Annotated in this window: 45 protein-coding genes and 2 pseudogenes (1 of these 47 cut by a window edge); 33 read left to right on the top strand and 14 right to left on the bottom strand. The window is 67.7% G+C overall.

Annotation, left to right across the window (positions count from 1 at the left end; genetic code table 11):
* The first annotated feature begins 247 nt into the window (after window positions 1-247).
* From AC1DFU_RS25080 to AC1DFU_RS25065, 4 genes are all read left to right on the top strand, one after another.
* Window positions 248-634, top strand: coding sequence for a DUF488 domain-containing protein (locus AC1DFU_RS25080; RefSeq protein WP_092299991.1), 387 nt, complete (start codon window positions 248-250; stop codon window positions 632-634).
* 84 nt (window positions 635-718) lie between these two features.
* Window positions 719-1,963: a nucleoside recognition domain-containing protein gene (locus AC1DFU_RS25075; RefSeq protein ID WP_092299994.1), complete on the top strand. Its 1,245-nt coding sequence runs from the start codon at window positions 719-721 to the stop codon at window positions 1,961-1,963.
* A gap of 382 nt (window positions 1,964-2,345) precedes the next feature.
* Entirely contained in the window at window positions 2,346-4,457 is a 2,112-nt protein-coding gene (locus AC1DFU_RS25070; protein ID WP_441593793.1) for an FUSC family protein, read from the top strand.
* Between the two features lie 99 nt (window positions 4,458-4,556).
* Window positions 4,557-4,835, top strand: coding sequence for a DUF1488 family protein (locus AC1DFU_RS25065; RefSeq protein ID WP_092300000.1), 279 nt, complete (start codon window positions 4,557-4,559; stop codon window positions 4,833-4,835).
* A 4-nt stretch (window positions 4,836-4,839) separates the two neighbouring features.
* On the opposite strand, the gene AC1DFU_RS25060 is transcribed toward AC1DFU_RS25065, so the two are convergent.
* Entirely contained in the window at window positions 4,840-5,307 is a 468-nt protein-coding gene (locus AC1DFU_RS25060) for a universal stress protein (RefSeq protein WP_092300003.1), read from the bottom strand.
* Between the two features lie 257 nt (window positions 5,308-5,564).
* Here AC1DFU_RS25060 and paaA point away from each other — a divergent pair, with 257 nt between their 5' ends.
* From paaA to AC1DFU_RS25025, 7 genes are all read left to right on the top strand, one after another.
* Window positions 5,565-6,587 carry a 1,2-phenylacetyl-CoA epoxidase subunit PaaA gene (gene paaA / locus AC1DFU_RS25055; RefSeq protein WP_441593796.1) on the top strand — a complete coding sequence of 341 codons (1,023 nt, stop codon included), beginning with the start codon at window positions 5,565-5,567 and terminating at the stop codon, window positions 6,585-6,587.
* Window positions 6,588-6,608: 21 nt separating this feature from the next.
* On the top strand, window positions 6,609-6,923 hold the full coding sequence (gene paaB / locus AC1DFU_RS25050; protein WP_092300010.1) for a 1,2-phenylacetyl-CoA epoxidase subunit PaaB: 315 nt from the start codon (window positions 6,609-6,611) through the stop codon (window positions 6,921-6,923).
* Between the two features lie 10 nt (window positions 6,924-6,933).
* Window positions 6,934-7,785, top strand: a complete 852-nt coding sequence (gene paaC, locus AC1DFU_RS25045) for a 1,2-phenylacetyl-CoA epoxidase subunit PaaC (protein ID WP_441593798.1) — start codon at window positions 6,934-6,936, stop codon at window positions 7,783-7,785.
* A gap of 20 nt (window positions 7,786-7,805) precedes the next feature.
* Complete coding sequence (gene paaD / locus AC1DFU_RS25040; RefSeq protein ID WP_255370957.1) at window positions 7,806-8,417, top strand: 1,2-phenylacetyl-CoA epoxidase subunit PaaD; 612 nt, start codon at window positions 7,806-7,808, stop codon at window positions 8,415-8,417.
* A 27-nt stretch (window positions 8,418-8,444) separates the two neighbouring features.
* Complete coding sequence (gene paaE / locus AC1DFU_RS25035) at window positions 8,445-9,536, top strand: 1,2-phenylacetyl-CoA epoxidase subunit PaaE (RefSeq protein WP_092300019.1); 1,092 nt, start codon at window positions 8,445-8,447, stop codon at window positions 9,534-9,536.
* A gap of 150 nt (window positions 9,537-9,686) precedes the next feature.
* The gene (locus AC1DFU_RS25030) at window positions 9,687-10,484 is read left to right on the top strand and encodes a DUF1835 domain-containing protein (RefSeq protein ID WP_441593801.1); all 798 of its coding nucleotides are present in this window, start codon (window positions 9,687-9,689) and stop codon (window positions 10,482-10,484) included.
* 7 nt (window positions 10,485-10,491) lie between these two features.
* On the top strand, window positions 10,492-11,133 hold the full coding sequence (locus AC1DFU_RS25025) for a TetR/AcrR family transcriptional regulator (RefSeq protein WP_092300025.1): 642 nt from the start codon (window positions 10,492-10,494) through the stop codon (window positions 11,131-11,133).
* Between the two features lies 1 nt (window position 11,134).
* Here AC1DFU_RS25025 and kefC read toward each other — a convergent pair whose 3' ends face one another.
* Together kefC and kefF are read right to left on the bottom strand one after the other, a co-directional pair.
* The gene (gene kefC / locus AC1DFU_RS25020) at window positions 11,135-12,949 is read right to left on the bottom strand and encodes a glutathione-regulated potassium-efflux system protein KefC (RefSeq protein WP_092300028.1); all 1,815 of its coding nucleotides are present in this window, start codon (window positions 12,947-12,949) and stop codon (window positions 11,135-11,137) included.
* Window positions 12,946-13,542 carry a glutathione-regulated potassium-efflux system oxidoreductase KefF gene (gene kefF, locus AC1DFU_RS25015; RefSeq protein ID WP_255370958.1) on the bottom strand — a complete coding sequence of 199 codons (597 nt, stop codon included), beginning with the start codon at window positions 13,540-13,542 and terminating at the stop codon, window positions 12,946-12,948. The genes kefC and kefF overlap by 4 nt, the downstream gene beginning before the upstream one ends.
* A 333-nt stretch (window positions 13,543-13,875) precedes the next feature.
* Between kefF and AC1DFU_RS25010 the strand changes: the two genes are divergently transcribed.
* Window positions 13,876-14,583 (top strand): GNAT family N-acetyltransferase, encoded by a 708-nt coding sequence (locus AC1DFU_RS25010; RefSeq protein ID WP_092300030.1) that lies wholly within the window; start codon window positions 13,876-13,878, stop codon window positions 14,581-14,583.
* Window positions 14,584-14,670: 87 nt separating this feature from the next.
* Here the strand turns inward: AC1DFU_RS25010 and AC1DFU_RS25005 are convergent, their stop codons facing one another.
* From AC1DFU_RS25005 to AC1DFU_RS24985, 5 genes are all read right to left on the bottom strand, one after another.
* On the bottom strand, window positions 14,671-15,162 hold the full coding sequence (locus tag AC1DFU_RS25005) for an Lrp/AsnC family transcriptional regulator (protein ID WP_092300033.1): 492 nt from the start codon (window positions 15,160-15,162) through the stop codon (window positions 14,671-14,673).
* A gap of 229 nt (window positions 15,163-15,391) precedes the next feature.
* On the bottom strand, window positions 15,392-16,012 hold the full coding sequence (locus AC1DFU_RS25000; protein ID WP_092300036.1) for an EF-hand domain-containing protein: 621 nt from the start codon (window positions 16,010-16,012) through the stop codon (window positions 15,392-15,394).
* A 165-nt stretch (window positions 16,013-16,177) separates the two neighbouring features.
* On the bottom strand, window positions 16,178-16,876 hold the full coding sequence (locus AC1DFU_RS24995) for a general secretion pathway protein (RefSeq protein ID WP_255370959.1): 699 nt from the start codon (window positions 16,874-16,876) through the stop codon (window positions 16,178-16,180).
* A gap of 80 nt (window positions 16,877-16,956) precedes the next feature.
* The gene (locus AC1DFU_RS24990) at window positions 16,957-18,177 is read right to left on the bottom strand and encodes a globin domain-containing protein (RefSeq protein WP_092300039.1); all 1,221 of its coding nucleotides are present in this window, start codon (window positions 18,175-18,177) and stop codon (window positions 16,957-16,959) included.
* A 103-nt stretch (window positions 18,178-18,280) separates the two neighbouring features.
* A complete protein-coding gene (locus AC1DFU_RS24985) occupies window positions 18,281-18,733 on the bottom strand; it encodes an RrF2 family transcriptional regulator (protein WP_092300042.1) in 453 nt (150 codons plus the stop codon).
* A 177-nt stretch (window positions 18,734-18,910) separates the two neighbouring features.
* Between AC1DFU_RS24985 and gspG the strand changes: the two genes are divergently transcribed.
* The 14 genes and pseudogenes from gspG (at window position 18,911) to AC1DFU_RS24915 (ending at window position 31,817) form a co-directional block, all read left to right on the top strand.
* Entirely contained in the window at window positions 18,911-19,390 is a 480-nt protein-coding gene (gene gspG / locus AC1DFU_RS24980) for a type II secretion system major pseudopilin GspG (RefSeq protein WP_092300045.1), read from the top strand.
* Between the two features lie 29 nt (window positions 19,391-19,419).
* Window positions 19,420-19,938 carry a prepilin-type N-terminal cleavage/methylation domain-containing protein gene (locus tag AC1DFU_RS24975; RefSeq protein ID WP_092300048.1) on the top strand — a complete coding sequence of 173 codons (519 nt, stop codon included), beginning with the start codon at window positions 19,420-19,422 and terminating at the stop codon, window positions 19,936-19,938.
* Window positions 19,935-20,354, top strand: a complete 420-nt coding sequence (gene gspI, locus AC1DFU_RS24970) for a type II secretion system minor pseudopilin GspI (protein ID WP_092300051.1) — start codon at window positions 19,935-19,937, stop codon at window positions 20,352-20,354. The genes AC1DFU_RS24975 and gspI overlap by 4 nt, the downstream gene beginning before the upstream one ends.
* Window positions 20,332-21,084 carry a PulJ/GspJ family protein gene (locus AC1DFU_RS24965; RefSeq protein ID WP_441593806.1) on the top strand — a complete coding sequence of 251 codons (753 nt, stop codon included), beginning with the start codon at window positions 20,332-20,334 and terminating at the stop codon, window positions 21,082-21,084. The genes gspI and AC1DFU_RS24965 overlap by 23 nt, the downstream gene beginning before the upstream one ends.
* A complete protein-coding gene (gspK, locus tag AC1DFU_RS24960) occupies window positions 21,081-22,094 on the top strand; it encodes a type II secretion system minor pseudopilin GspK (RefSeq protein ID WP_092300057.1) in 1,014 nt (337 codons plus the stop codon). Before AC1DFU_RS24965 ends, gspK begins: the two co-directional genes overlap by 4 nt.
* A gap of 180 nt (window positions 22,095-22,274) precedes the next feature.
* Window positions 22,275-23,768 carry a type II secretion system protein GspL gene (gene gspL, locus AC1DFU_RS24955; protein ID WP_092300060.1) on the top strand — a complete coding sequence of 498 codons (1,494 nt, stop codon included), beginning with the start codon at window positions 22,275-22,277 and terminating at the stop codon, window positions 23,766-23,768.
* Entirely contained in the window at window positions 23,765-24,346 is a 582-nt protein-coding gene (locus AC1DFU_RS24950) for a type II secretion system protein M (RefSeq protein ID WP_092300063.1), read from the top strand. The genes gspL and AC1DFU_RS24950 overlap by 4 nt, the downstream gene beginning before the upstream one ends.
* Window positions 24,346-25,164 (top strand): type II secretion system protein N, encoded by an 819-nt coding sequence (locus AC1DFU_RS24945; protein ID WP_441593809.1) that lies wholly within the window; start codon window positions 24,346-24,348, stop codon window positions 25,162-25,164. The genes AC1DFU_RS24950 and AC1DFU_RS24945 overlap by 1 nt, the downstream gene beginning before the upstream one ends.
* A gap of 44 nt (window positions 25,165-25,208) precedes the next feature.
* Window positions 25,209-27,602 (top strand): type II secretion system secretin GspD, encoded by a 2,394-nt coding sequence (gspD, locus tag AC1DFU_RS24940; RefSeq protein WP_092300396.1) that lies wholly within the window; start codon window positions 25,209-25,211, stop codon window positions 27,600-27,602.
* Window positions 27,603-27,692: 90 nt separating this feature from the next.
* On the top strand, window positions 27,693-29,168 hold the full coding sequence (gspE, locus tag AC1DFU_RS24935; RefSeq protein ID WP_092300399.1) for a type II secretion system ATPase GspE: 1,476 nt from the start codon (window positions 27,693-27,695) through the stop codon (window positions 29,166-29,168).
* A 16-nt stretch (window positions 29,169-29,184) separates the two neighbouring features.
* A pseudogene (gspF, locus tag AC1DFU_RS24930) lies at window positions 29,185-30,318 on the top strand (type II secretion system inner membrane protein GspF); the annotation flags it as partial.
* Window positions 30,319-30,378: 60 nt separating this feature from the next.
* Window positions 30,379-30,837: a DUF2778 domain-containing protein gene (locus tag AC1DFU_RS24925; RefSeq protein WP_441593543.1), complete on the top strand. Its 459-nt coding sequence runs from the start codon at window positions 30,379-30,381 to the stop codon at window positions 30,835-30,837.
* Between the two features lie 238 nt (window positions 30,838-31,075).
* Window positions 31,076-31,525: a DUF2778 domain-containing protein gene (locus AC1DFU_RS24920; RefSeq protein WP_441593542.1), complete on the top strand. Its 450-nt coding sequence runs from the start codon at window positions 31,076-31,078 to the stop codon at window positions 31,523-31,525.
* Between the two features lie 7 nt (window positions 31,526-31,532).
* Window positions 31,533-31,817, top strand: a complete 285-nt coding sequence (locus AC1DFU_RS24915; RefSeq protein ID WP_092300085.1) for a hypothetical protein — start codon at window positions 31,533-31,535, stop codon at window positions 31,815-31,817.
* A 24-nt stretch (window positions 31,818-31,841) separates the two neighbouring features.
* Here AC1DFU_RS24915 and AC1DFU_RS24910 read toward each other — a convergent pair whose 3' ends face one another.
* Window positions 31,842-33,209 carry an NYN domain-containing protein gene (locus AC1DFU_RS24910; protein ID WP_441593541.1) on the bottom strand — a complete coding sequence of 456 codons (1,368 nt, stop codon included), beginning with the start codon at window positions 33,207-33,209 and terminating at the stop codon, window positions 31,842-31,844.
* Window positions 33,210-33,488: 279 nt separating this feature from the next.
* Here AC1DFU_RS24910 and AC1DFU_RS24905 point away from each other — a divergent pair, with 279 nt between their 5' ends.
* Together AC1DFU_RS24905 and AC1DFU_RS24900 are read left to right on the top strand one after the other, a co-directional pair.
* Window positions 33,489-37,082: an indolepyruvate ferredoxin oxidoreductase family protein gene (locus AC1DFU_RS24905; protein ID WP_441593540.1), complete on the top strand. Its 3,594-nt coding sequence runs from the start codon at window positions 33,489-33,491 to the stop codon at window positions 37,080-37,082.
* A gap of 227 nt (window positions 37,083-37,309) precedes the next feature.
* A complete protein-coding gene (locus tag AC1DFU_RS24900) occupies window positions 37,310-38,785 on the top strand; it encodes a LamG-like jellyroll fold domain-containing protein (protein WP_441593539.1) in 1,476 nt (491 codons plus the stop codon).
* A gap of 42 nt (window positions 38,786-38,827) precedes the next feature.
* On the opposite strand, the gene AC1DFU_RS24895 is transcribed toward AC1DFU_RS24900, so the two are convergent.
* The 5 genes from AC1DFU_RS24895 to AC1DFU_RS24875 form a co-directional block, all read right to left on the bottom strand.
* On the bottom strand, window positions 38,828-39,640 hold the full coding sequence (locus AC1DFU_RS24895; RefSeq protein WP_092300097.1) for a carbohydrate ABC transporter permease: 813 nt from the start codon (window positions 39,638-39,640) through the stop codon (window positions 38,828-38,830).
* Complete coding sequence (locus tag AC1DFU_RS24890; protein WP_092300402.1) at window positions 39,637-40,521, bottom strand: carbohydrate ABC transporter permease; 885 nt, start codon at window positions 40,519-40,521, stop codon at window positions 39,637-39,639. Before AC1DFU_RS24890 ends, AC1DFU_RS24895 begins: the two co-directional genes overlap by 4 nt.
* Window positions 40,522-40,557: 36 nt before the next feature.
* Complete coding sequence (locus tag AC1DFU_RS24885; protein WP_092300100.1) at window positions 40,558-41,841, bottom strand: ABC transporter substrate-binding protein; 1,284 nt, start codon at window positions 41,839-41,841, stop codon at window positions 40,558-40,560.
* A 63-nt stretch (window positions 41,842-41,904) separates the two neighbouring features.
* Window positions 41,905-42,885, bottom strand: a complete 981-nt coding sequence (locus AC1DFU_RS24880) for an ABC transporter ATP-binding protein (RefSeq protein ID WP_092300103.1) — start codon at window positions 42,883-42,885, stop codon at window positions 41,905-41,907.
* A gap of 33 nt (window positions 42,886-42,918) precedes the next feature.
* Window positions 42,919-43,689, bottom strand: a complete 771-nt coding sequence (locus tag AC1DFU_RS24875; RefSeq protein WP_092300106.1) for a DeoR/GlpR family DNA-binding transcription regulator — start codon at window positions 43,687-43,689, stop codon at window positions 42,919-42,921.
* A 115-nt stretch (window positions 43,690-43,804) separates the two neighbouring features.
* On the opposite strand from AC1DFU_RS24875, the gene AC1DFU_RS24870 reads away from it, so the two are divergent.
* The 5 genes and pseudogenes from AC1DFU_RS24870 to AC1DFU_RS24850 all read left to right on the top strand — a co-directional run.
* The gene (locus tag AC1DFU_RS24870) at window positions 43,805-44,224 is read left to right on the top strand and encodes a GNAT family acetyltransferase (protein WP_092300109.1); all 420 of its coding nucleotides are present in this window, start codon (window positions 43,805-43,807) and stop codon (window positions 44,222-44,224) included.
* Between the two features lie 30 nt (window positions 44,225-44,254).
* Window positions 44,255-44,605, top strand: coding sequence for a GFA family protein (locus AC1DFU_RS24865; RefSeq protein WP_092300112.1), 351 nt, complete (start codon window positions 44,255-44,257; stop codon window positions 44,603-44,605).
* Between the two features lie 16 nt (window positions 44,606-44,621).
* A complete protein-coding gene (locus AC1DFU_RS24860) occupies window positions 44,622-45,047 on the top strand; it encodes a VOC family protein (RefSeq protein WP_441593538.1) in 426 nt (141 codons plus the stop codon).
* A 101-nt stretch (window positions 45,048-45,148) separates the two neighbouring features.
* On the top strand, window positions 45,149-46,390 hold the full coding sequence (locus AC1DFU_RS24855) for an MFS transporter (RefSeq protein WP_092300118.1): 1,242 nt from the start codon (window positions 45,149-45,151) through the stop codon (window positions 46,388-46,390).
* Window positions 46,387-47,532 (top strand): annotated as a pseudogene (locus AC1DFU_RS24850) (MFS transporter) (it continues 5 nt past the right edge of the window). The gene AC1DFU_RS24855 and the pseudogene AC1DFU_RS24850 overlap by 4 nt, the downstream one beginning before the upstream one ends.

The raw sequence follows: 47,532 nt of genomic DNA, 5'->3' as shown, positions 1-47,532 counted from the left end.
GATTATGAAGAACAACCTGCGTTTCGTCAACAGGTCAGCGAAGTTTTTTTCGCTGCGGTCAGCGCTGGAAAACTCCTCAGCCCGACCACCCATCAACCCCGCAACCCTTGTCGCTGCTGCGTTTGCAGCGCGGTTTGTGTTGCGAGGGGACGAATAGTAGGCGACTGATGGCAGGCTGGCAAGCGATTTCGCAAAATAATTCTCAAGTTCATCTCAGGTGCCGTTTAGAGCACAAAACGAGGAAACCATGACCATCCGTATCGTGAGATTAGGATCGCCGCGCGCCGAGGATGAGGGGCTGCGCATGGGCACGGTGCGACGGCCGCCGCGCGGGGTGCCAAAGGCTGAGTTCGCCTGCCGTGACTATTACGATGTCTGGTACCCGGCGCTTGCACCATCCACGGACCTCGTCGCGCAGGCCCAGGCCGCCACGGACGGCAAGGCGTGGCGTGCCTTCGAGAAGAAGTACCGTGCCGAGATGGCCGAGCCCGATGCCAGCCGCACGCTAGATCTCCTTGCAGCCTTGTCCCATCAGACGAACTTCTCGCTCGGTTGCTATTGCGAGGACGAATCTCACTGTCACCGCAGCATCCTGCGCGACCTGCTGGCCAAGCGCGGCGCCGACCTGGCGTAATCCGCACGATATGATGCGAAGCTTCGCCGCCTCCTTATTAGTAAGCAGGCAAGGCGAAGCTTCTCACTGGCCTCTCATACGTCGATGGCACTGAACCTCGTCTGGCTTGGATTCTTCCTGATTTCCTTCCTGGCCGCCTGCGTGCGGCTGGCTCACGGCGACACGGCGGTCTTCCCGGCCATGCTCGCCAGCCTGTTTGACAACGCGCGCACCGCTTTCGAGATTTCTCTTGGGCTGGCCGGCGTCATGTGCCTCTGGATTGGCATCATGCGGATTGGCGAGCGGGCCGGCGTGGTCGATCTCTTCGCCCGGGCCATGAACCCATTGCTGCGTCACTTCTTCCCCGGCGTGCCGCAGGGCCACCCGGCACAGGGCGCGATGATGATGAATGTGTCCGCCAATCTGCTCGGCCTGGACAACGCCGCCACCCCGCTCGGGCTCAACGCCATGCGGGAGCTGCAGACGCTGAATCCCAAGCCGGACACCGCCAGCAACGCCCAGATCATGTTCATCGTCCTGAACACGGCCGGGCTGACGTTGATTCCCACGTCGGTCATCGCCATCCGCCAGGCGATGGCCGTCAAGCAGGGGCTCACCGGCTTCAATGCGGCCGATATTTTCCTGCCGACGCTGCTCGCCACCGGCGTCTCCTGCCTGGCCGGGCTGCTGGCCGTGGCCTGGGTGCAGCGACTGAACCTGCTCAAACCCGCCGTGCTGGCCGCGTTCGCGATCACGGCGGCGGCTGTCGGGGGGCTGTTCGTCTGGCTGCGGCAGGCGCCGCCGGATCAGGTGAGCCAGTTGGCCGCGCTCGCCGGCAGCGCGTTCATCCTGTCGCTGATCACCCTGTTCCTGGTTTGCGGCGCGGTGCGGCGGGTCAATGTCTACGACGCCTTTATCGATGGCGCCAAGGAAGGCTTCGGCGTCGCGGTGCAGATCATTCCTTATCTAGTGGCGATCCTCGTGGCGATCGGACTGTTCCGCGCCTCGGGGTGCATGGACGTGCTCATGCAGGGCCTGTCGGCCGGATTCGCGTGGCTGGGACTCAATACCGACTTCGTTCCCGCGCTGCCAGTCGGCCTGATGAAGATCCTGTCCGGCGCCGGCGCGCGCGGGCTGATGGTCGATGTGATGAGCACTTACGGCGTCGACTCCTTCCAGGGCCGACTCGCGGCGATCATCCAGGGTTCGACCGAGACCACTTTCTATGTGATGGCCGTCTATTTCGGTAGCGTCAATGTGCGCAATACCCGTCACGCATTGGGCTGTGCGCTGTTCGCCGATGTGGTCGGCATGACCGCCGCCGTGTGGATCGCCTACCTCTTTCGATAGCGCTGTTGTCCCAATGCAACGTGATTGTGCGCTTTTGAAGTCATTCTCGAACGCGGGACTTGGTGCGTCGCAACAACCTGTGTATAGTGAAGTCTGTCTCCTCCACCACCTCGGTGGATTCCAACCCGCGCATCACTTGCGCGGGTTTTTTTTGCCCAAAATCTGTGGAATCCTCAGATCGATAGGCGGTTTTTGATCGGTCTACATCACGAATGTGACATCTGCACCGGTCAGCGTCACTTTTCCCCGTCGTGGTGCAAGCGCGCACAGTTGCCGCGCAAATCGCAGAAAACCCACACCTTTGTTGCGATGCACCAATCAGCATCGTAGAGTGGCATCAGCAATAACCCTGACACCCCGCCGCTCTCCTAATTTGCCTGCGATGCCTACCGCTGCGCGCCTTCTCCGATACTGGCCCGATACCGCCTACCTGCGGCGTGGCATCGTCTACGCCTTGTCTTTCCTGGCGCTGGCCGGTACCGGCTGGCTGACTGGCGAACACGGTTATCTCTGGTCGGCAACGGCATCGATCTGGACCTGCCTGGCTGATCGCCAAGGCACGGCGGCCGCCCGCATGCGTGCGCTGGGCACCGTGGGCATCGGCGGTGCGCTGGCCAGCGCACTGGGCGCGAGCCTTTCGGGGTCGCCGCTGCTGGCACTGCTCGTGGTGCTAGCCGCAGGGCTGGTGGCCGGTTTGGTCGAGCTACGCGGCCCCGCAGCCGCTTTGTGCTTCAAGCTGCTCTACGTGGTGCTCATCGCCGCCTGCCTGCAGCCGGCCGGAGGTTTGCCGATCGCCACCTACGCGTGGACGAGCAGCGTCGACTACCTGCTAGGCGGCGTCTTTGCCTGCCTGGTTTGCCTGCTGTTGATTCCCTCCCAGCGCGACACCCGGCCGCGGACGGAGGTAGTCGCCGTCTACGACGCCCTGCTGCGCTTTGCCGATTTCCTGGCGACTACCGCGCCCGCCCACGACAGCACGCCACATAAGCAGGAAATCCGCCTTCGTATCGAAGCGGCGCGCGCCGCCGTGACCGCCCGGCGTGGCCTGCGAGACCCGCTGGGATTGCTCCACTACGCCTACGCCGTGGCGGTGGCCGACGCCATCTTCGCCCTGCTGATCGTCGCTGGCGAACTGCGCGAGCGCGCCGGCGACACCCACGGCCTGCCGCTGGCCTATGCCGCGCGCTGCCTCGCCGATACGCAGGAGCAGGTTCGCCAGGCCCTCGCCCGTCATGCCCCGGACCTGCCGGCACTGAGCGCGATGCTGACCCGCGACCTGCGTGGCCTCGTGGCGCAGCGCCCCAATGCCTCCGCGCCGCCCCCTTACCAATCCGCCCTGGCCGCGCTGGCCCAGCACCCCGGTTTCGATCGATGGCGCGAGCGCTTCGTCTGGCCGAATACCGGCGTCACGGCCATGCTCGACCGCCTGGCGCATACGCTGGCCGACCTCGCCGCGCGCGATGCCCGGGTGTCGCGCCACGCGCTCCGGCTGGCGCTGGCGGGCGGGCTGAGCCTGTTGCCGTCGCAGGTCTGGCAGGTCCATCACAGCTACTGGGTGGCCGTCACCGTGATCATGGTGCTGAGCCCGCGCCTGCAAACCACCCGGCAGATCTCGTTTCTGCGCTTTGCCGGTTCGCTGGGCGGTGCGCTGCTGGCCTGCGGCATCAGCCTGATGCACCCCACGCCGACGCTGGCGCTCGGCATCAGCGCGGTATTCCTCGCCGCCGCCTATGCGACGCGGCTGGCCGGCAATGCCGGCGCGTTCGCGTTCTGCCTGACGCCAGCGGTCATCCTGTTCTCCTGGCTCGGCGAGCCCGCCGCCAGCAGCAGCCACGTGGCGGCATTGCGCGGCGCCGATACGGCCATCGGCTGCCTGATCGCGCTGGCCAGCTATGTGGTGCTGGCGCCACGTGCGGAGTTGTCGCGCGCGTTCCGCCACAGCCTGGATGCGCTCGCGGTCAACGCGGTCTACCTCCGCGCCTCGATCAGCGCGGCGCGCGCGCTGTCGGCGGCGCCAGCCCGGCTCGAGGCGCTGCGCGTGGCTGCCGGCCGCGCCTCCACCCGTGCCGAGGACACGCTCGCCCAATGTGCGGCCGAACTGGATCCGGCGCTGGCGGTCACTCATCGCACCCTGCATGCCACAGCGCGGCGAATGGCCGCACTGGCAGGGCTGCTGCGTGCCGGCACCGAATCGGGGGAGATCTACACGAAGCCCGTGCCGGCCGTGCAGGCACTGCTTGGCGATCTGGAGGCCCGACTGGCCGAGGTGGCCGTCCGACCGGGTCACACCGGCGTGACGGCAGCGGTGGCGCCGGCCCGGCTGGCACCGCTAACGCCCGCCGATCCGCCCTTTGACCGATTTCTGGCGGAACAGGCTGGCTACGCGGACAACCATATCGATGCCGCGCATCACACGGTCGCCAGGCTGCGCACCCTGGTGGCGGAACAGGCGCTGGCGACGCGCTCGCGCTTGCGCGGGGTCAAGGCGGGATGAGATAGCCCGGCATTTCGGCGTTCGGGCAGGCGCTCGCAACTATCCTAGAATGATTGGATATCCGCCGTTTCCCCGTTCCCGACAAGTACGAGGTGCGCCATGGCTCAAATCTCCTTCCCGACCAGCGTTCCGTCTTACTGCGCCGCCAGTCTGACGCTATCGTGCCCCGCTACGGTCAATGGCAATTCATCGCAGTATTCCGTGACCGCCGAGGCGCTCGAGAACCATTGTGGCGCCCAGTCGCCGCGCGAAGACGACCTGCGCGCCGCGTTCACGAGTCACCGCCAGCGCATTGAGCATCTGGCGGAAACCCTGTTCGAGCTGACCAAGGCGCGCGAGATCGTCCTGCGCAGCGGGCATTTCCGCTTCGCGGACTGATCGATCAGCCTTCGGCCGCCTGCCCGCGTACCAGCAGCACCGGCATCGTCGCCTGACGGATCACCGCCTCGGCCACGCTGCCGAGCACGATACGCCGCACGCCGCGCCGGCCGTGGGTGCCGATGACCAGCAGGTCCCCGCCCCACTGGCGCGCGGCTTCATTGATCGATCCGGCGATGTCGCCGGCCACGGCAGGCTCCGTCACCAGTTTCGTCTCGAACGTCGCACCGGCGTCGCCCAGCACCTTGCCGGCCGCCTCCAGCGCGCGTTTGCCGCTGTCCGCGAAGGCGCGCTCGATCTGCGTGGGGTCGTAGTAGCCCGCGTCGAACAGCATCACGCCGTTGTCCACCACATAGAGCGCCAGGATCGTCGAGCCGCCGCCGGCCACCCGCAGGGCCTCGCGCAGGGCCAGGTCGGACGTGCTGCTGCCATCCACCGCCACCACGATCCGGTTGTAAGCCGTGCTAGTCATTGCCTTGTCCTCCGATAGAAGAGAGAAGCGCCGCAGCCGTGCCGCGACCGCTACATCCGATACTACACGTGGCGCCAAACCCACGTGATGAGCCGATTCTGAAAATGGGATAGGCGGATCACCCATCACGCGCACCCATCCATACGCCATTAAATTGACCGACCGGTCGGTTTATATATATAGTGAGCAGACCCGCCGCCGCCGTCCAGCCTCGACAAGAACAACCACCGCGCGGCCACCCATCAGAAGGAGACGTTATGTACACGCAGAGTCTCGACCTGCCCGGCCAGCCTGCCCAGCCCACGGTCACGCCGCTCAGCGGGCCGCAGGATGCCGGCCTCGCCGCGCGCCAGGCCGCGTTCGACGCGCGCATGGCGGAAGACGGCAAGATAGAGCCGATGGACTGGATGCCCGACGCCTACCGCAAGACCCTGGTGCGCCAGATCTCGCAGCACGCGCATTCGGAGATCGTCGGCATGCTGCCGGAGGGCAACTGGATCAGCCGCGCGCCGTCGCTCAAGCGCAAGGCCATCCTGCTGGCCAAGGTGCAGGACGAAGGCGGCCACGGCCTCTATCTATATAGCGCGGCCGAAACGCTCAATGCCTCGCGCGATGATCTGGTCGATGCCCTGCACACCGGCCGCGCCAAGTATTCGTCGATCTTCAACTACCCGACGCTGACCTGGGCGGACGTCGGCGTGATCGGCTGGCTGGTCGATGGCGCGGCGATCATGAACCAGATTCCGCTGTGCCGCTGCTCGTACGGCCCGTACGCGCGCGCGATGATCCGCATCTGCAAGGAGGAGTCGTTCCACCAGCGCCAGGGTTTCGACGCCCTGCTGGCCATGATGCGCGGCACCGATGCCCAGCGCGAGATGGTCCAGGACGCGGTGAACCGCTGGTGGTTCCCGGTGCTGATGATGTTCGGCCCGCCGGACGCCGCCTCCACCAACAGCGGCCAGACCATGGCCTGGGGCATCAAGCGGATCTCGAACGACGACCTGCGCCAGAAATTTGTCGATGCCACCGTCGAGCAGGCCAAGGTGCTGGGCGTGACGCTGCCCGACCCCGGCCTGAAATGGAATGCCGAGCGCGGCCACCACGACTACAGCCCACTCGACTGGGACGAATTCTGGCGCGTGATCAATGGCGACGGCCCTTGCAACAAGGAGCGGCTGGCCACGCGCGTGAAGGCGCACGAAGACGGCGCCTGGGTGCGCGAGGCCGCGCTGGCCCACGCCCGCCGCCGCGCCGAACGACCGCAGCGCGAAGCCGCCTGACCGCCGCCCAAGGAGACAGACATGGCGCAATCGACACCTGAGACGCACCCGAGCAAGAAGGAATGGCCGCTGTGGGAAGTGTTCGTCCGCAGCAAGCAGGGACTGGAGCACAAGCATTGCGGCAGCCTCCACGCCGCAGACGCCGAGCAGGCGCTGCACATGGCTCGCGATGTCTACACGCGCCGGCAGGAAGGCGTGTCGATCTGGGTGGTGCCCTCGTCCGCCATCACGGCCAGCGCGCCGGCGGAGAAGGCCGAGCTGTTCGATCCGGCCGCCGACAAGATCTACCGGCACCCGACGTTCTACCAGCTCCCCGACGAAGTCAACCATATGTAAGGCCGGCACCATGACGCAGACCCTCGTCGCCGACGATCGCGCCCTCAACAGCTCCCACGACCTCGCCCGCACCGCGCCGCTGCAGTACGTGCTGCGGCTGGCCGACAACGCGCTGATCCTGGGCCAGCGCAACGCCGAATGGTGCGGCCATGGCCCGGCGCTGGAAGAAGACATCGCGCTGGCCAACATCAGCCTGGACCTGATCGGCCAGGCGCGGCTGCTGTACGCCCATGCCGGCGAACTCGAAGGCCGGCTCACCGGCCGCGCGCGCCAGGAGGACGAGTACGCGTACTGGCGCGAGGAACGCGAGTTCCGCAACTGGACGCTGCTGGAGCTGCCGCACACCGGCCCGCTGGCCGGCACGGCCCGGACCGAGCGCGACTACGCGGTCACCATCATGAGAAATTTCCTATACGGGGCGCTGATGGCCGCACTCTGGCCCGCGCTGGAGACCAGCCAGGACGCGGGGCTGGCCGCCATCGCCGCCAAATCGGCCAAGGAGGCGCGCTACCACCTGCAGCATGCGGCGGGATGGGTGGTGCGGCTGGGCGACGGTACCGATGCGTCCCACGTCCGCATGCAGCGCGCGCTGGACCACCTGCTGCCCTATATGAACGAGTGCTTCGCGCCCGATCCAGTCGAGCAGGCCGCCGCCGACCAGGGCGTGGCCGTGCCGACGGCAAGCCTGCGCGACGCCTGGGAGGCCATCGTCCACGCCACCCTGGAGGACGCCACGCTGCGCCTGCCGGCGCCCTCGGCGTTCGTCTCCACGGGCAAGCTCGGCGTGCATTCGGAACACATGAGCTACCTGCTGGCCGAAATGCAGGGGCTGGCACGCGCCCACCCCGGCGCGCAGTGGTAGGCGGGGGTCCGGTCATGCGGATGGCGTCGACTGTCACCTCCCCCTTCGCACCGGCCTTCCCCGTCGCCACCGCGACCGGCCCGCGCTCGGCCGACGAACGCCTCGCCGCCGCGTGGGCCGCGCTGGAGGCCGTGCCGGACCCCGAAATCCCGGTCGTGTCGATCCGCGATCTCGGCATTTTGCGAGACGTACGGCTGGCCGACGATGGCGCGACGCTCGAGGCGGTTATCACGCCGACCTACTCCGGCTGCCCGGCCATGTCCCAGATCGAGGAAGACGTGGGCCGCGCGCTCGAAGCCGCCGGACTGGCGCCGTGGCGTGTGCGCACGGTGCTGGCGCCGGCTTGGACCACTGACTGGATCACCGAGGCCGGCCGCGCCAGCCTGCGCGCGTACGGCATCGCCCCGCCGGGGCGTTGCGGATCGCAAGACAGCGAGATCGGCGCGAGCGCGACGGTCAGGCCGCTGCGCTTTGTCCCACGCGCCCTACCCCACGCAACCCCGGCCATCGCCTGCCCCCATTGCGGCAGCACGCATACCGAGGAGCTATCGCGCTTTGCCTCCACGGCGTGCAAGGCACTCCATCGTTGCCTGGACTGCCGCGAGCCGTTCGACTACTTCAAGCCGTATTAAGTCCAGAAAGCCAGAGGCAGACACGCGATGACCCCACAGTTCCACCCGCTGCGCGTGGCGCAGGTACGCCCGGAAACGTCCGACACTGTGTCGATCGCCTTCGAGGTGCCCGAGCCGCTGCGCGACGCCTATCGCTTCACGCAGGGCCAGTTCCTCACGCTGAAGGCTCCCGTCGACGGCAAGGACGTGCGTCGCTCCTATTCGATCTGTTGCGGGGTGCAGGACTACGACGAGCGCGGCGAACTGCGCGTGGCCGTGAAGCTGGTGGACGACGGCGTGTTCTCCACCTGGCTGCACGACACCGTGGCGCCCGGGCAGGTCTTCGAGGTGATGACGCCCGATGGCCGCTTCCACGTGCCGCTGGACACCGCCGCCGCGCGCCACTACGTGGCCTTTGCCGCCGGCAGCGGCATCACGCCGGTGCTGTCGCTGATCCGTACCACGCTGGCGCGCGAGCCGCGCAGCCGCTTCACGCTGGTCTACGGCAACCGCAGCGTGGACAGCATCATCTTCTCCGAGGCGCTGGAGGATCTGAAGAACCAGTATCTGTCCCGTTTCACGCTCTACCACGTGCTGTCCCGCCAGCCACAGGAGGTGGATCTTCTGCACGGCCGGCTCGACCGCGCCCGGGTGGCCGCCTTCCTGGAAACGCTGATTCCCGTCGACGATATCGACGCCGCCTTTGTCTGCGGCCCGGCCTCGATGATCGACGAAGTGGAGGCGGCGCTGAAGGAAGCGGGCCTGGATCCGCACCAGATCCACGCCGAACGCTTTGGCGTGCCGCTAGCGTCCGCGCCTCGTAAAACGTCGACGGAACACCACGCGAGCCACGCCGGCACCGCCGAACTGGTGGTCGTGCTGGACGGCAAGCAGCACAAGATGCGCCTGCCGCTGGAGGACGCCAATGTGCTGGACACCGCGCTGGCAGCCGGTCTGGACCTGCCCTACGCCTGCAAGGGCGGGGTCTGCTGCACCTGCCGCGCCAAGGTGCTCGAAGGCAAGGTCGAGATGGAGAAGAACTACACGCTGGAGCCGTGGGAGATGGAAAAAGGGTTCGTGCTCACCTGCCAGGCGCGCGCGCTCACGCCCCGGGTGGTGGTCAGCTACGACGAACGCTAGTTGTTGCTGGTGGCACGACTGTCGCCGTGATTACAATGGCGGGACACGCTCCATGCGTCGCATCGTCCGCCACAGGGCCGTTCGCCAACGGCGGGACCGATGGCGGCCGGGGTTCCGCCGGGACACGTCGCACCCTATACAATCACGGTCATGCAATATATCCATGTCGTCAACGGCGATGTTGCGGGCAACACGCTGCGCCAGGCCCTGGCCCAGGCGGCCCGTCCCGATCCGGTGGTCGTCCTGCGCGACGACCTGGCCGTCGGCCCCATCGCGGATGTGGACAGCACCGGCCTGATCCGCTCCGGCTTCTGGCAGCGGGTGGCGCCCCATACCGATATCGACTTTGCGGCCGAGATGCGCCAGGCGCTGGACCAGCTCCAGGCGCTACGCCGCGACGACCTGGAGGTCGCCATCTGGCACGGCCAGAGCGCCTCCGACCAGCTCATGCTGCGCCGGGTGGTCTTCCACCTGTACCAGGCGCCCCAGCGGATCAATGAAGTGTCGATGGACCTGCGCGAACTGGAGGTACCCGCCCAGGGCAACCTCGCCGCCATCGGCATGTACCCGGCCGCGCGGCTGGCGCGGCGGTTCTCGACCATCGCGCCGGTCTCGGTGCTGCGGCTGGGCCGGCTGGGCTACGAGTGGCAGCAGAACGTGAAGGAGAACGCCGACGTGCGGCTCTGGAAGGGCAATACGCTCGTGCCGGCCGCCTACCATAACGTCGACGACGTGATCCTGGAGCGCGCGCCCGAGGACTGGAAGCCGGCCGCCGAGGTGGTCGCCAGCGTCATGGGCGCCATCGAAGGCCTGCTGGCGAGCGACTGGTTCGTGTTCTGGCGCTGCCGGGAGCTCATCAGCACCGGGCAGCTCATGCTGCGCGGCAACGCCGATTCGCTCCAGACCTGCGAACTGCGCCGCACCCCCCTCAGCGCGAGCGCGGAATAAGCGGCCCATGGCAAGAACCAAGGCGCCCGATTTCGAGGCACAACGCGAGCAGATCCTGGACCTGGCCGCCGCCGCCTTCGCGGCCAGCAGCTACCCGAGCACGTCGATGGCCGACCTCGCGGCGGCCTGCGGCACGTCCAAGGCGCGGCTCTATCACTATTACGAGAGCAAGGAAGCGATCCTGTTCGACCTGCTGGACCGCTACACGCGCCAGCTGATGCTGATCGTCACCCAGGTGGAAGCCGAGAGCGAGCGTCAGGGCCGTACCGACGCCGAGAGTTTCGGCGATCTGCTACGCGCCTTCCTCGCCGAATACGAAACGTCTCAAACTCGGCACATCGCGCTGATCAACGACGTCAAGTTCCTGGCCGACGAACAGCGCGACCTGATCCTGAAGCGCGAGCGCGACGTGGTGGCGGCCTTCTCCCGCAAGCTGCGGCTGGCCTACCCGGCGCGCGTCACGCGCGAGAACCAGACCGCGCTGGCGATGACCGTGTTCGGCATGATCAACTGGACCTTCACCTGGCTCAAGCCGGGCGGCAAGCTGTCTTACGGCCAGTTCGCCGAGATGGTCGTGGACCTGCTCGACAACGGCCTGGCCAATGGGCTGGCCGACGGGCTGGCACGCAGCGCGCCGGCCCAGCCCTGAATCAGGACCACTCCGCGTCTTCCTGCTTCTGCCGCTGTTCGCGGTCCTGGCGGAACATTTCCTCAAGTTCGTCGCGCGCCTGCCGCGCCAGCGATACCAGCTTGGTCTGGTCGCGGTAGTGCGGGTAGAAACGGTCGATCGCCTGGATATTGTGACGCCGGAAGCGCAAGGCCACGCTGCGCGCGTCGGCCGGATCGATGCCCAGCCCCTCCAGCACGCGGCGGCCCATCATCAGCGAACCCTCGAACATCTCCCGCTCGAAGATCTCCACGCCGCGGTCCTTGAGCTGGTACACGTGCGAGACGTGGCGCGCCCGTGCGTAGATCTTCAGGTGCGGGAAGCGCGCTCGCACGCGGTCGATCAGCGCCAGGCTGTCTTCCATGCCCTCGATGGCCACCACGAGGATCTGGGCCGTGCCGGCGCCGGCCGCCTCGAGCAGGTCCACGCGGGTGGCGTCGCCATAGAACACCTTGAAGCCGAAGCCCTTGAGGAACTCGATCTGGTCCGGGTCGTGGTCGAGAATCGTCGCCGTAATGCCCTGCGAGTACAGCAGGCGGCCGACGATCTGGCCGAAGCGCCCGAAGCCGGCAATCAGCACCGGGTTGTGCTGCGGCGGGATCGCGTCGTCCTTACGGCGCGACAGCGCATGCAGGCGCGGCGCGATCAGGCGGTCGAAGACCAGCAGCAGCAACGGCGTGGCCACCATCGACAAGGCCACGACCAGCACCAGCAGCGCCTCCATATGCGGCGGCAGCAGGCCCGCGTGGGCGGCCACGCCGAACACCACGAAGGCGAACTCGCCGCCTTGCGAGATCAGCAGCCCGAACAGCAGCCACTGGCCGCGCGAGATGCCGAAACGGCGCGCCAGCAGCGCCAGAATCAGCGTCTTGACCGCGACGAAGCCCAGCACGAGGCCCAGCACCTGCCCCGGGGACTCGCTGAGCACGCCGAAGTCGATCGACATGCCCACTGCCATGAAGAACAGCCCCAGCAGCAGGCCCTTGAACGGCTCGATATCGGCCTCGAGCGCATGGCGGTACTCCGAATCCGCCAGCAGCACGCCGGCCACAAAGGTACCGAGCGCCATGGAAACGCCCACCGCATCCATCATCAGCGCGATGCCAACCACCAGCAGCAGCGCGAACGCAGTGAACATCTCGCGCATGTCCGTGCGGGCGATGAAGCGCAGCACCGGGCGCACCAGGTAGCGGCCCACCACCACCAGCAGCGCCATCACGGCCACCGCCTTGCCGGCGGTCTGCCAGGCTGGCGGGCCATGCGGTACCGCGCCGACGGCATCGGCGGCCAGCAGCGGCAGCAAGGCGATCATCGGGATCGCGGCGATATCCTGGAATAGCAGAATGCCGAAGCTGGCCGCGCCAGCCGGGGTGCCCATCAGGTTCCGCTCGGCCAGCGTGGCGAACGCGATGGCCGTGGAAGACAGCGCCAGGCCAAGCCCCGCCACCAGCGCCACCTGCCACGGCGCGCCCAGCAGCGCGGCCAGGATACCCAGCACCACGGCACAGACCGCGAGCTGCGTCGTCCCGTAGCCGAAAATCGATTTCTTGAGGTTCTTGAGCTTGCGCGGCTCCAGTTCCAGGCCGATGACGAACATCATCATCACGACGCCGAACTCCGAGAAATGGAGGATCGACTCGACATTGGTGACCAGCCGCAGCGCGAACGGGCCGATGGCCGCGCCGGCGATCAGGTAGCCGAGCACCGCGCCGAGGCCAAGCCGCCGCGCCAGTGGCACCGCCACCACGGCCGCCACCAGGAACACCAGCAGCGCAATCAGGAAGTCATGCTGGTTCATGGCGCGTCCTCCGGCTCCTCGGACGGCACTTCATCGGCCGAGGCCACCTCGGGCGGTACCGGCTCGGGCGGCGCCAGATGCCGGGCCACATGCTCGACATGCAGCGCGATGGCCTCCGGATCGGCGTTGTTGGCATCGTGCAGCACCACCGGCGGCAGCCAGGTCATGCCGCATAGCACGGCGGTCTGCTCGAGCGGCAGCAGGAAATCGGCAATCGGATGGCCGTGGGAGCCGTCCGGCCCGTAGGCATCGGCGTGGCCGCCCGTGCTGACCACCACCAGCATCGACTTGCCGCGCAGCGCCGTGCCGCCTGGCCCGTAGGCCCAGCCGGGCTCGAGCACTTCGTCGATCCAGAGCTTCAGCAGCGCGGGCACGCTGTACCAGCGGACCGGGAATTGCAGGACGACCGTCTCGCTGGTGGAAAGCAGCCGCTGCTCGGCCACGACGTCGATGTCGTAATCCACATAAAGCCGGTAAAGCTCGCGCACGGCCACGTGCGGCAGGGCGGCCAGCGCCTCGGCGAGCGGACGGTTGACGCGGGAACGGCGGGGCGCGGGATGCGCATAGATCACAACGATGGGGGGCTCGTGCATGGAGGGTGGCAAGGCGAAGATTCCGGTTAGCGTCTGATCACCACAGACCGCTGGAAGTGTGCGGCGTTGCAGCAAATCCACACCGTCACCCATATGACGTTGTAGCCTCTCCGGCAACCGCTTGATTTTACGGGATTTTCTTGGCCGTCACAGTCTGATGCAATTTCCTGCGCCGACCATTGCGCCCGAAAGCTTACGCGACCCTGACAATTCCACTACAATACTTTTCGCATTGCAGCAACCTAGTGTTTGCCCCGAGATACGCCAAAAGTGGCTGGGCATTCACTGTGTGGGTGCTATTTTTCATACTGATCGCAGCAAGAGGAAACCAAAGTGAACCCGCTCGAACTGAGCAAGGCCGTCGGTGCCGTAACCGATGAAGATCTTCGCCGTGCCGCCGAGGCCAGTGCCGCCAGCCGCTCCGGACATCGCCCCACCGTTCTGGTGCGGGAGTTGGCCGCGCATCACCGCTCGCGCCTGCTCAAGCATTTTCTCGCCCTGGGCGAGGAAGATCGCCTGCTCCGTTTTGGCCAGTCCGTTGGCGACCATGTGATCGAAGGCTACGTCGACAGCATCGACTTCGACCACGACACCGTGTTCGGCGTCTATGACGAAGACCTCGTGCTGATCGGCGTGGGCCACTTTGCCAACCTGCGCGACAACGCCCAGGGCCGCGTGGCCGAGTTCGGCGTGTCGGTGTCGCAGAGCGCGCGGGGCCGGGGCATCGGCAGCGCGCTGTTCGAGCGTGCCGCAATGCATGGCCGCAATACCAATGTCCGCACGCTGTACATGCACTGCCTGTCGCGCAATGCAGCGATGATGCACATCGCCAAGAAGGCCGGCATGAAGGTGCAATACGCCTATGGCGAGGCCGATGCCTACCTGGAACTGCCGCCCGCCGACACCGTGAGCCGCCTGACCGAGGCGCTCGACGAACAGGTGGCCGACCTCGACTACATGGTCCGCCGCAACCTGCGCGACGCACGGCGCTTCGGCCTGCGCTTCTGGCGCTCGCTGCTGCCGCAGAAGCACGTGATCTGACGGCTCGGCCCGTTATCGCACGAATCGCAAGACGAATCGACGCACCCTGGTGGTGCGTCGATTGCGTTTACGAGCCGATTTCGTCGATCAGTCGCCGGCCACCGGCAGCGCCGTGGTGTCCTTGATCGACTCCAGCGCGAAGCTCGAACGAACATCGATCACCGACGGATGGGCCAGCAACTGCTCCTGCATGAAGCGGGCGAAGTGCTCCATATCCTGCACATAGACCTTGAGCAGCAGGTCCATCTCGCCGGTCATGGCGTGGCACGCGGCCACTTCGGGCCAGTTCTGGATGGCCGCGCGGAACAGGTCCAGCGGCGCCTTGCCCTTGGGCGTGCCGCCCTGCTTCTCCAGCCGCACATTGATATAGGCGAGCAGCCCCAGCCCGATCTTGTTGGGCTCGAGCAGCGCCGCGTACTGGCGGATCACCCCGATTTCCTCGAGGCGGCGGATCCGGCGCAGGCATGGGCTCGGCGACAGGTTCACGCGCTCGGCCACTTCCAGGTTGGTCAGCCTCCCGTTGGTCTGCAGGACCTCCAGAATCTTGCGGTCGATCTTGTCCAGCTCCACCTTGCTCACGTTTTGTTGCTCCGCAGTATATTTGTCGGCAATTTTTTTGCGCAAATTTAGCAAGTCAGGCACAACTACGCAATTTATTTGATGAGGAATCCGCCTGAACCGCCCTCGACGTGCGCCGGCGGTGCGCCCCGGAGAGGCAAGGATGGTGCCAACTTCGGCACTTTCCGAGGTACTGAGGCAAAAAAAAGCGCGACCCGAAGGTCGCGCTTTCCAGCAGGGTGGCGAAGGCTTAGCCGCCGCTGCTCGACGGCACCGCCGGGGCCGAGGCGCCCGGACTGCGGCCAGGGCCGCCGTGGTGCTTCATGTGTTCGTCGCGCATCTTCTTCATGCTCGACTCCACTTCGGCGGTAGTCACCTTGCCGTCGCGGTTGGCGTCGATCGTGTCGAAGCGGTTGGCCATGCGCGGGAACGCGGCCTTGAACTCGTCACGGGTCAGCGCGCCGTCGTTGTTCTTGTCCGCCGCCTTGAACTTGGCTTCGAACTCGGCGCGCATCTTGGCGCGATGCTCCTCCATCGACGCCTTGCGGTAGGCCGCCAGTTCCGACTTGTCGAGCTTGCCGTCCTTGTTGGTATCGATCTTGGCGAACATCGCGTCGGCCTCGGCCTTCGAGATGGCGCCGTCGCCGTCCGTATCGACCGACTTCAGCCACATGCCGCCATGGTGGCCGGGGCCGCCGTGGTGACGGCCCATGTCGCCGCGCGGGGCGCCTGCCGGGCCCTGGGCGGCCGGCGGGGTGGTCGGTGCCGGGGCCGGCGTGGTGGCCTGGGCGAAAGCGGCGCCCGCGACCACGACCATGGCCGAGGCGGCCGCCAGCTTCTTCAGGATGTGCGTCGTGTGAGTCCGTTGCATGTCTGTGCTCCTTTTCGTCATGTTGGGCATGTACGGATTAGAACGCAGACGATCTCGCAAAGTTGGCACTTTTAATACGATGTTACGGGCCTCACAGAAAGGATGACTCGCGTAAACAGGCGAAAGACAGGCCAATATTGCGCAATGGTTTGAAACGGTGGCGGGTCAGCCGCCGCCAGGCGCGTCCGGCATGCCGCCGGGAGCCATCTGGGCCGGCGCCACCTGGGGCTGCGGCTGCATGGTCTGCGGCGGCGGCGGTTGATAGGGCTGCTGAGGTGGCTGGGCCGGTTGCGCCATCGCGCCAGCCGTCACGGACGGCGGCGGTGCGAGGTTGGCCGGCGGTTGCAGCGGCGTGGAGAGCGGCGCGGCAGCCCCGGAAGGCGGGGCCGCCGGCGCGGTGCCACGGCTGCCGGCGCTGACGCCGGTCTGGAGCGGCAGCGCGATTTCCTGCCGCACGCCGTTGCGTTCGATCACGATGTTGCGGCCATGGATCTCGGTCAGCTTGATCTGCGGCGACAGCGACGTCCCGGCGCGCACGGACTTGGCCGGCCCGCCATCGAGCGAAAGGATGGCGGCGGCCGGGCCCACGCCATCGAGGTCCGCCACCACGCCGATCAACTGCACGTCACGCACGCCCGACTGGGCGCTGCCGCCGAACAGCGTAGCCACGGCGCCCGTCTCTACTGCCTCCGTCTGCGCCACACGCGCGCTCTTGGGCACCGGGATCGTGCGCATCGCGCTGAACGCGAGCACCCAGTGCGTCACCAGCGCGCACAGCGCCACAAATAGCAACAGCCCCGCGACGCGGGGCAGCCAGGGAGCGGAGAGGTCGAAGCGAAGCGGAGACCGGGAAAGGGTGGCCACGAGACAGTACGCCGGCACGCCGGCGATCAAAGAAGATCGCCTAGCGTACCAGACGCGTGTGTCGGCTGTCAGTCAGCGGGTCAGAGCAGGTCGTCCAGCAGGTCCGGACCGAACACTTCGCGATGGATATGGCCCACAGGAATCCCCGCCGAGATCAGCGCCAGGCGCTGGGCCTGCATGAACCCGATCGGACCGCACATATAGACCTGGCCGTCCTGGAACGCGGAGGTTTCCTCGGTGGTCAGCAGCGCGTGGATCGGCAGCGTGCCGACGTGGTCGTAGTCATGCCCCGCCACGTCGCCGTCCTGGGGCGTCTCGTAGCTGATATGGGTACGCAGGTTGGGCATGCGTTCGCGCGCCCAGGCCAGGTCCTTGCGATGGGCATGGTGACGGCCATGGCGCGCGGCGTGGGCGAACAACACCGGACGGTTCGGGTTCTCCAGCGCCAGCGTGCGCAGCACCGAGATCATCGGCGTGATGCCGATACCGGCCGACATCAGCACCATCGGCGTGTTGCCAGCCAGCGCGGGCGCGAAGTCGCCCCACGGCGTGCTCACGTTCAGCGTCGTGCCAACACGGGCGGTGTCATGCAGCCAGTTGGAGACGGCGCCGGCCGGGGTCTCGGCATTGCCGGCCTCGCGCTTGACCGAGATGCGCCACGTCGCCACACCACGTTCGGCGGAGAGCGAATACTGGCGCAGCTGACGGCCGCCATCGGGAAAATTGGCTTCCACGCTGATGTACTGGCCCGGCGCGAAGTCGCGCAGCGGCGTGCCATCCTCGGCGGCGAGGGTCAGCGCGACCACGGCATCGCCTTCGTTTTCGCGGCGCACCACGCGTACGGCCTGCAGCTCGCCCGCCTTCACGTTGTGGCGGTCATAGAGGCGTGCTTCGGCGGCGATCAGTTCGCCGGCCAGCAGCCAGTAGGCTTCGTCCCAGGCGGCCATCAGGGGCGGCGTGGCGGCGTCGCCGAGCACGGCGGCAATCGCTTCGAGCAGGTGCTTGCCGACGATCGGGTAGTGCGCGGAGGTCAAACCCACGGCCACGTGCTTGTGGACAATGCGCTCCACCACGGGCGCGAGCACGTCGGCGCGATCCACATTGGCGGCGTAGGCGAACACCGCGGAGGCCAGCGACTGCTGCTGCGCGCCATTGGCCTGGTTGCCCATGTTGAACAGCCGGGTCAGTTCCGGCCGCGCGGCGAACATTTCGCGATAGAAGTGCGTCGTGATGGCAAGGCCGTGCTCACGCAGCACGGGAACGCTGGCATCGATGTAGGGGCGGGAAGCTGCCGACAGCATTTGGAAAACTCCGATTAATTATCATGCATACTAGATGCATGTTTTATCGCACAATAAAACCGGCGCATGGCTCGGGGGTCCGGGATCTGATGTCCCGGAACCGTCAGGCTGCTCGCCGGTTCAGGAAATTACGATGCAGGGTGATGATCGACTCGGCGGTACGGCTGCCAATGACATCGCCCAGGGACACGCCGTCCAGCGCGCGGTAGAAGGCCTCCTCGGCCTCGTCCAGCGCCAGCTTCAGCCGGCAGTTGCCCTTGAGCGCGCACGGCGGATCAGCGCAGTCGACCACCGACTTGTGCCCTTCCAGCTCGCGCAGGATCGTGCCCACCGACAGCCGTTCCGCACCCGGCCCAAGCTGCAGGCCGCCGTGGCGGCCACGCGTGGCCGTGATCCAGCCGAGCTTCGACAGCCGCGCGGCCACTTTCACGAGGTGGTTGTGCGAGATGTCGAATTGCTGGCCGACCTCGGCAATCGTGATCGGCCGGGTGCCATCCGCCCGCGATACATACATCAGCAGGCGCAGCGCATAGTCGGAAAAACGGGTCAGTTGCATCGTGGTTGAAATACTAGATAAGATGCATTGAAGATGCAAGATATAAATGCATGCCTGCCGGCTACGCCACACCCCACACGAAACAGTCACGCCATGGGGGTTATACTTTCTGGCCATACCCGGCCGTGCCTGCCCGTCAGGCGCGGAATGTCCATCCCGATAAGGCCAGACACCACGATGCGCAGATTCGCCAACTTCTCCTCCACCCGCACGCCCGCCACTGCCCGCCCGCATGGCCAGCGCCGTGCCCGCGGCTTCACCCTGATCGAAATCATGGTGGTGATCGTCATCCTGGGGGTGCTGGCAGCGCTGGTGGTGCCCAAGATCATGAGCCGCCCGGACGAAGCCCGTATCGTGGCCGCGCGCCAGGATATCTCGTCGATCATGCAGGCGCTCAAGCTGTATCGCCTCGATAACGGCCGCTATCCGACCACCGAGCAAGGCGTGCAGGCGTTGGTCAGCAAGCCGACCACCGAGCCGGTGCCGAACAACTGGAAGGGCGGCGGCTACCTCGAAAAGCTGCCGAAAGACCCCTGGGGCCATGCCTACCAGTACCTGAACCCCGGTGTGCGCGGCGAAATCGACGTGTTCAGCTTTGGCGCCGACGGCCAGGCCGGCGGCAGCGCCAACGACGCCGATATCGGCAACTGGGAATAAGTCCTCCCGCCTCCTGCCCCTTCATCGACATGGCCCCGGCGACGCCCGCCTTGCTCCCGCGCCGCCCTTGCCCGCAGCGCCGCCGGCCCGCCGGCTTCACGCTGCTCGAACTGCTGGTGGTCATGGTGATCGCCGGCATCGTCATCTCCCTGGTGGCCGTCAATGCCTCGCCCAATGAGCGGGGCCGTGTGCTCGATGACGGCCAGCGCATCGCCCGCCTGTTCGAACTCGCCCAGGAAGACGCCCAACTGGGCGCCCGCCCGCTGGCCTGGGAGGGCGATGCCGGCGGCTGGCGCTTCCTGGAATCCACCCCGCAAGGCTGGGTGCCGATGCGCGCCGATGTTTTCGCGCCCGGCCACTGGCGGCTGGGGCTGGACAGCGTGATGATCGTCGAAGGCGGCCGGCGCGTGGGCACCGGCCCGCAGCGGCTGGTATTCGGCCGCGAACTGGTGGACGAGCCGCAGCGGCTGGTCCTCACGCGCGGCGACATCCGCGTGGACATCACCGGCGATGGCAGCGGTCGCTACCAGGCCACGGTGCCGCAATGAGCCGCCGCCCTGCCTCCCGATCGACCCTCCGCCAGCAATACCGATCCGGCTTCACGCTGATCGAGGTGCTGGTGGCGCTGACCATCCTCGCCGTGGCGCTCACGGCCGCCATGCGGGCGATGGGCTCGATGACCGAGTCGAGCGCCGCGCTGCAATCGCGCATGCTGGCCGAATTCAGCGCCGAGAACCATTTCGCCACGCTGCGGCTCTCCAAGACCTGGCCTGAACCCGGCACGCGCGGCTACGACTGCCCGCAGGGCGGCACCCCGCTCTGGTGCGAGGAATCGGTCTCGGGCACCCCCAATCCGTCGTTCCGGCGCGTGGAAATTGCCGTGTACCCGTCGGCCACCGACAAATCGGTCAGGCTGGCCTGGCTCGTCACTTTGGTTCCCAATGAAACGCGCGGCGTCCTCTGAGCGGCCCTCCCCCCGCAGCCGGCGTGGCGGCTTCACGCTGCTGGAGATGCTCGTCGCCATCACCCTGCTGGCCGTGATGGCCGTGATTGGCTGGCGTGCGCTGGATTCCCTGACGCGCAGCCGCGAACGCCTGACCGATCACGACGCACGCCTCGACGCCCTGAAGGTGCTCTACGGCCAGTTCCAGTCCGATTGCGAGCACCTGGCCAATCCCACCCAGCTCCAGGCCAGCCCCGTGGAACTCGGCGCCAACCAGCTGATGCTGGTGCGCGACCGCCGCGACGAAGGCCAGCCCACCGCCTGGCAGGTGGTGGTCTACCGTCTGGATAACAACACGCTGGTCCGTATGGCCAGCCGCCCCGCGCTCTCACGCAACGCGGTGCAGGGTGCGATGGTGAACCTGCGCCAGGGCGCGCCCGGCGGCGCCCAGGTGCGGCCACTGCTGCCCGATACGGCCGAACTGGCCGCGCGGGTCTGGGTGGAGCCGGCCGGCTGGCAGGCCGAGAACGGCCGGGTGCGGGCCGCGCTGATGCAGCAGAGCGCCATCGACAGCGCGGCGGCGCAGGCCGCAACCGCAGCCGGCACCGCTGGCGCAAGCGACGCGGACGCCGGCCCCGCCAACATCAACGGCAATGCCACGCTGCGCGCGCTGGAGCTGACCGTGCTGGCAAAGATGGGCGATGGCGACGCGCCACGCCGGTTCCAGAAAGTCTGCATGACCGGCCTATGAACGCGCGCCCTGCCCTCCCTCGCCACCGTACCCACCAGCGCGGCGCCGCCGTGGTCACGGCCCTGCTGATGGTGACGCTTGCCGTGGTCATCGTCTCCGGCATGCTGTGGCGCCAACAGGTGCAGATCCGGTCGATCGAGAACCAGCGCCTGACCGCGCAGGCCGCGTGGATCGAGCGCGCGGCCGTGGACTGGGCGCGGCTGATCCTGCGCGACGACCAGCGCCGCTCCAACGTCGACTATCTCGGCGAGCCGTGGTCGGTGCCGGTGGCGGAGACGCGGCTGTCCGACTTCCTCGGCGCCGGGCTGCGCACGGACCAGGCCGGGGAGACCTCGTTCCTGTCTGGCCGCATCGTCGATGCCCAGGCGCGCTTCAACCTCAACAACCTCTATATCTGGAACGCCTCGGGCAGCGGGCGCGTGGTGGAGATCGACCTGCCCTCGCTGCTGGTTTACCGCCGCCTGCTTCAAACGCTCGGCATGAATCCGTCGCTGGCAGAGCCGACCGCGCAGTATCTGGTACGCGCGGCACGCGGGGCGTCGCCCGACGGCCAGCCCGTGCCGCGCCCGCCCGACACCGCCGCCGACCTGCTCGCCATTCCCGGCTACAACCCGGAGATGGTGGCGGCGCTGGACCCGTTCATCGCCTTCCTGCCCGAACGGACCAAGATCAATGCCAACACGGCCGAGCCCGAGGTACTGGCCGCCGCCATCGACAAGCTGCCGTTGGACCGCGCCCGCGAGCTGGTGCGCCAGCGCGACCGCGCCTACTTCCGCAATACGGGCGACATCAGCACGCAGCTGCGCGCCGTCGCGCCGCAGGCCGGCAGCACCGCCGGCGAAGCGCTTGAGGTAAGCACCCACTATTTCCTGGTGTATGGTCTGGTGCGGCACGAGCGCGCGCGGCGGCTGCAGGTGTCGTTGGTCCAGCGCGCGTCCACGCTCGGGAGCGGCAACACCACCCGTGTACTCTGGGTGCGCGACACCGACCGCCTGCCGGAGGCGCCCTGAGTCATGCGGGCACCCCCGGGTGCGGCATGCTCCATAAATGTCGGACAAACGTCGAGACCAGATTCAGACAGGACTGTATTGACGTGCTTTAGTCACACAGGCAAGGTACGCTGTTGCGCCGAACCCGGGCGGCCTGCCGCGCCGCCCCACCCCGACCGAGCGATTCCATTTAGGTAACCCTTGAGCACCACCCTCTACGTCCGCCTGCCGCAACGGCCGCACGACCAGCCGCAACCGTGGCAGTTTGGCGCCATGGCTTTTGCATTGGTCCGCACGCCGGTGGCGGACAAGAGCCGCCGCCCGGGCCTGCCCCACGCCCCCGAACTGTTGCGCGAAGGCCACGCATTGGCCGCCGACATGCCGGCGGCGGACCGCCTGGTGCTGATCGTGGCCGCCTCAGACGTGCTGCTGACCACGGCGATGGTGCCCCCGCTGCCGCCCGCGCGGCTGCGGCTGGCCCTGCCGAATCTGGTCGAGGACATGCTGGCGACGGACGCCGCCCCCTGCCATATCGCGCTCGGGCCGGCGCTGGACCCGACGGCGACCGCCCGTGGCGCGCGCCGCCGCCTGCTGATGGTGACGGACCGCGCCTGGATGCGCGCCGCGCTCGACAACTTTGCCGAACACAAGCACCGCCGCCGCCACGTGGTGGCCGCGCAGCTTTGCCTGCCGTTGCCGGAACCGGTCGAAGCGGTGCCGGCCGACGCCGAGGCGCCCGAGCCCGTGCTGGCTGGTGCCGGCGCTGCCCAACCGGCGCCTGCCGTGGCTGCATCGAAGCCCACCGCCCCAGTCCAGCCTGCCACGTTGATCGTGGAGGCGGCTGCCACAGCACTTTCGCAATCCGCCTCGTTGCTCGACGTCACGGCCACCGCCACGACGGAAGCGACGCGCATGTGGCAGGTCACGGCCCGCACCGGCCAGTACGAGGGTTTCGGCCTGATGCTGGGCGATGCCGCGCTGGCGGCCTGGCAGGCGCTGGCTCCGGCCGGCCAATGGCATGGCGACGCTACGGCGCGCGCGCACGCCCCGGTGCCGGCACTCCACGCGCAGCCGCCGGTCGCCCGTGCCTCGCGGATTTCCGATGCCTGGCGCCTCTGGCTGGTTGGCGCCGAAGACTGCCTGCAGAATCCCCAGCTCGACCTCGCCCAGTTCGAATTCGCGCAGGGCCGCATGGATCGCTGGAACCTGCGCGCGTGGCGCCTGCCCGTGGCGCTGGCCATCGGCCTGCTGCTGGTGCAGATCATCGGCGTGAATATCCAGTGGCTGCTGCTGCGCAACGAGGCGAAGCGGGTCGAGGCCGCGCAGGCGGACCTGCTCCACACCGCCTTCCCCAATGTGCCGCAGATCGCCGAGCCGCCCTTGCTGATGCGCCGCCAGGTGGAACAGCTGCGCACGGCGAGCGGGCGTAGCGTGCCGGGCGATTTCCTGCCGCTGGCCGATGGCTTCGCGCGCGGCGCCCAGCAGTTGCCGCCCGATGCGCTGCTGGCGCTGGAATACCGCGCGGGCACGCTCTATGTGACGCTGAAACCCGGCACCAACACCGGCGCGCTGCGCAACGCGGTGCGCCAGACCGGCCTGCAGATGGAAGAAGACAAGAATCCGCCGGACGCCGCGCGCGGCGGCAGCTCGCCCCCGCAGGGCGCCACGCGCTGGACCGTGAAGGCCGCATCATGAAAATGTCGCGTCCCTCCGCCCGGCCCAGCGCCCTCTCCGCCCGCTTCGCGCGCCTGAAACCGCGTGTGCCGGAACGCTGGCGCGAACGCTTCGACGCCTTCTGGAACGCCCGCAACCCGCGCGAGCAGGCCATCCTCGGCGGCGGCGCCGTGTTGCTGGTGCTCGTCTTCGGCTACCTGCTGCTGTGGGAACCGGCCGCCGATGGCCGCGCCCGCCTGAATCGCAATCTGCCGCAGATGCGCGCGGACCTTGCCGAGATGGAAACGCTGGCGCACGAGGCACGCGGCCTGGCCGCCAGCCCGGCCCCCACGCTGCGCGGCGATGCCCTGACCCAGGCGCTGCAGGACAGCATGGGCCAGCATGGCCTGAAGCCGACCAGGCTGGCGCCGACCGGCGACAATGCCGTGCAGCTTCAACTCGATAAAGTACCGTTCGGCGCAGTGGCCGGCTGGCTCCAGGACGTACGCGCGCAGCAGCGGCTCAAGGTGGTCGATGCCCGTATCGCCTACGTGGGCGCGACGGCGCTGGTCAACGTGACCGCCACACTGCAAGGCCCCGGCTCGGGCGGCCGAAACTGATGGTCCGGCTGGAATCGCTGCGTCTGACGCGCCGGCGCGCGCCCGTGGCGCGTGGCTGGAAGCGCGTGCGCTGGGCGCTGCTGGGCGTCGCCACGGTAGCCGTGACGGTAGCGGCCTGCGCGCCCGCCGCATGGCTGGCCGAGAGCGTGGCCAGCCGCACGCAGCGCCGGGTACTGCTGGCCGACGCGGCCGGCACGATCTGGCACGGCAGCGCCACGCTGGCGCTCTCCGCCGGCGCGGGGAGCCAGACCGCGACGGTCCTGCCGGGCCGGCTCGAATGGAACGTGGCGGGCTGGCCGCTGTTGGTCGGGACGCTGCGCGTGGCGCTGGCGCACACCGAGGCCATGGCGGCCCCGGTGACGCTGGCTGTGACACCGACCGGCTGGACCGCGCAGGCCGGCGCCATCCGCCTGCCGGCCGCGCTGCTGGAAGGCATCGGCGCCCCGTTCAACACGTTGCGGCCGGACGGCCAGATGCGGATCGACTGGTCCGCGCTGCGCGGCCAGTTCGGCGACAAGAAGACCGGCAGCCAGACTTTCGGGCACCTGACGTTGCAGTTCGACCAGGTGTCCTCCGCCGTGAGCCGGCTACGTCCACTCGGCAGCTATCGCGCCGAAGTGGACCTGGCCGGCGTGGACGGCAAGCTGCAACTGAAGACCACGGCCGGACCGCTGTACCTGGAGGGCAGCGGCACCCTGGGCCGGCAGGCACGCTTCGAGGGCACGGCCCGTACCGACCCCGACGCCGCCACGCAACTGGCAGGGCTGTTGAGCCTGCTGGGTAGACATGAGAACAACGTGACACGGCTGCGCTTCTGAGCCACCACTAGCCCTTGACCGAGCGCAGCACGCCTAGAACCATGATGACAACGCACGCACACCACCGCTTTCTCCGTACCGCCTGCGCCCGCGCCACCGCGCTGCTGTGCGGCCTGTCCCTGCTGGCCCCTGCCCCGCTGTGGGCCCAGGGCCAGGGCCAGCCGCCGCAGCCCAACGACATCACGCCGCGCACGCAGAACCGTGACCAGGTGGTGCTGAACTTCGTCAACGCCGACCTCGACTCGGTGGTCAAGGCGGTAGGCCAGGCCACGGGCAAGAACTTCGTCATCGATCCGCGCGTGAAGGGCACGGTGAATCTGGTGACGGAGCAGCCGGTGTCGCGCGCGCAGGCACTGGAGACGCTGGGCTCGGTGCTGCGCATGCAAGGGTATGCGATGGTAGAGAGCAACGGCTTCACCAAGGTGGTGCCCGAGGCCGACGCCAAGCTGCAGGGCTCGCCCACCGTGATCGGCGCCGGCTCGAGCCGGGGTGATCAGGTCGTCACGCAGGTGTTCCGGCTCAACTACGAGTCCGCCAACAACCTCGTGCCGGTGCTGCGCCCGATGATCGCACCGAACAACACGATCACCGCCTACCCGGCCAACAACACGCTGGTCATTACCGACTACGCCGACAACCTGCGCCGGCTGGCCCGCATCATCGCCGCCGTGGATGCGCCGGCGTCGGGCGAAGTCGAACTGATTCCGCTGAAGAACGCCATCGCCAGCGACGCCGCCGTGGTCCTGCAACGGCTGCTCGACCCGTCGGCCTCCGGCGGCGCCGGCGGCGGCGCGGCCCCCGGGGGCGATGCCAGCCTGCGCACCTCGGTCGTGGCCGAGCCACGCACCAACTCGCTGATGATCCGCGCCTCCAGCCGCGCGCGCGTGCAGCAGGCGCGCCAGCTGATCGAGAAGCTCGACCAGCCCTACGCCCGCCCCGGCAATATCTGGGTGGTGCCGCTCAAGAACGCCGATGCGGTGAAGCTGGCGGCCACGCTGCGCGCCATCGTCGCCGCCGACACCAGCTTCGCCAGCTCCACGCAGCAGGGCGGGGCGGCCGGCGCGGGCGCCAACACCGCCACGTCCGGCGCGTTCCAGAACCAGGCGTCAACGCAGAGCGGCCAGTACGGCGGCGGCTCGTCCAGCAGCGGCGGCTATGGCCGCTCGGGCTCGTCGGGCGGTTCGGGCTTCGGCGGCGGCGGCTCGAATGCCTTCTCGTCGTCGTTCGCGGTCAACCAGCAGCCGACCACCGGCGGCACGATCCAGGCCGACCCGACCACCAACGCGCTGATCATCACCGCCAGCGAGCCGGTCTACCGCAACCTGCGCGCCGTGATCGACGACCTCGACGCGCGCCGCGCGCAGGTCTACATCGAGTCGATGATCGTGGAAGTGACCGCCACGCAGGCCAGCGAACTGGGCATCCAGTGGCAGGGCCTGATCAACTCGGGTGGCAACGCCATCGGCTTCGCGGGCACGAACTTCGGCTCGGGCGGCAAGAACATCATCAACCTGACCGGCGCCATCGCGGCCATCAACAACGACAGCACGGCGGGCATCGCGGCCGCCACGCAGCTGGTGCCGGACATCGGCGGCCTGAACCTGGGCGTGGTCAACAAGGCCATCGGCCTCGGCGCGCTGCTGCGCGCACTCGGCAGCAACGACAGCGTGAACCTGCTCTCCACGCCGAACCTGATCACGCTGGAGAACGAGGAAGCCAAGATCCTGATCGGCCAGAACATTCCGATCACGACCGGCTCCTACGCCCAGACCGGCAGCTCGGCCTCGGTCACGCCGTTCCAGACCTTCGACCGCAAGGACGTCGGCATCACGCTGCGCGTGCGGCCGCAGATCACGGACGGCGGGCTGGTGAAGATGCAGATCTACCAGGAGTCCTCGTCGGTGGTGGCCAACACGATCAACGCCACGCAGGGCCCGACCACCAACGTGCGCTCGATCGAGACCAACGTGCTGGTGGATGACGGCCAGATCATCGTGCTGGGCGGCCTGATCGAGGACAGCTACGGCGACGGCGTGCAGAAGGTGCCGCTGCTGGGCGACATTCCCTACCTCGGCGCCCTGTTCCGCTACGAGAACAAGAACCGCAAGAAGACCAACCTGCTGGTGTTCCTGCGCCCGTACATCATGCGCACGGCACAGGCCACCGACCGCCTGACGCAGGACCGCTACGAGTACATCCGCGGCCAGCAGCAGGGCTTCGTCTCGCCTAACATGTTCGTACGCGACAAGGACACCCCAGTGCTGCCGCCGGCGGACGCGCCGGGCGCGCCGTTCGTCGATCCGCGTTACAACGGGCCGGTGCAGAGCCCGCTGCCGCTGGACCCGACCCTGCCTGCCGCGCCGTCGCCGGCCCCGCAGGCAGCGCCGCGCCCGATCTCCAAGGGCTCGCAAGCCACCGATACGCCACGCGCCGGTTAAAGGCTAACCATGGCCACCGAAACTATCGACAACACCACCCTGCCGGCACCGTCGGCACCGGCACCTGCACCACTCGAGCCGCCCTCGCCGATGGCGGCCCGGCTGGTCTCGTACTCGTTTTCGCGCGAAGCGCCGCTGCTGATCGCCCACCAGCGCCCCGATGGCGTGGAGGTCTGGGTCAGCCGCGCCACGGCGCCACAGGCGCTGGCCGAGGTGGCCCGCGTGCACGGCGCGCTGCAACTGCGCGTGCTGGAGCCGGACGCGCTGATCGCGGCGATCTCCGATGCCTACAACCGCCAGGACGGCAGCGCCGCCCAGGTGGTGGGCGAGGTGGAGGGCGAAGTCGACCTGTCGCGGCTGATGCAGGACATTCCCGCCGTGGAAGACCTGCTCGAGTCCGAGGACGACGCGCCGATCATCCGCATGATCAACGCCCTGCTGACCCAGGCCGCGCGCGAGCAGGCCTCGGATATCCATATCGAGCCGTTCGAGTCGTCGTCTGTGGTGCGCTTCCGGGTGGATGGCACGCTGCGCGACGTGGTGCGGCCCAAGAAGGCGCTGCACGGCGCGCTGATCTCGCGGATCAAGATCATGGCGCAGCTCGACATCGCCGAGAAACGCCTGCCGCAGGACGGCCGCATCACGCTGCGCGTGGGCGGCCGGCCGGTGGATGTGCGCGTCTCCACGCTGCCCACCGGCCACGGCGAGCGCGCGGTGCTGCGTCTGCTCGACAAGGAAGCCGGCCGGCTGGACCTCGCCAAGCTTGGCATGGCGCCCAATACGCTGGGCGGCTTCGATCACCTCGTGCGCCAGCCGCACGGCATCGTGCTGGTGACCGGGCCGACCGGTTCCGGCAAGACCACCACGCTGTACGCGGCACTGTCGCGGCTCGACGCGCGCACCACCAACATCATGACGGTGGAAGACCCGATCGAGTACGACCTGGACGGCATCGGCCAGACCCAGGTCAATCCCCGCATCGACATGACATTCGGCAAGGCCCTGCGCGCGATCCTGCGGCAGGACCCGGACGTGGTGATGATCGGCGAAATCCGTGACCTGGAGACGGCGCAGATCGCCGTGCAGGCCTCGCTGACCGGCCACCTGGTGCTGGCCACGCTGCACACCAACGACTCGGCCTCGGCCGTGACGCGTCTGGTCGATATGGGGATCGAGCCGTTCCTGCTGTCGTCGTCGCTGCTCGGCGTGCTGGCGCAGCGGTTGGTACGCCGGCTGTGCCCGCACTGCAAGCGCGAGGAAGTGATCGAAGTGACACCCGCCGAAGCCGAGATCCTGCACGCGCAGGGCAAGCCGCTCCAGCGCGTGTGGCACGCCGTGGGCTGCGACAAGTGCGGCCATTCGGGCTACCAGGGCCGGATGGGCGTCTATGAACTGCTGACCGTGGATGCCGACATCCAGACCATGATCCACCGCCAGCAGCCCGAATCCGAGATCAAGCAGGTGGGGCTGGCCAAGGGCATGCACACCATGCGGGCCGATGCCCAGCGCTGGATCGACAGCGGCGCCACGTCGCTCGAAGAAGTGCTGCGCGTGACGCGCGAATAGCCGGGAGCCGCACCGCATGCCCGCCTATCGCTACGAAGCCGCCGACGCCACCGGCCGCGCCGACCGCGGCGTCATCGAGGCCGACAGCCCCAAGCAGGCGCGCACGCAACTGCGCGCGCGCGGGCTGACGCCGATCACCGTCGATCCGCTGGCCGGCGCCGGGCTGGCGCCGCGCACCGGCAGCAGCGTCCTGGTGCGCCGGCTCTCCACGCAGGAGCAGGCGCTGTTCACGCGCCAGCTCGCCAGCCTGATCGTCTCCGGCCTGCCGCTCGACGAGGCGCTGGGCGCGCTGGCCGATCAGGCCGAGCGCCAGTACCTGCACGAACTGCTAGCCGGCATCCGCGCCGAGGTGATGGGCGGCAGCTCGCTCTCCGTGGCGCTGGCCCAGCATCCGAAAGACTTCCCCGATATCTACCGCGCGCTGGTCTCGGCCGGCGAGCACTCCGGCCACCTCGGCGTGGTGCTGGAACGGCTGGCGACCTATATCGAGACGCGCAACCAGCTCACCTCGAAGATCCGGCTGGCCTTCACCTACCCCGCCATCGTCACGGTGGTGGCGTTCGCCATCGTGATCTTCCTGCTGTCGTATGTGGTGCCGCAGGTGGTGAGCGTGTTCGCCAACACCAAGCAGAAGTTGCCGACGCTGACCATTGTCATGCTGGCGCTGTCGGATTTCGTACGGAACTGGTGGTGGGCGGCGCTGGCTGTGATCGCGGTGGCCACGCTGGTCATCCGCAGCGTGCTGCGCCAGCCGGACGTCCGCCTGGCCTGGCACCGCTGGCTGTTGACCGCCCCGCTGTTGGGCAAGCTGATCCGGGGCTACAACACGGCGCGCTTCGCCAGCACGCTGGCCATCCTGGTCTCTGCCGGCGTGCCGATCCTGCGCAGCCTGCAGGCCGCCGGCGAAACGCTGACCAACCTCGCGCTGAAAACCAACGTCGACGACGCCACCACCCGCGTGCGCGAAGGCGCCTCGCTGGCCCGCGCGCTGGCCGCGCAGAACCAGTTCCCGCCGGTGCTGGTCCACCTGATCCGCTCCGGCGAAGCCACCGGCAACCTGCCGATCATGCTGGAACGCGCCGCCATCGGCGAAAGCCAGGAACTGGAACGCCGCACGCTGTTCCTGACCAGCCTGCTGGAACCGCTGCTAGGCCCCAGGCGTAGCCTCCTTCGTGCTCTCACGGTTGAGAGACTTCGGTGGAGAACGACCATGCTCGAATGCACCTTTGAACTGAATGGCAAGGCAATGAGTGCGCTGCGCTGCGGCGCTCTGGCTTTTCCAGCGTTTTCAGGCCTGGCGACGCACGTAAATCGCCCGGAATTCATGTGCACCTTGGACTCGGGGCCAATTCCACGCGGCACCTATTTCATTATTGACAGGCAATCGGGAGGCCTGCTTGGTCCGATCAGGGATGCTTGGAGCGGGAAAGGCGACTGGTTTGCCCTGTACGCAATAGACCGCAAGATCGACGACTACACCTACTGCAACGCCGTGAAGCGGGGAAACTTCCGGCTTCATCCCAAGGGCGACCTCGGAATCAGCAAAGGCTGCATCACGATAGACAATCCAATGGATTTCTACCGGCTGCGGGGGCTGCCGAAGGGACAGAAGCTAAGTCCCATTCCGGGAACCAAACATTTGGCATATGGAAAGGTGGTCGTCAAATGACAAGGTTCGCGCGCTATCTTCTACTGATACTTTGGGTGCTCATCGCGACTTTGGGCCTGACTTACCTCTGGATCCACGAGCTTGGGCGCTATGTCCATTTGCCCGATACCTTTTGGGTATGGGTATTCGCCCATACGCCTGGGTTCTGGGACGGTGAATCGGCTTACGATCTCGCCAAGGCCCCAGGCGTAGCCTCCTTCGTGCTCTCACGGTTGAGAGACTTCGGTGGAGAACGACCATGCTCGAATGCACCTTTGAACTGAATGGCAAGGCAATGAGTGCGCTGCGCTGCGGCGCTCTGGCTTTTCCAGCGTTTTCAGGCCTGGATCACCATAAGAATCGACCCGAATTTTCCTGCTATGCAAGTACAGGTCCGATTCCCCGCGGAACCTACTACGTCGTTGATCGGCAATCCGGAGGCATGCTCGGGTCGATCAGAGATTCGCTTCGGAACAAGAACGAATGGTTCGCTCTCTATGCTGTTGACGGCAAGATAGATGACGAAGCCTTCTGCAACGCCATACGGCGCGGCGAATTCCGCCTCCATCCGAAGGGCGGCCAAGGCATCAGCAAAGGGTGCATTACCGTCGAGAGCCACATGGGCTACCACCACCTACGCTCGCTCCTCAAAGCCCAGCGACAACACCCCGTGCCGGGGACGACGCTCTCAAGGCGTATGGCAGGGTGATCGTCAGATGAAGACCTTGGCTCGGTGGCTATTGTTGGCCGTGTGGACGGTTTTTGCCACGCTCGCGCTAACCTTCGTTTGGCTGCGTTGGCTTGCGGCCATCTTCCCATTCCCGGAGTCGTTCTGGTTCTGGATATTCACCCATGTCCCGGGATTCTGGGACGGCGAAGCTGGCGACGATCTGGAACTCCTGGTCCACCTCGCCTTGTCATTCGTGGCGGTGGTGATCGGAACCTGGCTGGCGCGCAGGTGGATGCTGGACCGGCGTGGGCGAGCGGCCCGGCTTCGTTAAGCCGGCCGCCCTCCCCTCACTACCTTACTCCGCTGCCTTCTTCACCGCCTTCTTGGCCGGCGCGCGCTTGCGCGGGGCGGCTTTCTTTGCGGGAGCTTTCTTGTCGGCGGGCTTCGGGGCTTCCTCGGCGGGGGCCGGGGCGGGCTCGGTGGGTTCCTCGACAACCTGGGCGGACAGCACCGTCGTGCCCGGGGCGGCGAAGACTGACTGGTCGATTGGCCACGGGGTGTCGCTCAGGGCGACTTCGGGACGCTTGGCGCGCTTGCCGCGTGACGAAGCCGGGGGTTCCACGGCTTCCGGGATCAGGGTCGAGGCGGAGCCGGCCGGTTCGTCCTCGGAGGCCGCCGAGAAGACCGGGGCCGGCTCGGGGATGGCGTCGATTTCGACCACTGGCGCGGGCGTTTCCACCGGCGGCACGGCCTGGGCCACCGTGGTGGCCGGCAGCGGCGGCGGCGACGGGCGGCGCTCCTGCTGGTTCGACTGGTTTTGCTGCGGGCGCTGCTGCTGGCCGGACTGGCCGGACTGACCCGACTGTTGCCCAGACTGCTGGCCCGATTGCTGGCCCGATTGCTGGCCACCCTGTTGCCCACCCTGCTGGCCCGACTGCTGCCCCGGCTGGCCGCCCTCCCCCTTGGCGCGCTTTTTCAGCCGCACCCAGATGGTCTTGTTGTTCCCGCCGTTGCGCGTTTCCACCTCGAACAGGTTGGTCGATGCCACGAGTTCGGACAGCTTGCCGTACCCATAGTTACGCGAGTCGAATTCCGGCGCCTGCTTGGCGATGTGGTTGCCCATGCCGCCCAGCGTCGACCAGCCGTCTTCGTCCGACACCGCCTGCGCGGCGCTTTGCAGCAGGCGCACCAGCCGCGAGTCCTGGCGCAGCTCCTGGGTGTTGCGGCGGCGTGCCGGGGCCACGGCGCCTTCGGCTTCCACGTCGGTATCGGTGTCCGTGCGCAGCACATCGGAATAGATGAACTTGTCGCAGGCCGTCACGAACGGCTTGGGCGTCTTGCGCTCGCCGAAGCCGTAGACGATCAGCCCCTGCTCGCGGATGCGCGACGCCAGCCGCGTGAAGTCGCTGTCACTGGAGACGATGCAGAACCCGTCGAAGCGGCCCGTGTAGAGCAGGTCCATCGCGTCGATGATCATCGCGCTGTCCGTGGCGTTCTTGCCCACGGTGTAGCGGAACTGCTGGATCGGCTGGATCGAGTGCGACAGCAGCCGCTCCTTCCATCCGGCCAGGTTGGGCTTGGTCCAGTCGCCGTAGATCCGCTTCACGGCGGCCACGCCGTACTTGGCCACTTCGGCCAGCAGGCCTTCCACGATGGCGGGCGCCGCGTTGTCGGCGTCGATCAGCACAGCCAGGGTCGCGCCCTGGCGAGGGGAATTTGTCATGTGTCGATAGGGGGTTGCGGTGCAGCCGGCGCCGCCCGGAGCGGGCGGTCGGGGCCGCCTGGATGCAACGCAGTGTACACGCTGAAAGCCCGTGCCTACGGGAAATCACGGGGGTAGCTGGCCCGGTTTATGCTGCATAGCAAGGTACCGCGCGCGCAACGCGGGTGCTACCATGCCGCGCAGAGACACGGCCTTCCCACGCCTCCACAAGAGGCCCCGGAAGGTTGCCCACAACTGATGTGTCGGTGATCCCGACAGCATGCCCATAGAGGAGCACTTATGAATGCCCCCCTGACCCCGCCGGTCAGCGACGCCATTCGTCGCGCGCTAGAGAACGTTTCCCTCGAAGACAAGTACACGCTGGAACGCGGCCGCATCTATATCAGCGGCACGCAGGCGTTGGTACGGCTGCCGATGCTGCAGCAGGAACGGGATCGCGCCGCGGGTCTGAACACTGCCGGTTTCATCTCCGGCTATCGCGGGTCGCCGCTCGGCGCGCTCGACCAGTCGCTCTGGAAAGCCAAGAAGCATCTTGCAGCGCACAACGTCGTCTTCCAGGCTGGCCTGAACGAAGATCTCGCCGCCACCTCGGTCTGGGGCTCCCAGCAGGTCAACATGTATCCGGATGCCAAGTTCGATGGCGTATTCGGCATGTGGTACGGCAAGGGCCCGGGCGTGGACCGCACCGGCGACGTCTTCAAGCACGCCAACTCCGCCGGCTCCAGCCAGCACGGCGGCGTGCTGGTGCTGGCCGGTGACGACCATTCGGCCAAGTCCTCCACGCTGGCGCACCAGTCCGAGCACATCTTCAAGGCCTGCGGCCTGCCCGTGCTCTACCCGTCCAACGTCCAGGAATACCTCGACTACGGCCTGCACGGCTGGGCGATGAGCCGCTACTCCGGCCTCTGGGTGGCCATGAAGTGCGTGACCGACGTGGTGGAATCGTCGGCCTCGGTCGAACTCGATCCGCACCGCGTGGAGATCGTGCTGCCCGATGACTTCATCCTGCCGCAGGGCGGCCTGAACATCCGCTGGCCCGATCCGCCGCTGGAACAGGAAGCGCGCCTGCTCGACTACAAGTGGTACGCCGGCCTGGCCTATGTGCGGGCCAACAAGATCGACCGGATCGAGATCGACTCGCCGCACGCGCGTTTCGGCATCATGACCGCCGGCAAGGCCTACCTCGACACCCGCCAGGCGCTGTCCGACCTCGGCCTCGATAACGAGACCTGCGCGCGCCTGGGCATCCGCCTCTACAAGGTGGGCTGCGTATGGCCGCTGGAGGCGCACGGCGCGCGCAAGTTCGCCGAGGGGCTGCAGGAGATCCTCGTCGTCGAGGAAAAGCGCCAGATCATGGAATACGCGCTCAAGGAGGAGCTGTACAACTGGCGCGACGACGTGCGCCCCAAGGTGTACGGCAAGTTCGACGAGCGCGACAACGCGGGCGGCGAATGGTCGATCCCGCAGAACAACTGGCTGCTGCCGGCCCACTACGAGCTGTCGCCGGCCATCATCGCCAAGGCCATCGCCACGCGGCTGGAAAAGTTCGATTTGCCGTCCGATGTGCGCGCCCGCATCGCCGCCCGTCTGGCGGTCATCGAGGCCAAGGAGCGCGCGCTGGCCACGCCGCGCGTGACCGCCGAGCGCAAACCGTGGTTCTGCTCCGGTTGTCCGCACAATACGTCAACCAACGTGCCCGAGGGTTCGCGCGCGCTGGCCGGCATCGGCTGCCACTACATGACCGTGTGGATGGACCGCAGCACCAGCACCTTCAGCCAGATGGGCGGCGAAGGCGTGGCCTGGATCGGCCAGGCGCCGTTCGCGGGCGACAAGCACGTGTTCGCCAACCTCGGCGACGGCACCTACTTCCACTCGGGGCTGCTGGCCATCCGCGCGTCGATCGCGGCGGGGGTCAACATCACCTACAAGATCCTCTACAACGACGCCGTGGCGATGACCGGCGGCCAGCCCGTCGACGGCGAGCTCTCGGTGCGCGACATCGCCTACCAGGTCTCCGCCGAAGGCGCGAAGCAGATCGTCATCGTCACGGACGAGCCCGAGAAGTACAACGGCGCGATCAAGCTGCCCGAGGGGCTCACCGTCCACCATCGGGACGAGCTGGATCGCATCCAGCGTGAACTCCGCGAAGTGCCGGGCTGCACCATCCTGATCTACGACCAAACCTGCGCCACCGAGAAGCGTCGGCGCCGCAAGCGCGGCACCTTCCCCGATCCGGCCCGCCGCGCCTTCATCAACGACGCGGTGTGCGAAGGCTGCGGCGACTGCTCGGTCAAGTCGAACTGCCTGTCGGTGGAGCCGCTCGAGACCGAGCTGGGCACCAAACGCCAGATCAACCAGTCGTCGTGCAACAAGGACTTCTCGTGCCTGAACGGCTTCTGCCCGTCCTTCGTGACGGCCGAAGGCGCGCAGGTGCGCAAGCCCCGGGAGCGGGGATTGTCGATGGACAGCCTGCCGGTGCTGCCCCAGCCGACGCTGCCATCGCTCGACCACCCGTTCGGCGTGCTGGTCACGGGCGTGGGCGGCACCGGCGTGGTGACGATTGGCGGCCTGCTCGGCATGGCCGCGCACCTCGAGAACAAGGGCGTGACGGTGCTGGACATGGCCGGGCTGGCGCAGAAAGGCGGCGCGGTGCTGTCCCACGTGCAGATTGCCGCCAAGCCCGATGACCTCCATGCCACGCGCATCGCCATGGGCGAGGCGGATCTGGTCATCGGCTGCGATGCCATCGTCTCGGCCAACGACGAAGTGATCTCGAAGACGCAGGCGGGCCGCACCCGCGCGGTGGTCAACACCGCGCAGACGCCGACCGCCGACTTCATCAAGAATCCGAAGTGGCAGTTCCCGGGCCTGTCGGCGGAGCAGGACATCCGCACCGCCGTGGGCGAGCAGTGCGAGTTCATCAACGCCAGCGCGCTGGCCGTGGCGCTGATCGGCGATGCCATCTACACCAACCCGCTGGTGCTCGGCTTTGCCTGGCAGAAGGGCTGGATTCCGCTGACGCTGGAGGCGCTGGAGCGCGCCATCGAACTGAACGGCGTGTCGGTGGACAAGAACAAGGCCGCGTTCGACTGGGGCCGCCACATGGCGCACGACCCGGCGCAGGTGCTGGGGCTGACCGGCAAGCTCAAGCCGGCCATGGACGGGGCGGACGTGGTGAAGCTGCCGACGTCTTCGGGCGCGCTGCTGGAGAAGCTGATCGCGAGCCGCGTGGACCTGCTGACCCAGTACCAGAACGCCGCCTATGCCGCCGAGTACCGCGACGCCGTGCAACGCGTGCGCGCGGCCGAAACGGCCATGGTGGGCGCCGGCAAGCCGCTGCCGCTGACCGAGGCCGCCGCGCGCAATCTGGCCAAGCTGATGGCGTACAAGGACGAGTATGAGGTGGCGCGGCTCTACACCGACCCGGTGTTCCTCGACAAACTGCGCGCCCAGTTCGAAGGCGAGCCCGGCCGCGACTACCAGCTCAACTTCTGGCTCGCGCCGCCGCTGATGGCCAAGCGCGACGACAAGGGGCATCTGGTCAAGCGCCGCTTCGGCCCGTCCACGATGACGCTGTTCCGCCTGCTGGCCAGGCTGAAGGGGCTGCGCGGTGGTGCGCTCGATATCTTCGGCAAGACCGAGGAACGGCGCACCGAGCGCGCGCTGATCGGCGAATACCGGGCGCTGCTGGACACACTGGCGCAAGGCTTGTCCGCCGCGAACCACGACACCGCGATTGCGCTGGCGAACCTGCCGGACGATATCCGCGGTTTCGGGCACGTGAAGGAGAACAATCTCAACGCGGTGCGCGGCCGGTGGGCCAAGCTGCTGGCGCAGTTCAAGCATCCGGAGGCGGGGCAGCAAGCCGCCTGATCGCGCTGAGGTAAGCAGGGGCAGGTGTCGGCAATCGCTGGCACCTGCCCTTTTTTTCGTCTATCAATGTTCAAGTGAATCTTTGCGACTTGCGTATCGCCACCGCAACAGCGTCACGGCGCTGACACGGTCAGCCGGAACAATCCGCATTGCCGCCGCCCAGCCGGGCATCACGCGGCACTTTTCGCAGTTCCAATCGCCGTTTCCACCTTCAAAGCGAGGTTCGCATGCCGTCCACTACGCTGGTGTTTCGACGTTTCATTCGCGCATGTTCCGGGCTGTTGCTCGCGGCCGTGTTCTCGCCGGCGTTCGCGGGCTACTGGACCGGCGTGTCCCGCAGCCTGCCCGTCTCGCCGCTCGGCAACACGGTCGCGCTGTCCTGCCATAACTGCTACGGCGCCAGCAATGCCGCCACGACCACGCAAGTGTCGATGGCGCTGAACCGGGGGCTCGACCTCGTGGAGTTCGACCTGACCCTGCACGCCGATGGCCAGGTCTATGTCGAGCACAGCGACTCGGAGTCCGCCGTGGGCACCTTCGCCAGCGCGCTGGCCAATACCGCGCTGCAGCAGAGCGACCGCATGCTGTTCCTCGAAATCAAGGAGGGCTACTCGACGGCCGCCGCCAGCGACACGCTGATGCTCGGCGTGCTGCGCGCGATCCGCGACTGGGGCTACGCCACGGCGGGCCGGCCGGTCATGCTGCGCGCGTTTATGGACGGCAATAACCGCCACCAGCATCTGGTGCGCGCCCAGGCGCTGCTGGCACAGTCGGAATTCGCGAGCATCCGCGACCATGTGCGCTTCCATGCCCTGATCGAGAGCGATATCCGCAACCGCATGCGCACGGCCAAGAGCCTGGGCTTCCAGGGCGTGGAACTCGAATACCGGATGGCGAGCCTGTTCGGCGCGATCGATCAGGCCAAGCTGCTCGGCCTCGGCGTGGGCGTCTACACCACGCCGGCCAGCCTGGGCGAGCTGTACCTGTCGGCGCTGCGCGAGGACGTGGATTTCATCACCTCGGACTACGACCGGGGCGCCACGCCGCTGGCTACCTCGGCGCGGGCGCTGATCACCGAAGCCACGTCGCTGGTGCACATGAACACGCTCACCCAGACCGCCTACCCGCTGACCTACAAGCGCACCGGCCCGACGAACTACGCGGTGGCCCAGAGCGGCACCACGCCGACGCTGGAAGTGCTGTCGGTCACGTCCGATGAGGACCGCGTGGGCGGGAGCATGGTGTTTGCCGGCGCGCAGTCGGTCACGACCTGGCAGGCCGACAACGACACCAACGGCGGCTTCCTGGTCAGCGCGGTGGTCAACTTCGACGACCTGACCTCGGGCGCCACCGCCGCGATCCTTGCCAAGAGCGACGCGGGCGGCTTCGCGCTGGAGCAGGCGGGCACGCTGCTGCGCTTCGGCGTCTACGTCAACGGCGGCTACCAGTACGCCACCGTGCCGCTGTCCTCGCTCAATGGCACGGATTCGTACTTCATCGTCGGCGCCTATGACGGCGACGGCGCGGTGCGGCTCTGGGTCAACAACGTCGAGCGCACCCCGTCGGTCTCGGTGACGGGCGGCGTGGGTCTGAACACCAGCCCGATCGTGATCGGCGCCGACCCGCAGGGCGCCACGGACCGCCGCTACTTCTTCAAGGGCAAGGTCCAGCAGGTGATGGTGCAGCGCTGGCGCAACCACTGATCGCGCCCGGGCCCCGCCTCGCGCGGGGCCTGTTTTGCCGGGCTACTTGATGCCGGCGTTCATGAACGACTGCATGAACTGGCGCTGGAACAGCAGGAAGGCGACCAGCAGCGGGCCAATCGACAGCAGCGTGCCGGCGGACAGCACGCCCCAGTCCACACCGGTCTCGGGCGCCGCGAACAGCGCCATGCCCACCGTCACCGGGCGGCTCGCCTCGGTGTTGGTAATCACCAGCGGCCACAGGAAGTTGTTCCAGTGATAGCTGATGGACACCAGCGCATAGGCCAGGTAGGTGGGCCGGGCCAGCGGCACGTAGACCTTGAGCAGGATCGCCAGCCGCCCCAGCCCCTCGATGCGCGCCGCGTCCTCCAGCTCCTGCGGCACCATCATGAAGGTCTGGCGCAGCAGGAAGATGCCGAACGCGCTACCGATGTAGGGCAGCGCCACGCCGAGGTAGTGATCCACCTGCCCGAGCCGCGCCACACTGACGTAGTTTTCGGTAATCAGCACCTCCGGCATCACCATCAGCTGGAGCATGACGATGGCGAACACCAGCCCCCGGCCCGGGAAGCGCAGCCGCGCCAGCGCATAGCCAGCCAGCGTGCACACCAGCAGCTGGAGCACCAGCAGCAGCGTGACAATGCAGAACGTGTTGACGAGGTAGCGCGCGAACGGCGCCACGCGCCACGCGGCGGGGAAGTTGCCGAAGCCCCAGCGGGTGTCGAAGGACAGGCGCAGCGCATCGCCATCGGGGTGGAAGGCTGCCCAGAACATCAGCAGCAACGGGGCGATCCACAGCAGGCCGGCCAGCCAGCCGGCCACGGGAAGCAACAACCGGGGAGGAGCGATCGTCATCGGTAATGGACCCGCTTGCGGGAGAACCAGAACTGGAGCGCCGAGCACAGGGCCAGCAGCGCCAGCAGCACCAGCGTCAGCGCCGAGGCGTACGAGATGTCCTGGAACTTGAACGCCACTTCATAGAGGTAGTAGAGCAGCAGCGTGCTGGCGTTGTTCGGGCCGCCGCGCGTGAGCACGAACAGGTGATCGACCAGCTTGAACGCGTTGATCAGCGCGTTGACGACCACGAACAGCGTGGTCGGCGCCAGCAGCGGCAGGGTGACCCGCCGTAGCCGGTACCAGGCGGACGGCGCCTCGATGCGCGCCGCGTCGCGCTGTTCGGGTGAGATCGATTGAAGCGCGGCGAGGTAGAAGATCATGAAGAAGCCCGCCTCCTTCCAGATGGTGATGACCATCAGCGCGGGCAGCACGGTCTCCACATCGCCCAGCCAGTTGCGGCCGGCGATGCCGGCGGCGCCGAGCAGCTGGTTGAACAGGCCGATGTCGGGCGCGTAGAAGAACAGCCAGACGTTGGCGGCGGCCACCATCGGCAGGATGGTCGGCGTGAAGAAGGCCAGCCGCAGCAGGCCGCGGCCCGCGAAGCGCTCGTTGACCCAGAGCGCCATCGCCAGCGCCAGCATTACCGAGACCGGCACCGTGACCAGCGCGTACCAGAAGTTGTTGCGCAGCGCCTGCAGGAACACCGGGTCGTCCAGCAGCGCGGCGAACTGGTCCGCGCCGCTGAACATCGGAGCGACGCCGGGCGCCTGCGTGTGCAGGCTCTCCCAGACGCTGCCCGCGATGGGCCAGTAGGTGAACGCCGCCAGCAGCACCAGCGCCGGCAGCAACATCAGCCACGCATGGACGGCCGGCCTGGAGACGAAGGATCGGGAAGTCATGGCGTGGCGGATGTCGTTCACGGTGGGCCCGCCGCGTCAGCGCTGGTACGGCTTCAGGATGCGGTCAGCCTGCGCCTGGGCGCCGGCCAGCGCGGCCTTCGGCTCCTGCTGGCCGGTGATGGCCGACTGGAGCGAGTCCTCGAGCACCTTGCGCACGCGGCCCGCCTGGTGCGTCGACAGTTCCGCCGTCGCCACCTGGAGTTGGTCACGCGCGACCAGCGTCTGCGGCACCTTGGCCGCGTAGCTCTTGAGCGTCGGCGTCTCGTAGCTGGCCGGGCTCACGCCCATGTAGCCGGTGGCCACGCTCCATTCGGCCGAACGTTCCGGCGCCGTCAGGAATCGCACCAGACGGTAGGCGGCCTTCTGCTCGGCTTCGCTGCCGCTCTTGAACAGGTAGAAGTTGCCGCCGCCGGTGGGCGAGCCACCCGTCGGGTTGCCCGGCAGCGGGGCCACGCCCACGTCGAACTTGGCATCCTTGAGCACGGCGGTCAGGTTGCCCGTGGAGTGCCACATCATCGCCGTCTTGCCCTCGACAAAGTTTTGGCGCAGCGTGCCCCATTCGATCAGGCCCTTCGGGCTCAGGCCGTCCTTGGCCAGCGAGGTCCAGTACTGGAGCGCCTCCACGGTCTTGGGCGTGTCGAAGGTGGTGTGCGAGCCGGCGGCGTTCATCAGCGTGGCGCCGTTCTGCTTGGCCAGCGCGCCGAACATCCAGTAGGCGTAGCCCGTCGACGGAATCATCACGCCCCAGCGCGACGTGGCGCCGCCGTCCTGCTTCACCAGCTTGGCAGCGGCCTCGCGCATCTCGGTCCAGGTGCGCGGCGGCTTGTTCGGATCCAGGCCGGCCTGCTTGAAGGCGTCCTTGTTGTAGAACATGACGATGGTCGAGCGCTGGAACGGGATGCCCCAGGTCTTGCCGTCGGCGCGGCCGTTGTCCATCAGGCCCGGGTAGAAGCTCTGGAGCCACGCCTTGTCTTCCGGCGTGGTGGCGAAGTCGTCGAACGGCCGGATCACGTTCTGGTCCTTCAGTTCGAACAGGTCGATCGAGAACAGCACCGAGGTCTGCACCGGCGTGCCGGCCTTGAGGGCGGCCAGCGCCTTGGTGCGGGCGTCGTCGTAGTTGCCGGCGTAGATGGCGTTGACCTTGACGTCCGGGTTGGCCTGCTGGAACTGGTCGACCAGCTTGTCTACCACCTGCGTCAGCGGGCCGCCGACCGAGACCGGGTAGTACATGGTCACCTGCGTCTGTGCCGCCGCGCCGAGCGCGGCCATCGAGAGAACGGCGCCCAGCGCGAGGGCGAGGCCACGGGATTTGAACGACATGAAGGCTCCTGGTGAAGGACGAATCAAAACATCGGGAAAGTCATGGGGATGGAGGGAGGCCCCTCACGCGGCAAACCGGTGGGCGCGTGCGGCCGGCCATTCCAGCGCCAGCCGGCTGCCGGTCTGCAGCGCAAGCCGGCCCGGATGGCGCACCAGCACGGGCTGCTCGTAGACCTGCACCTCGATCAGCGTGTCTGCGCCGTGATATTCGCTGCGCGCGACGACGCCATCGTGAATATCCGTGCCGGCAGTGCCCGTCGCCGCCAGCGCGATGTGTTCGGGACGAATGCCCACCAGCCCGTCCAGCCCCGGCACGCGCAGCAAATTCATCGGCGGCTGGCCGATAAAGCGCGCCACGACCGGCGTGGCCGGCTGCTCATAAAGCTGTTCGGGCGTGCCGACCTGGGCGATCTCGCCCTGATGCATCAGCACGATGCGGTCGGCCATGCTCATGGCTTCCACCTGGTCGTGGGTGACGTAGATCACCGTCAGCCCGAGCGCGCGCTGGAGCTTGCGCAGTTCGGCGCGCATCTCGGCACGTAGCTGGGCGTCGAGGTTGCTGAGCGGCTCGTCCATCAGGCAGACCGGATGATGCGAGACGATGGCGCGTGCCAGCGCCACGCGCTGCCGCTGCCCGCCCGAGAGTTCACCCGGCTTGCGCGCGAGGAGCTTGTCCAGCCCGAGCATGTCGGCGGCCTGCTTGAGCCGCGCCGCCTGCTCCTCGCGCGGCAGCTTGCGCGCGCGCAGGCCGAAGACGATGTTCTCGCCCACGCTCAAGTGCGGAAACAGCGCGTACGACTGGAACACCATGCTCAGGTGGCGCGCGGCGGGGTCCACGTCGGTCACGTCCGCGCCATCGAACCAGATCCGCCCGCCGCTCGGCCGGTCCAGTCCGGCAATCAGCCGCAGCAGCGTGGTCTTGCCGCAGCCCGAGGCGCCGAGCAGCGCGATGAACTCGCCACGCGCCACGTCGAGGTCGATGCCGCGGAGCACGTGTTGCTCGCCGAAGCGCTGCTGCAGGTTGTCGAGTCGCAGGTAGGCCATGGGTTCTTATCAGCGTATGGGTCGTCGATTGCGTCAGCAGATATGAAGCGAGACACCCGCGCGTTCGCACAGCGCGGGCAGGTCCGCGCCAGCGTCGGTGCGGGCTTCCTCATCGGTGAAGAAATGGTCGATCTGGGCGAGCGTGGCCACGCGGCAGGGCGCGTCGCGCAGGAACTTGCTGCTGTCGGCCAGCACCGCGCGGACGTGGCTGTTGGCGAACAGCACCTGGGTGAACTCCGCCTCGTCCGGGTGGAACTCGAACAGGCTGCCGTCGGCATCCACCGCGCCCGCGCCGCAGATCGACAGATGCGCGCGAAAGCGGCGGATGAAGTCGAGCGTGGCGCTGCCCATCACGTCGCGGTCACCGGGACGCAGCCGGCCGCCGGCCACCCAGGTCTCGATGGCGGGCTTCTCGGCCAGCGCGTGCACGGCGTCCAGGTTGTTGGTGACCACGCGCAGCGGCCGGTCGGCCGGCAACGCGCGCGCGAACTCGGCCACCGTGGTGCCGTAGCCGAGGAACAGCGTGGCGTTGTCCGGCACGAGTGCGATGGCCGCATGGGCGATGCGCCGCTTGCGTTCGATCTGCGCCGTGCTGCGCTGCAAAAAACTGAGGTTGCGCTGGCCCGCCGGCAGGCTCAGCCCGCCATGCAGCCGCCGCACCAGGCCCTGTTCGCTCAGGTCGTTGATGTCACGCCGGATCGTCTGCGTGCTGACCTGGAAGCGATCGGCAAGCTGGTCGGTGCTGAGTTCGCTGGCATCGCGCAGCCAGTCGAGGATTTCACGTTGTCGCGGAGTTAGGCTCATTCGATCATGTTAGATGTTCGAATGAAAATTTAAACCGGAAGTGTGTCGGGTAGATGACTGTCGCTTTCGGTACACTGGGGTTCACCCTGTCTTCCCCTGTTCTCTACTTCCGCTCATGCAGATCCGCCCCTACCGCCCCGCCGACGAATCCACCGTGGTTGCCCTGTGGCAAGCCTGCGGCCTGACCCGCCCCTGGAACGATCCCCACCGCGACATCGCGCGCAAGCTGACCGAGCAGCCCGAGCTGTTCCTCGTCGGCGAGGTCGATGCCCACGTGGTGGCCACGGCGATGATCGGCTTCGACGGGCATCGCGGCTGGGTCTACTACCTCGCCGTCGCGCCCGCCTGCCAGGGGCGCGGCTATGGGCGTATGCTGATGGCGCGCGCCGAGGCGCTGCTGATCGAGCGCGGCTGCCCCAAGATCAACCTGCAGGTGCGCGAAGGCAACGACGCCGTGATGGCGTTCTACGCGAAGCTCGGCTATGGCCGGGATGCGGCCGTCAGCCTGGGCAAGCGGCTGATTCCGGACCAGTGATCGGGCGGAAGACCCCGACAAGGAGACCCCATGACCACGTATCAAGGAAGCTGCCACTGCGGCCGCGTCGCCTTCGAGGCGGATGGCGAGATCACGCAGGTGCTGCAGTGCAACTGCACCATCTGCCGCCGGCGCGGGCATCTGCTCTGGTTCGTGCCCAAGGCGCAGTTCCGGCTCAAGACGCCGGACGAGCACGCCACCACCTACCGCTTCAACACGATGAAGATCGCGCATCGCTTCTGCCCGGTCTGCGGCTGCGGCCCTTACGCCGAGGCGACCGACCCGAAGGGCAATCCCACCGCCGCCGTGAACGTGCGCTGTGTGGATAACGTCGATCTGGGCAGCCTCAAGGTCATCGAGTACGACGGCCTCCACGCCTGATCCTGGCTGACCGCCCATGCTCCGCATCGCCGGCATCGACCACCTCGTACTGCGCACCGCCAACGTGCCGCGCCTCGTGCGGTTCTATATCGATGTGCTCGGCTGCACCCTGGAGCTTGAGCAGACCGCCATCGGCCTGACGCAGCTCCGCGCCGGCAACGGGCTGATCGACCTCGTTTCGCTGGACGGCCCGATCGGCCGGGCCGGCGGCGCGGGGCCGGGGGCAGAGGGCCGCAATCTCGACCATTTCTGCCTGCGTATCGATCCGTTCGATGCGGAGGCGATATTTGAGCATCTGCGCATTCATTACGTCGATACCGGGCCGGTCGAACAGCGCTACGGGGCCGAAGGCACCGGTCCGTCGATCTATGTGAAGGACCCGGACGGCAACACCGTCGAACTGAAAGGCCCGCCCAACCTGCCCGGCGATGGCAGTCCCTGAGCAAGTGCACTGACGTAGGCATTCGCCCGTCACGCCGATACAATTCCCGCTTCATCCATCGCATCGCCACCGGCGCGCCCCCGCCCTGCGCCGGGCGCGCCATGACCACCATCGACGCCCCCGCCGTACCCACCGCTGCGCCCCCGCCCCGTCATATCGTCTGGACGCTCGGCCTGACCGAGATCATCAGCTGGGGCACGCTCTATTTCACGTTCACGGTCTTCATCGACCCGATGCACCAGTCGCTGGGCCTCGGCAAGCCGTTCCTGGCCGGCGGGTTCTCGCTCGGGCTGCTGGTCTGGGCGCTGTGCTCGTTCGCCGTGGGCCGGCTGCTGGACCGCGTGCCGGCGCGCAAGGTGATGGGATGCGGCTCCGTGCTGGCGGCCATCGGCCTGTTGCTGTGGGCGTGGTCGCCCTCGCCGACGATGTTCCTGCTGATGTGGATTCCGCTCGGGCTGGCCATGGCGTCCACGCTCTATGAACCCGCCTTCGTGGTGCTGCGGCAGGCGTATGGCGATGGCTACCAGAAGCCGATCGTCCACGTGACGCTGCTGGCCGGCTTCGCCAGCACGATCTTTATCCCGCTCGGCCAGTGGCTGGTACTGCACCTGGGCTGGCGCGGCACGCTGGTGATCTTCGCCGCGCTGAACCTGTTCGTCTGCGCGCCCCTGCATGCGCGGCTGCGCTACACGGCGCATGCCACCTACGCGTCCGCGCAGGCTGGCGGGCCACTTGCCGGCGCCGGCGGGCCCGGCATCGCGCGGCTGACGCTGCGCCAGCCCGTGTTCTGGGCCGTGGTGCTGGCCTTCACGGCGACGGCCGTAGTCGCCTCGCTGCTCGGCGCGCACCTGATCCCGATGCTGACCGAGAAGGGCATGCCGGTGGGACAGCAGCTCATCGTGGCGGCGCTGATCGGCCCCGCGCAGGTGGCCGGCCGGCTGGCCATGGCGCGCCTGCCGATCCACCACCCGGTGCGGCTGTCGATGCCGGTCTACTGCCTGATGGGTGCCGGGCTGCTCTGCTTCGCGCTCGGCCACGGCTACTGGCTGATGCTGGCCGCCGTGCTCTATGGCTGCGCCAATGGCGTCAACACCATGCTGCGCGCGATGGCCATGCCCGAGCTGATCTCCCGCCACCACTACGCCACGCTGAACGGGCTGATGATGACGCCGGTCCTGATCATGCAGGCCGCCGCGCCGTGGTTCGGCGCGCTGCTGTGGCGCGCCGCCGGCGGTTACTGGCTGATGCTGTGGGTGATGGTGGCGCTGGCCGTGGGCGCGCTGCTGGCGTTCGGCTTCGCCCTGCACAAGCGCGGGCTGCTGCGCCCGGAGGCCGCCGCATGAGCGATGTCTCCCGCGCCACGCGCGGCACCATGGCGCTGTTCTTCGTCAACGGCGCCACCTTCGCCACCTGGGGCGTCCACATCCCGACCATCAAGGCGCGCTTCGGGCTATCGGACGCCATGCTCTCCTTCGCCATGCTGGCCGTGGCCGGCGGCGCCATCCTGGCGATGGGCCCGGTCGGCCGCTGGGTGGCGCGGCTGGGCAGCGGGCGGGCCTCGATGCTGGGCGGCGTGGCGTTCGCGCTCTGCACGCTCGGCATCCTCGCCATGCCTGCCTTCACGCTGCTGCTGCCGATGCTGCTCCTCTTCGGCATGGCCAACGCCGCGTTCGACGTGTCGATGAACGCGCAGGCCGCCACGGTGGAGGCCAGCCGCCCCCGGCCCGTGATGTCGGCCCTGCACGGCATGTTCAGCCTCGGCGGCATGGCCGGGCGGCATTCGGCGGACTGATGCTGACGCTGGGCGTGCCGCCGCTGGCCCATGCGGCGATGATCGCGGCCATGACGGCGCTGACCGCCGTGGGCGTTGCGGGCGGGCTGCTGGCCGATCCTCCGGCCATGCCGACGACCGACCATCACCATCGCGCGCACGCTTCCCGCGCGCTCTGGCTGCTTGGGCTGATGGCGTTCCTCGGGCTGGTCGGCGAAGGGGCGATGTACGACTGGACGGCGGTCTATATGCGCGATGTGGCGGAAGCCCCGCTCGGCTGGATCAGCTTTGGCTACGCCACGTTCTCGGGCGGCATGGCCTGTGGGCGCTTTGGCGGCGACCTGCTGCGCGCGCGCTTTGGCGATGCCCGCACGCTGACCGGCAGCGCCTGGCTCGGCTTTGCCGGCATCGCGCTGGCCATCGCGGCGCCGTGGCCGGTGCCGACGCTCATCGGCTTCAGCCTGATGGGGCTGGGCGCGGCCAATATGGTGCCGATCTTCTTCGTGGCGGCGTCGCGCCTGCCCGGCGTGACCGCTGCCGAGGGCATCGCGCGCGTGGCGCGCTTCGCCTATGTGGGATTGCTGCTGGGGCCGGTGCTGATCGGCGGGGTGGCGCACCTGGCCAACCTGCGCTTCGGGCTGGCGGTGGTGGCGGTGACGATGGGGGTGATCGCGCTGTTCGGGGCGCGCGCCGCGCGGCGGTATCTCACGCCGC

This window comes from Cupriavidus sp. 10L45, from assembly GCF_056395225.1.
Note: the sequence above shows the minus strand (reverse complement) of the source record. Positions and strands in the feature narration are given on the sequence as shown.

Excerpts from the sequence above, each read along its gene's own strand:
- AC1DFU_RS24905 (WP_441593540.1), top strand. The coding sequence starts at position 33,489 with ATGAATGCCCCCCTGACCCCGCCGGTCAGCGACGCCATTCGTCGCGCG.
- AC1DFU_RS25025 (WP_092300025.1), top strand. The coding sequence starts at position 10,492 with ATGGCAAGAACCAAGGCGCCCGATTTCGAGGCACAACGCGAGCAGATC.
- gspG (WP_092300045.1), top strand. The coding sequence starts at position 18,911 with ATGCGCAGATTCGCCAACTTCTCCTCCACCCGCACGCCCGCCACTGCC.
- AC1DFU_RS25075 (WP_092299994.1), top strand. The coding sequence starts at position 719 with ATGGCACTGAACCTCGTCTGGCTTGGATTCTTCCTGATTTCCTTCCTG.
- gspD (WP_092300396.1), top strand. The coding sequence starts at position 25,209 with ATGACAACGCACGCACACCACCGCTTTCTCCGTACCGCCTGCGCCCGC.
- AC1DFU_RS24950 (WP_092300063.1), top strand. The coding sequence starts at position 23,765 with ATGAAAATGTCGCGTCCCTCCGCCCGGCCCAGCGCCCTCTCCGCCCGC.
- AC1DFU_RS24875 (WP_092300106.1), bottom strand. The coding sequence starts at position 43,689 with ATGAGCCTAACTCCGCGACAACGTGAAATCCTCGACTGGCTGCGCGAT.
- AC1DFU_RS24900 (WP_441593539.1), top strand. The coding sequence starts at position 37,310 with ATGCCGTCCACTACGCTGGTGTTTCGACGTTTCATTCGCGCATGTTCC.
- gspE (WP_092300399.1), top strand. The coding sequence starts at position 27,693 with ATGGCGGCCCGGCTGGTCTCGTACTCGTTTTCGCGCGAAGCGCCGCTG.
- AC1DFU_RS24910 (WP_441593541.1), bottom strand. The coding sequence starts at position 33,209 with ATGACAAATTCCCCTCGCCAGGGCGCGACCCTGGCTGTGCTGATCGAC.
- AC1DFU_RS24890 (WP_092300402.1), bottom strand. The coding sequence starts at position 40,521 with ATGACTTCCCGATCCTTCGTCTCCAGGCCGGCCGTCCATGCGTGGCTG.
- gspK (WP_092300057.1), top strand. The coding sequence starts at position 21,081 with ATGAACGCGCGCCCTGCCCTCCCTCGCCACCGTACCCACCAGCGCGGC.
- AC1DFU_RS24885 (WP_092300100.1), bottom strand. The coding sequence starts at position 41,841 with ATGTCGTTCAAATCCCGTGGCCTCGCCCTCGCGCTGGGCGCCGTTCTC.
- AC1DFU_RS24990 (WP_092300039.1), bottom strand. The coding sequence starts at position 18,177 with ATGCTGTCGGCAGCTTCCCGCCCCTACATCGATGCCAGCGTTCCCGTG.
- kefF (WP_255370958.1), bottom strand. The coding sequence starts at position 13,542 with ATGCACGAGCCCCCCATCGTTGTGATCTATGCGCATCCCGCGCCCCGC.
- kefC (WP_092300028.1), bottom strand. The coding sequence starts at position 12,949 with ATGAACCAGCATGACTTCCTGATTGCGCTGCTGGTGTTCCTGGTGGCG.
- paaB (WP_092300010.1), top strand. The coding sequence starts at position 6,609 with ATGGCGCAATCGACACCTGAGACGCACCCGAGCAAGAAGGAATGGCCG.
- AC1DFU_RS25080 (WP_092299991.1), top strand. The coding sequence starts at position 248 with ATGACCATCCGTATCGTGAGATTAGGATCGCCGCGCGCCGAGGATGAG.
- paaD (WP_255370957.1), top strand. The coding sequence starts at position 7,806 with ATGGCGTCGACTGTCACCTCCCCCTTCGCACCGGCCTTCCCCGTCGCC.
- AC1DFU_RS24975 (WP_092300048.1), top strand. The coding sequence starts at position 19,420 with ATGGCCCCGGCGACGCCCGCCTTGCTCCCGCGCCGCCCTTGCCCGCAG.
- AC1DFU_RS24865 (WP_092300112.1), top strand. The coding sequence starts at position 44,255 with ATGACCACGTATCAAGGAAGCTGCCACTGCGGCCGCGTCGCCTTCGAG.
- paaC (WP_441593798.1), top strand. The coding sequence starts at position 6,934 with ATGACGCAGACCCTCGTCGCCGACGATCGCGCCCTCAACAGCTCCCAC.
- AC1DFU_RS24925 (WP_441593543.1), top strand. The coding sequence starts at position 30,379 with ATGCTCGAATGCACCTTTGAACTGAATGGCAAGGCAATGAGTGCGCTG.
- AC1DFU_RS24895 (WP_092300097.1), bottom strand. The coding sequence starts at position 39,640 with ATGACGATCGCTCCTCCCCGGTTGTTGCTTCCCGTGGCCGGCTGGCTG.
- AC1DFU_RS25065 (WP_092300000.1), top strand. The coding sequence starts at position 4,557 with ATGGCTCAAATCTCCTTCCCGACCAGCGTTCCGTCTTACTGCGCCGCC.
- AC1DFU_RS25070 (WP_441593793.1), top strand. The coding sequence starts at position 2,346 with ATGCCTACCGCTGCGCGCCTTCTCCGATACTGGCCCGATACCGCCTAC.
- paaA (WP_441593796.1), top strand. The coding sequence starts at position 5,565 with ATGTACACGCAGAGTCTCGACCTGCCCGGCCAGCCTGCCCAGCCCACG.
- AC1DFU_RS25000 (WP_092300036.1), bottom strand. The coding sequence starts at position 16,012 with ATGCAACGGACTCACACGACGCACATCCTGAAGAAGCTGGCGGCCGCC.
- paaE (WP_092300019.1), top strand. The coding sequence starts at position 8,445 with ATGACCCCACAGTTCCACCCGCTGCGCGTGGCGCAGGTACGCCCGGAA.
- AC1DFU_RS24855 (WP_092300118.1), top strand. The coding sequence starts at position 45,149 with ATGACCACCATCGACGCCCCCGCCGTACCCACCGCTGCGCCCCCGCCC.
- AC1DFU_RS24985 (WP_092300042.1), bottom strand. The coding sequence starts at position 18,733 with ATGCAACTGACCCGTTTTTCCGACTATGCGCTGCGCCTGCTGATGTAT.
- AC1DFU_RS24920 (WP_441593542.1), top strand. The coding sequence starts at position 31,076 with ATGCTCGAATGCACCTTTGAACTGAATGGCAAGGCAATGAGTGCGCTG.
- AC1DFU_RS24880 (WP_092300103.1), bottom strand. The coding sequence starts at position 42,885 with ATGGCCTACCTGCGACTCGACAACCTGCAGCAGCGCTTCGGCGAGCAA.
- AC1DFU_RS25030 (WP_441593801.1), top strand. The coding sequence starts at position 9,687 with ATGCAATATATCCATGTCGTCAACGGCGATGTTGCGGGCAACACGCTG.
- AC1DFU_RS24965 (WP_441593806.1), top strand. The coding sequence starts at position 20,332 with ATGAAACGCGCGGCGTCCTCTGAGCGGCCCTCCCCCCGCAGCCGGCGT.
- AC1DFU_RS24860 (WP_441593538.1), top strand. The coding sequence starts at position 44,622 with ATGCTCCGCATCGCCGGCATCGACCACCTCGTACTGCGCACCGCCAAC.
- AC1DFU_RS24870 (WP_092300109.1), top strand. The coding sequence starts at position 43,805 with ATGCAGATCCGCCCCTACCGCCCCGCCGACGAATCCACCGTGGTTGCC.
- gspI (WP_092300051.1), top strand. The coding sequence starts at position 19,935 with ATGAGCCGCCGCCCTGCCTCCCGATCGACCCTCCGCCAGCAATACCGA.
- AC1DFU_RS24945 (WP_441593809.1), top strand. The coding sequence starts at position 24,346 with ATGGTCCGGCTGGAATCGCTGCGTCTGACGCGCCGGCGCGCGCCCGTG.
- AC1DFU_RS24915 (WP_092300085.1), top strand. The coding sequence starts at position 31,533 with ATGAAGACCTTGGCTCGGTGGCTATTGTTGGCCGTGTGGACGGTTTTT.
- AC1DFU_RS25060 (WP_092300003.1), bottom strand. The coding sequence starts at position 5,307 with ATGACTAGCACGGCTTACAACCGGATCGTGGTGGCGGTGGATGGCAGC.